44 protein-coding genes and 5 tRNA genes are annotated in these 57,671 nt (G+C 47.0%); 31 read left to right on the top strand and 18 right to left on the bottom strand.

What is annotated here, in order from left to right:
* Window positions 1–30 precede the first annotated feature (30 nt).
* The gene (locus tag P364_RS0114040; protein WP_024630742.1) at window positions 31–303 is read right to left on the bottom strand and encodes a DUF2642 domain-containing protein; all 273 of its coding nucleotides are present in this window, start codon (window positions 301–303) and stop codon (window positions 31–33) included.
* A gap of 401 nt (window positions 304–704) precedes the next feature.
* On the opposite strand from P364_RS0114040, the gene P364_RS0114035 reads away from it, so the two are divergent.
* From P364_RS0114035 to P364_RS0113985, 11 genes are all read left to right on the top strand, one after another.
* A complete protein-coding gene (locus tag P364_RS0114035; RefSeq protein WP_024630741.1) occupies window positions 705–1,637 on the top strand; it encodes an AraC family transcriptional regulator in 933 nt (310 codons plus the stop codon).
* A 27-nt stretch (window positions 1,638–1,664) separates the two neighbouring features.
* Window positions 1,665–2,153 (top strand): DinB family protein, encoded by a 489-nt coding sequence (locus P364_RS0114030; protein ID WP_024630740.1) that lies wholly within the window; start codon window positions 1,665–1,667, stop codon window positions 2,151–2,153.
* 177 nt (window positions 2,154–2,330) lie between these two features.
* Window positions 2,331–2,618, top strand: coding sequence for a hypothetical protein (locus P364_RS0114025; protein WP_024630739.1), 288 nt, complete (start codon window positions 2,331–2,333; stop codon window positions 2,616–2,618).
* 233 nt (window positions 2,619–2,851) lie between these two features.
* The gene (locus P364_RS0114020) at window positions 2,852–3,400 is read left to right on the top strand and encodes a GNAT family N-acetyltransferase (protein ID WP_236642166.1); all 549 of its coding nucleotides are present in this window, start codon (window positions 2,852–2,854) and stop codon (window positions 3,398–3,400) included.
* 392 nt (window positions 3,401–3,792) lie between these two features.
* Window positions 3,793–4,644 carry a rhamnulose-1-phosphate aldolase gene (gene rhaD, locus P364_RS0114015; RefSeq protein ID WP_024630737.1) on the top strand — a complete coding sequence of 284 codons (852 nt, stop codon included), beginning with the start codon at window positions 3,793–3,795 and terminating at the stop codon, window positions 4,642–4,644.
* A gap of 284 nt (window positions 4,645–4,928) precedes the next feature.
* A complete protein-coding gene (locus tag P364_RS0114010) occupies window positions 4,929–6,746 on the top strand; it encodes an APC family permease (protein ID WP_024630736.1) in 1,818 nt (605 codons plus the stop codon).
* Window positions 6,747–7,146: 400 nt separating this feature from the next.
* Window positions 7,147–8,109 (top strand): carbohydrate ABC transporter permease, encoded by a 963-nt coding sequence (locus P364_RS0114005; protein ID WP_024630735.1) that lies wholly within the window; start codon window positions 7,147–7,149, stop codon window positions 8,107–8,109.
* Window positions 8,106–8,927 carry a carbohydrate ABC transporter permease gene (locus P364_RS0114000; RefSeq protein WP_024630734.1) on the top strand — a complete coding sequence of 274 codons (822 nt, stop codon included), beginning with the start codon at window positions 8,106–8,108 and terminating at the stop codon, window positions 8,925–8,927. Before P364_RS0114005 ends, P364_RS0114000 begins: the two co-directional genes overlap by 4 nt.
* 303 nt (window positions 8,928–9,230) lie before the next feature.
* On the top strand, window positions 9,231–10,604 hold the full coding sequence (locus P364_RS0113995) for an ABC transporter substrate-binding protein (protein ID WP_024630733.1): 1,374 nt from the start codon (window positions 9,231–9,233) through the stop codon (window positions 10,602–10,604).
* 490 nt (window positions 10,605–11,094) lie between these two features.
* Window positions 11,095–16,674 (top strand): 5'-nucleotidase C-terminal domain-containing protein, encoded by a 5,580-nt coding sequence (locus P364_RS0113990; protein WP_024630732.1) that lies wholly within the window; start codon window positions 11,095–11,097, stop codon window positions 16,672–16,674.
* Between the two features lie 184 nt (window positions 16,675–16,858).
* The gene (locus P364_RS0113985; RefSeq protein WP_024630731.1) at window positions 16,859–17,071 is read left to right on the top strand and encodes an immunity 17 family protein; all 213 of its coding nucleotides are present in this window, start codon (window positions 16,859–16,861) and stop codon (window positions 17,069–17,071) included.
* Window positions 17,072–17,354: 283 nt separating this feature from the next.
* On the opposite strand, the gene P364_RS0113980 is transcribed toward P364_RS0113985, so the two are convergent.
* Both P364_RS0113980 and P364_RS0113975 read right to left on the bottom strand, forming a co-directional pair.
* Window positions 17,355–19,946 (bottom strand): glycine betaine ABC transporter substrate-binding protein, encoded by a 2,592-nt coding sequence (locus P364_RS0113980; RefSeq protein ID WP_024630730.1) that lies wholly within the window; start codon window positions 19,944–19,946, stop codon window positions 17,355–17,357.
* Window positions 19,912–21,141, bottom strand: a complete 1,230-nt coding sequence (locus tag P364_RS0113975) for a quaternary amine ABC transporter ATP-binding protein (protein ID WP_024630729.1) — start codon at window positions 21,139–21,141, stop codon at window positions 19,912–19,914. The genes P364_RS0113980 and P364_RS0113975 overlap by 35 nt, the downstream gene beginning before the upstream one ends.
* Window positions 21,142–21,638: 497 nt before the next feature.
* On the opposite strand from P364_RS0113975, the gene P364_RS0113970 reads away from it, so the two are divergent.
* A complete protein-coding gene (locus tag P364_RS0113970; protein ID WP_024630728.1) occupies window positions 21,639–22,211 on the top strand; it encodes a GbsR/MarR family transcriptional regulator in 573 nt (190 codons plus the stop codon).
* 103 nt (window positions 22,212–22,314) lie between these two features.
* Here P364_RS0113970 and P364_RS0113965 read toward each other — a convergent pair whose 3' ends face one another.
* From P364_RS0113965 to P364_RS0113950, 4 genes are all read right to left on the bottom strand, one after another.
* Window positions 22,315–23,952 (bottom strand): helix-turn-helix domain-containing protein, encoded by a 1,638-nt coding sequence (locus P364_RS0113965; protein ID WP_161634242.1) that lies wholly within the window; start codon window positions 23,950–23,952, stop codon window positions 22,315–22,317.
* 191 nt (window positions 23,953–24,143) lie between these two features.
* A complete protein-coding gene (locus tag P364_RS0113960) occupies window positions 24,144–25,430 on the bottom strand; it encodes a DUF5050 domain-containing protein (protein WP_024630726.1) in 1,287 nt (428 codons plus the stop codon).
* 169 nt (window positions 25,431–25,599) lie between these two features.
* Window positions 25,600–26,433 (bottom strand): ABC transporter permease, encoded by an 834-nt coding sequence (locus tag P364_RS0113955; protein ID WP_024630725.1) that lies wholly within the window; start codon window positions 26,431–26,433, stop codon window positions 25,600–25,602.
* Window positions 26,426–27,331, bottom strand: coding sequence for an ABC transporter ATP-binding protein (locus P364_RS0113950; RefSeq protein ID WP_024630724.1), 906 nt, complete (start codon window positions 27,329–27,331; stop codon window positions 26,426–26,428). The genes P364_RS0113955 and P364_RS0113950 overlap by 8 nt, the downstream gene beginning before the upstream one ends.
* A 449-nt stretch (window positions 27,332–27,780) precedes the next feature.
* On the opposite strand from P364_RS0113950, the gene P364_RS0113945 reads away from it, so the two are divergent.
* The gene (locus P364_RS0113945; protein ID WP_024630723.1) at window positions 27,781–29,616 is read left to right on the top strand and encodes an HSP90 family protein; all 1,836 of its coding nucleotides are present in this window, start codon (window positions 27,781–27,783) and stop codon (window positions 29,614–29,616) included.
* Window positions 29,616–30,671 (top strand): hypothetical protein, encoded by a 1,056-nt coding sequence (locus P364_RS0113940; protein ID WP_024630722.1) that lies wholly within the window; start codon window positions 29,616–29,618, stop codon window positions 30,669–30,671. The genes P364_RS0113945 and P364_RS0113940 overlap by 1 nt, the downstream gene beginning before the upstream one ends.
* A gap of 164 nt (window positions 30,672–30,835) precedes the next feature.
* Here the strand turns inward: P364_RS0113940 and P364_RS0113935 are convergent, their stop codons facing one another.
* Together P364_RS0113935 and P364_RS0113930 are read right to left on the bottom strand one after the other, a co-directional pair.
* Complete coding sequence (locus P364_RS0113935) at window positions 30,836–33,010, bottom strand: serine hydrolase (RefSeq protein ID WP_024630721.1); 2,175 nt, start codon at window positions 33,008–33,010, stop codon at window positions 30,836–30,838.
* A gap of 158 nt (window positions 33,011–33,168) precedes the next feature.
* Window positions 33,169–34,569 (bottom strand): MDR family MFS transporter, encoded by a 1,401-nt coding sequence (locus tag P364_RS0113930; protein WP_236642165.1) that lies wholly within the window; start codon window positions 34,567–34,569, stop codon window positions 33,169–33,171.
* On the opposite strand from P364_RS0113930, the gene P364_RS0113925 reads away from it, so the two are divergent.
* Entirely contained in the window at window positions 34,552–36,435 is a 1,884-nt protein-coding gene (locus P364_RS0113925; RefSeq protein ID WP_161634241.1) for an ABC transporter substrate-binding protein, read from the top strand. The genes P364_RS0113930 and P364_RS0113925 overlap by 18 nt on opposite strands.
* A gap of 42 nt (window positions 36,436–36,477) precedes the next feature.
* Here the strand turns inward: P364_RS0113925 and P364_RS0113920 are convergent, their stop codons facing one another.
* Window positions 36,478–37,971: a serine hydrolase gene (locus P364_RS0113920; protein ID WP_024630718.1), complete on the bottom strand. Its 1,494-nt coding sequence runs from the start codon at window positions 37,969–37,971 to the stop codon at window positions 36,478–36,480.
* 297 nt (window positions 37,972–38,268) lie between these two features.
* Between P364_RS0113920 and P364_RS0113915 the strand changes: the two genes are divergently transcribed.
* The 6 genes from P364_RS0113915 to P364_RS0113890 all read left to right on the top strand — a co-directional run bounded on the left by P364_RS0113915 (window position 38,269) and on the right by P364_RS0113890 (window position 47,120).
* Window positions 38,269–39,471 (top strand): outer membrane lipoprotein-sorting protein, encoded by a 1,203-nt coding sequence (locus tag P364_RS0113915; protein ID WP_024630717.1) that lies wholly within the window; start codon window positions 38,269–38,271, stop codon window positions 39,469–39,471.
* A 459-nt stretch (window positions 39,472–39,930) separates the two neighbouring features.
* Complete coding sequence (alr, locus tag P364_RS0113910) at window positions 39,931–41,118, top strand: alanine racemase (RefSeq protein WP_024630716.1); 1,188 nt, start codon at window positions 39,931–39,933, stop codon at window positions 41,116–41,118.
* 261 nt (window positions 41,119–41,379) lie between these two features.
* Complete coding sequence (locus P364_RS0113905; RefSeq protein WP_024630715.1) at window positions 41,380–41,661, top strand: CopG family ribbon-helix-helix protein; 282 nt, start codon at window positions 41,380–41,382, stop codon at window positions 41,659–41,661.
* Between the two features lie 3 nt (window positions 41,662–41,664).
* Window positions 41,665–42,015 (top strand): type II toxin-antitoxin system PemK/MazF family toxin, encoded by a 351-nt coding sequence (locus P364_RS0113900; protein WP_024630714.1) that lies wholly within the window; start codon window positions 41,665–41,667, stop codon window positions 42,013–42,015.
* 234 nt (window positions 42,016–42,249) lie between these two features.
* Window positions 42,250–44,439: an alpha-galactosidase gene (locus P364_RS0113895; RefSeq protein WP_024630713.1), complete on the top strand. Its 2,190-nt coding sequence runs from the start codon at window positions 42,250–42,252 to the stop codon at window positions 44,437–44,439.
* A 458-nt stretch (window positions 44,440–44,897) separates the two neighbouring features.
* The gene (locus P364_RS0113890) at window positions 44,898–47,120 is read left to right on the top strand and encodes a Tex family protein (RefSeq protein ID WP_024630712.1); all 2,223 of its coding nucleotides are present in this window, start codon (window positions 44,898–44,900) and stop codon (window positions 47,118–47,120) included.
* A gap of 153 nt (window positions 47,121–47,273) precedes the next feature.
* Here P364_RS0113890 and cmpA read toward each other — a convergent pair whose 3' ends face one another.
* Window positions 47,274–47,417 (bottom strand): cortex morphogenetic protein CmpA, encoded by a 144-nt coding sequence (gene cmpA / locus P364_RS37350; protein WP_090808144.1) that lies wholly within the window; start codon window positions 47,415–47,417, stop codon window positions 47,274–47,276.
* 202 nt (window positions 47,418–47,619) lie between these two features.
* Window positions 47,620–47,976: a hypothetical protein gene (locus tag P364_RS0113880; RefSeq protein WP_024630711.1), complete on the bottom strand. Its 357-nt coding sequence runs from the start codon at window positions 47,974–47,976 to the stop codon at window positions 47,620–47,622.
* 120 nt (window positions 47,977–48,096) lie between these two features.
* Between P364_RS0113880 and P364_RS0113875 the strand changes: the two genes are divergently transcribed.
* The 3 genes from P364_RS0113875 to P364_RS0113865 all read left to right on the top strand — a co-directional run bounded on the left by P364_RS0113875 (window position 48,097) and on the right by P364_RS0113865 (window position 48,807).
* A complete protein-coding gene (locus P364_RS0113875) occupies window positions 48,097–48,558 on the top strand; it encodes a SprT family protein (RefSeq protein ID WP_024630710.1) in 462 nt (153 codons plus the stop codon).
* A gap of 79 nt (window positions 48,559–48,637) precedes the next feature.
* A tRNA-Asn gene (locus P364_RS0113870) sits at window positions 48,638–48,713 on the top strand.
* A gap of 5 nt (window positions 48,714–48,718) precedes the next feature.
* Window positions 48,719–48,807: transfer RNA gene (locus P364_RS0113865), tRNA-Ser, on the top strand.
* Window positions 48,808–49,031: 224 nt separating this feature from the next.
* Here P364_RS0113865 and P364_RS0113860 read toward each other — a convergent pair.
* Window positions 49,032–49,730, bottom strand: a complete 699-nt coding sequence (locus P364_RS0113860) for an ArsR/SmtB family transcription factor (protein WP_024630709.1) — start codon at window positions 49,728–49,730, stop codon at window positions 49,032–49,034.
* Window positions 49,731–49,899: 169 nt separating this feature from the next.
* On the opposite strand from P364_RS0113860, the gene P364_RS0113855 reads away from it, so the two are divergent.
* Together P364_RS0113855 and P364_RS0113850 are read left to right on the top strand one after the other, a co-directional pair.
* On the top strand, window positions 49,900–50,499 hold the full coding sequence (locus P364_RS0113855) for a flavin reductase family protein (protein WP_024630708.1): 600 nt from the start codon (window positions 49,900–49,902) through the stop codon (window positions 50,497–50,499).
* Between the two features lie 212 nt (window positions 50,500–50,711).
* On the top strand, window positions 50,712–51,383 hold the full coding sequence (locus P364_RS0113850; protein WP_024630707.1) for an MgtC/SapB family protein: 672 nt from the start codon (window positions 50,712–50,714) through the stop codon (window positions 51,381–51,383).
* Window positions 51,384–51,436: 53 nt separating this feature from the next.
* Here P364_RS0113850 and P364_RS0113845 read toward each other — a convergent pair whose 3' ends face one another.
* Together P364_RS0113845 and P364_RS0113840 are read right to left on the bottom strand one after the other, a co-directional pair.
* Entirely contained in the window at window positions 51,437–52,333 is an 897-nt protein-coding gene (locus P364_RS0113845; RefSeq protein ID WP_024630706.1) for a Cof-type HAD-IIB family hydrolase, read from the bottom strand.
* Window positions 52,334–52,336: 3 nt separating this feature from the next.
* The gene (locus P364_RS0113840) at window positions 52,337–53,113 is read right to left on the bottom strand and encodes a DeoR/GlpR family DNA-binding transcription regulator (RefSeq protein WP_024630705.1); all 777 of its coding nucleotides are present in this window, start codon (window positions 53,111–53,113) and stop codon (window positions 52,337–52,339) included.
* Between the two features lie 305 nt (window positions 53,114–53,418).
* Between P364_RS0113840 and P364_RS0113835 the strand changes: the two genes are divergently transcribed.
* From P364_RS0113835 to P364_RS0113815, 5 genes are all read left to right on the top strand, one after another.
* Window positions 53,419–53,490: transfer RNA gene (locus P364_RS0113835), tRNA-Glu, on the top strand.
* 107 nt (window positions 53,491–53,597) lie between these two features.
* Window positions 53,598–53,673, top strand: a tRNA-Lys gene (locus P364_RS0113830).
* A 17-nt stretch (window positions 53,674–53,690) separates the two neighbouring features.
* Window positions 53,691–53,773: transfer RNA gene (locus P364_RS0113825), tRNA-Leu, on the top strand.
* A 172-nt stretch (window positions 53,774–53,945) separates the two neighbouring features.
* Window positions 53,946–54,374 carry a helix-turn-helix domain-containing protein gene (locus tag P364_RS0113820; RefSeq protein WP_024630704.1) on the top strand — a complete coding sequence of 143 codons (429 nt, stop codon included), beginning with the start codon at window positions 53,946–53,948 and terminating at the stop codon, window positions 54,372–54,374.
* A gap of 121 nt (window positions 54,375–54,495) precedes the next feature.
* Window positions 54,496–54,912, top strand: coding sequence for a helix-turn-helix domain-containing protein (locus P364_RS0113815; RefSeq protein WP_024630703.1), 417 nt, complete (start codon window positions 54,496–54,498; stop codon window positions 54,910–54,912).
* A 167-nt stretch (window positions 54,913–55,079) separates the two neighbouring features.
* Here the strand turns inward: P364_RS0113815 and P364_RS0113810 are convergent, their stop codons facing one another.
* The 3 genes from P364_RS0113810 to P364_RS0113800 are packed head-to-tail and all read right to left on the bottom strand — an operon-like array spanning window position 55,080 to window position 57,416.
* On the bottom strand, window positions 55,080–56,054 hold the full coding sequence (locus P364_RS0113810; protein WP_081717979.1) for an urease accessory protein UreD: 975 nt from the start codon (window positions 56,052–56,054) through the stop codon (window positions 55,080–55,082).
* Entirely contained in the window at window positions 55,957–56,679 is a 723-nt protein-coding gene (gene ureG / locus P364_RS0113805) for an urease accessory protein UreG (RefSeq protein WP_024630701.1), read from the bottom strand. The genes P364_RS0113810 and ureG overlap by 98 nt, the downstream gene beginning before the upstream one ends.
* A gap of 38 nt (window positions 56,680–56,717) precedes the next feature.
* Window positions 56,718–57,416, bottom strand: coding sequence for an urease accessory protein UreF (locus P364_RS0113800; RefSeq protein ID WP_024630700.1), 699 nt, complete (start codon window positions 57,414–57,416; stop codon window positions 56,718–56,720).
* Window positions 57,417–57,671 lie beyond the last annotated feature (255 nt).

Genomic DNA, 57,671 nt, shown 5'->3' with positions numbered 1-57,671 from the left:
CCTTCGGTTCGTTATTACCTCAATCTCTGTTTAATCAGGCATGATCCAGACGATTTCGGCAATACGTACTAAGAATTTTTTGTTTCTTTCCTCCAGTACAACATGATCATGCTTAACAGCGACGACGCATCCATCAAGTCTGCCGCGAGTTGTTTCCAGGATAACCACTTTTCCCACCAGGGCCATCAGACTCTCGACTACGCAATGATCTACTGGGTGAACCACAATATTATGAGGCATGTGGTGCATTTGCTGCATATAAGGCGAGTTAGCCATATGATGCATCATTGGATAATTATTCAAAGTAAAACCTCCCAAATCATTTATAGGGCATTCTATGCAATGGCCCACCCAAACGACTGGGCGTTTGACCAGAAATCTGTTCATTTGGTAAATCTTTATGAGGCAGAACACATGTCAATAGGTCATCTTGTAAGATTATTTCTTCCATTTATTTTACAAATGATGCGATACGTTCTCACAATCAGTCTGCCGGAGCTGTTGAATTTTTGATGTTCTTTTCATCTCCATTTCAGATTCCATTAAGGTAGCAGGGGTAAGATAAGTCTTGTAAACCCCTTCTCGTGTTAAATAGATGTGTGACTAGCCCCGTCGGATCCTCCGGCGGGGTACTTTTTTTCTCATTTCAGCGGTTGATGGTATGATAGATGAATACATAAATGCTAATAACGGAGGGATGGTTCGTGGACTCCAGTCTGCATCCGATGTTCAGACCCATTCAAATGAATGGGACAGGTAGGCACACGTATTACATGGAGCAAATACCTTCTGCATCCCTGATGGCTCATGTAGCTTGTTATTGGGAATCCGGTTTGATTCTACAGTCTTCGAAGAAACCTGATATGGATGGAGGTATCGTTCAGCCTGATATGTCTGTGCCTGCCCGGGTATTGCCGGATGGCTGCACGGACATGCTGATTACATACGACTCGGTCGGTTCGTTGCATTCTTATGGTTACTGTGGCAACTATACGCATCCGTTTGCTGTACCAGGGCCGTCTGATGCGCCTGCTTCTGCCGATTACACATTTGGGGTGCGCTTTTTCCCAGGTGGAGCATATGTTTTTCACGGTTTGCCGTTGGAGGAATTTACGGATAGACGAATTCCACTTCATGAATGTTGGCCAGTCGAGCTGAGTGAGCTTCAGGAGCGGATGGCTGGAACGAAAAGCTTTAAAGAACGAGTACAGGTGATGAATACCTATCTGAGTCCGCTATCCTTGCAACCCAATACATATGAGCATGATTTGATGAAAAACGTGCTTCACCGCATTTTTAAGGATGGGGGCCGTATGAGCGTCAGAGAGCTGGCGATGCGAGAGGTTGTCAGTGAACGCCAGCTGCATCGGAAGTTTGCTGAATGGATTGGAGTCAGTCCAAAGCGATTCAGCGAGGTCGTTCGTTTTCACCGTGTCCTGGGCAGTATTCATCAGGGGCATACGGCAGATGGGGTAGCACTGGCCCTGAATCATGGTTTCTTTGACCAAGCCCATCTGATTCGTCAATTTCGTAAGTTCTATGGAGAAACCCCGCTCACTGCTGCCAAAGAACATCAACGAATGTTGTCCGATTTGTACAATAACCCGGTTGTCCCTCTCGTTTATACTGAATGGTGAGAATGAATAGTAAAGGAGATATCATATATGAATGGAACATTGCAAATCAGAGATCATCTGTTAAGTGAATTGGAGACGGGCGTGCGTACGGGGGCTAGCCTGATCCGCTTGATTCGTCCGGAGGATTGGGCTTACCGCCCACAGGACAATATGCGTTCACTGGTGGAACTGGTCCATCATTTTATTCAGATTACGGCATCGGACCTTGCGATTATGCAGGAGGAAGGCGAAGCAGAGGTAGGCGTGGTGGAGAATAGTCTGTCAGGGATCGAAGATATTGAAAAGCTGGAGTCAACTCTCTGGGCCAATTTGGAAGCCTACAAAGCGTATATCCTTTCATTAAGCGAAGAAGATCTGCTGAACCGCTCAACTAAAGCATTCTATATGGAGCATGGTCATTTGCAAGTCCAATGGCAAATAGAAACGCTAACGCATGTATTCCATCACCGTTCACAGCTTTATAATTATCTCAAACAGCAGGGACATGAGTTGAACTTTTTTATGCTTTATGCGTAAGAATCTTAGAAAATGAGTTTGTGTGTCATTGGCTCCGCCGGATGATCTGGTGGGGCTTTTTGATTTGTAAATCTAGCACCTCTATCAAAATGTACGTTATCACACGGTCACTTCACCGTTACATTCATAGATTTCATACATAGAATACGGTATCCAAGCCGAAAGGAGGTGATTTCCATGGCCATCCTTTTACCGCAACAATTTTATGCCTTAGCGGCTAGTGTGGGTAAATCGTATTATGAAAACCTTGCTGGAGGCACGAATGCCAGCATCACAGTGAACAATTTTGGTCCTTTTCCGGTAGACCTGGTTGTAACTCGTGTTAACGCTCCAGTGATCACGTATATGATCCCTACTGGCAACAGCCTTACGTTGTCTGTTGACTTGCTGCTCGTAGCTGCACTGCTGACTACTCCCGCAGGTGCTTCAACAGGCACGATTCAGATCGCAACATCTGATTTCTAATGAAATCAGGGAGCTTTGAGAACCTCTGTCGGACATGTTGTCCGCAGAGGTTTTTTTCTTTTTATTGCTGCATTATATCGATTCAACCAAGAAGCAGTCTCTGAAATTTGTATGTGCAACTCCAGTGATATAATAGGTTTAGATCATATTTTTGTTTACACAGGCTGCAATTCGATTATTTATATTAGGAATGGTACGCAGACTGATGTTGTGAAACAGGAGGTTATTGGATTATGGATAGAACAAATGAAACCGATAGAATGGAAAGAACAACGTTTCTTGAAACGGAGCGGCTTGTATTCTCGATTTGGAATGAAGAAGACCGTGCCCTGGCATTTGCTCTATGGGGAGATCATGAGGTAACGAAGTGGATCAGCAGCAAGGGATTTTTGAGTGAGGATGAAGTAGAAGCTCGGCTGACGCAAGAAATAAAAAGGCAGGAGGAAGCGGAGGTGCAATACTGGCCTCTCTTTGAGAAGGAATCGGGAGTGTTTGTGGGTTGCTGTGGCTTACGCCCGTATTCTCCGGAAGAAAACATATATGAACTGGGATTTCATCTTACCAGAGACTACTGGGGCAAGGGTTATGCGATGGAGGCTGCACGGGCGGTGATTGATTATGCATTTGAAGAATTGAAGGTTAAAGCGCTGTTTGCCGGGCATCATCCGGACAATGAGGCATCCCGTCACATGCTGTCCAAGCTGGGCTTTGAATATGTAGGCGACGAGCGCTATGAACCGACAGGGTTGATGCATCCGTCCTATTTGCTGAAAAGGGAGTAGAATCCTTTACACATTCAGGCCAGCTCAAAGTCTTTAAATGTATAGCCTGAATGGATGGATAGAAGCGGTGACCGTAATTATTTGGTAAATGGGTTTTCATCGTTTTTTTATTTCATTTTCAGCTTCTATTAAGGTAGCAGAGGTAAGATTATTCTTGTAAACCCCTTCTCGTGTTAGATAGATGTGTGACTGACCTCGCCGGACGCCGGTGAGGTATTTTTTTGTTTTATTTTATAAAAAATACATAAAACAAACACAAACAAAAACAAATTAATATATATATCTGTGTATTATTGACTTATAAAGATAAACAAAGGTATAATGAATGTGAAAAAAGGAACTTACTATGTACGTGACAGCCATTCTATTTTTAACCTAAGGAGAGAATGATGATGAACGTGACCCTTACCAATGAAACTACGCAGGCTGCTGGATTCCATATCCCATTTGTCCGTGAGATGGCGGAGATTACTCAACATATGTGGAAAAATGGATGGGATGAGCGCAATGGCGGCAATGTCAGCTATTTGCTGGAGGAAGAGGACGTCGCCCAATATATTGATATCAACCATGTGATCCGCAAGATCAAACCTGCCTTTTCGATGCAGGAGCTGGCAGGCAAGTATGTTATCGTGACCGCTTCGGGCAAATATTTCAAAAATGTGCTGGCTGATCCGGAGAGCAATCTGGGATTGCTGCGTGTCTCGAAGGATGGACAGGAGCTTGAGGTGCTGTGGGGTCTGAAGTCGGGAGCGAGCCCGACGAGTGAATTGCCTACGCATTTTATGAGTCATATCGAACGTTTGAAAGTGGACCCGAACCATCGGGTTGTCATGCATAACCATGCGACTCACGTGCTGGCGATGACCTTTATCCATGAGTTGGATGAAATGAAATTTACAAAGACGCTGTGGCAGATGTGTACGGAATGCGTTGTTGTATTTCCTGACGGCGTTGGTATTATTCCGTGGATGGTGCCTGGATCGAATGAAATCGGACGAAAAACGGCTGAAAAAATGAAGGAATACCACGCGGTTATCTGGCCGCAGCATGGGATTTTTGGAACAGGTACAACGATTGATGAAGCCTTTGGTCTTATAGAGACCATTGAGAAGGCGGCCCAGGTGTATATGCTGGTTGCAGATCATGAGATCAGACAGCGAATTACGGATCAGCAGCTAGCTACATTAGCTCAGGCTTTCGGTGTCACTCCACGTCCTGGTATATTGGGCACGGAGGTTTAACGAATCGAGATCGTATAAAAGAATGAGTTCCAACACAGCCTAATATGAATGGTCTTTGGTTTATTAAACCGAAGGCCATTTCCTTTTTTTCGGCGAACAAACGCCGTTTTGGTTCAAAAAAGTTCAAAAATCTAATAAAGTGCGGCTTTGTTATCGATTATTGAATCGTAGAATGAATTATCACACGCTGGCGAAATTCAGGTGAAATGACGTATTGTCAATGCCTCAGCGATTTTGCATAATAACAATGCTTCACAGATGATTGATGGAAGGAAGTTATGATCATGCTTGGCAAAATGAAGAGAATCTTAATAGGCAAGCCTATGAAATCGGCTGAATTGGATGCAGAAAAATTGGGGAAATGGAAGGCACTCGCCATCCTGTCCTCCGATGCCCTATCGTCCGTTGCCTACGGTACGGAGCAGATCTTACTGGTGCTCATTGCGGCCGGAGTCGCGGCCTTGTGGTACTCTGTTCCAATCTCCATCGCCGTGTTGGGATTACTCGTCATTTTAATTTTTTCCTACCGCCAGACGATTTTTGCTTATCCAACAGGAGGCGGCGCGTATATCGTTGCCAAGGATAATCTCGGTACGGCTCCGAGCCTGATTGCCGGAGGATCTTTGCTGGTCGATTATATTCTGACGGTTGCGGTAAGTTCGTCTGCAGGGACCGATGCGATTACATCTGCTTTTCCGATTCTTCATGATTACAGCATAATCATTGCATTGATCATGATTGTGTTTCTGACGATTATGAATTTGCGGGGAGTGACGGAATCTGCTTCCGTGCTGGCGATCCCCATATATCTGTTTATCTTTTCCATTGCGATTCTGATTATATCCGGGGGCATCAAATTTCTCGCTGGTGGCATGGAAGCTGCGGCCCCTGAATTCGGAACGACGATGTCTCATGTGAGTCTGTTTCTGTTGCTGAAGGCATTCAGCTCGGGATGTTCCGCCTTGACCGGAGTTGAGGCAGTGAGTAACGCGATTCCGAACTTTAAGCAGCCTGCCGAGAAAAATGCAGCAGGAACCTTGATGCTGATGGGATGTATACTAGGAGCCATGTTTATCGGTATCACGTTACTTGCTTATGTTTACGGGGTAAAGCCTGATCCCAAAGCCACAGTCATTTCCCAGATTGCCGAAGCCACGTTTGGCAGGGGTACAATGTATTTTATTATTCAGGGTGTAACGGCACTGATCCTGTTTCTGGCAGCCAATACGGCGTATTCCGCTTTTCCGCTGCTGTCCTTTATGATGGCAAAGGATAAATATATGCCGCATATGTTTATGGTTAGAGGAGACCGCCTCGGCTTCTCGAACGGTATTATTTTTCTCAGTGTAATGTCCGCCTTGCTGGTTGTCGGATTCAAAGGAAACACAGAAAGCCTGATACCGCTCTACGCAGTGGGTGTGTTCATTCCATTCACGCTGTCGCAGCTGGGCATGATGATTCGCTGGATCAAAGTCAAACCGTCCGGCTGGGGCGTGAAGCTGCTCGTCAATACAATTGGTATGCTGACCACTTTGTCGATTACATTGATTTTTATTTTCACCAAGTTCACGCAAACATGGGTTATCTTTATTTTCCTGCCGCTCGTCGTCTATGTATTCATGCGCATTCACCGTCATTATTGCAACATCGCAGATGAATTGCGAATTGATATCAAGCTGGAGAAACCGGTGAGAAAGGGCAATACCATCGTTATTCCGGTGGCTGGCATTACACGAGTCGTGATGAACACGATCAGTTACGCGCAGACGATGTCTGACCAGGTGGTTGCCTTGTATATCGGGTTTGATGATGAAGCGATTCGGAAAATGGAGCAGAAGTGGGAGGAGTGGAATCCTGGCGTTCGTCTGGTTGTGATTAAATCGAGATACCGCAGCATTATGGGGCCGCTCAAGAAATTCATTGATACCGTGGAATGGAAAACCGCCGAGACGGACCATATCACCATTCTGATTCCACAGTTCATCACCAAGCATTGGTGGCAAAATGTACTGCATAACCAGACCAGCTTCATGATTCGTGCCTATCTGATCAACTATAAAGATGTGATTGTGACGACTGTGCCGTATCATCTCAATCGTTAAAAGGCTTCATCTACAATAGGCAATGGCATGAGAAAAGTATGTGATTTGCTTACTATCCATCCATTTTATTATAAAATTTAAACTGAACATTTTGCGTTAACATTAAATATCCAGTTTTATGTAAAATTTATTGAGTTTATATCAAATTTTTGTTCATCTTCTCTTTACAGACAAAACCGCAGGAACATTCCCGAATCAAGGGAGTCCTTGCGGTTTTTTGCTGTTCACTGACCCTGGTTTGAAGTCTATTTAATGTCCTTTGTTTGGTAAAGCCACTTGTCCACGATTAACGCTGCGTTGATTCAGAACGGATGCTGCTGTGACAGTTGGCTTTTACACTAGATAATGTGGGTGATGAGTTCACACACCGAATGCGTAGATCAAGGGGGAAGAAAATCCGATGAGTGAGCTTGACAACCGGATCGGCTTGCCTGCTGCCAGACGGCGCGTATCCAATACGAGTCAGCGCCGGACAGCTTCGCTGCGTGTGCAGCGGATGCGGGAAAACATGCTGGCCTATGGTTTCCTGGCACCATCGCTGCTTTTATTCGCAGTGTTCCTGTTTTATCCGATGTTTAAATCGGTGTACCTGAGTATGCATTCCACGGACCCTACCGGACAGATTGCAGCTTATGTGGGGCTGGACAATTTTAAGGCGGTATTCCAGTCCGGATTGTTCCTGCAGGGGATGAAAGTAACGCTGTTGTTCGTCCTGTTTACCGTGCCAACGGGCATGCTCGCTGCTCTGATTCTGGCGGCACTAACCCACAACCGATTCAAGGGGATGCGCGTGTTTCAGTTTGTATTCTCTCTGCCTGTGGTGTTATCTGTTGGTTCTTCGGCGGTCATCTGGAAGTTTCTGTTCCATCCGACCTTGGGCATGCTGAATTATTTATTAGGAAAAGTCGGAATTGACCCGATTCCCTGGCTGACCAGCCCGGATTGGGCGTTAATATCGATTTCCATCATGACGATTTGGATGAATCTCGGATTCAATTATATTATTTTGTCCAGTGGATTACAGGGCATCCCGGAAGAAATTTATGAGAGTGCAAAGATTGATGGCGCAGGTCCTTTGCTTACTTTTCGCAAAATCTCGATGCCGTTGCTGTCACCAACCCTGTTTTTCGTCACCGTAGTATCGATCATTGGTGCGTTCCAATCATTTGGTCAGATCAACATTCTAACCCGGGGCGGCCCGATGGACAGTACCAATGTATTCGTCTATTCCATCTATCAGGAAGCATTCGTTAATTTCCGATTCGGGACGGGCAGTGCGCAGGCACTTATCCTGTTCGCGGTCATTATGCTGCTGACCCTGATTCAGTTCAAATGGGTGGAAAGGAAAGTGCATTACCAATGAGAACACCATGGACGAAAACATTGCTGTATGTGTTGCTTACAATCTGTGCGGCGCTTGTGCTGTATCCGGTGCTGTACACCTTTTTCATGGCCGTGATGACGCCGGAGGATGCCAGTGCGTATCCGCCGCACATCATACCGCGGTCCATAGACCTGTCCAATTTCGCTGAAGTATTCGATATCGTCCCGATTGGTTCATTTATCGGTAATACGTTCCTCGTTGCAGGACTGACGATGTTAGGTCAGCTTGTTACGGCGAGTATGGCGGCCTATGCATTCGCGAAAATGGAGTTTAAGGGCAAAAACGTCATCTTCAGCATGTTTGTGGCCACGATGATGATTCCTTGGGAAGTCACCATGATCCCAAACTACCTGACGGTGCGCAGTTGGGGCTGGCTTGATACGTATCAAGGGCTGACCATACCGTTCCTGGCAACGGCGTTTGGTACATTCCTGCTGAGACAATTTTTCATGCAGCTTCCGAAAGAGTTGTTTGAAGCAGCGAAGATCGATGGCTGCGGACACATCCGCTACTTCGTATCCCATGTTCTGCCACTGTCCCGTCCGGCACTTGGAACACTGGCGATCTATTCTTTCCTGAGTATGTACAACTCATATCTGTGGCCATTGCTCGTCACGAATACGCCAGAGATGAGGACTGTACAAATCGGAATCTCGATGCTGGAGTTCCAAGAATCCACCGCATGGAATCTGGTGTTTGCTGGTACGGCTATGGTGATTCTGCCATCGCTGCTGCTTCTGGTTTTCGGTTTGAAACAGCTTGTCCGCGGTATGGCCGCAGGCGCGCTGAAGGGATAGTAGGAGTAAGGTTTGTTTTAAGGATTTAAAAGGTTGGCGGTTTGGATACCAGGAGCGAATAAACAAGGCTCACTCTTGAAATAAGATGTTGAGAAGATATACCACGGTAGTAGTGGAGGGGACGAAATCGATTCTGAAGAAGCGAAGCGTTCGCCTTTATCTCCGGATTTTCCCCTTTGAAGGGGAATGAAAAAAAATCCGGAGATAACAGCGATCGAAAGAACGATTCGTAACTGTAACGGCAACTCCGTGTCATCTCCAAGATTTTATTTTGAAGTGAGCCCCAAAAAAAGGAGAGCGATTATGATCGGGTTTCGTTTGAAAAAAAGAGGTACATTTGCACTGATGCTGGCTGCACTGATGTTGGTACTGGCCGCTTGCGGCGGAAAAACCGAAACGACAAGCACAACGGGCGGAGCGCAGGCAGATGCCGCAGCTGCTGAACCGGTACAACTGACATGGTGGCATTCGATGTCGGGCGCAGGGGAGAAAGCCATTAACCAACTCGCTTCCGATTTCAACGCAAGTCACCCGGACATTCAGGTAAAGCCAATCTATCAGGGGAAATACGATGAGAGCCTGAACAAACTCAAAGCTTCCATGGGCTCGGACAGCGGCCCGGACATTATCCAGGTATATGAGATTGGCAGCAAGTTCATGATCGACTCGGGCATGATTACGCCAGTACAGCAATTTATTGATAAAGACAAGTTTGACCTGTCCCAACTGGAGCCAAACATCATCCGTTATTACACCATTGACGGTAAATTGAACGCAATGCCTTTTAACACGTCGAACCCGATTTTGTACTATAACAAGGACATGTTCAAAGCAGCCGGTTTGGACCCGGAGAACCCACCTAAGACATACGAGGAATTTGAGCAAGCAGCCAAAGCACTGGCAAAAGACGGTAAACCCGGCGCATCCATGGCGATCTATGGCTGGTTTATGGAACAATTCTTTGCGAACCAGAATGCAGATTATGTAAACAATGGTAACGGTAGAACCGGCGCAGCGACTGAATCCTTGCTGAACTCCGAAGCTGGCGTGAAGACTTTAACATGGTGGAAAAAGATGATGGACGAGAAGACCGTCTCTAATCTGGGACGTAGCACAGACGATACGACCGCTGCATTTACTGCGCAACAAATCGGCATGACGCTGGATTCTACCGCAGGATTGCGCAAAATTGTAGAGGGTGCTGGTGGCAAGTTTGAGCTGGGAACAGGCTTCCTGCCTCGTCCTGCTGATGCCAAAGAAGGTGGCGTCGTGGTTGGTGGCGCAAGCTTGTATATCATGAACAACAAATCCGAAGCTCAACAGCAAGCCGCTTGGGAATTCATCAAGTATCTGGCAACACCTGCGGTACAAGCCAACTGGAGTGTTGCGACAGGATACTTCCCTATTACGACAGCAGCCTACGATGAGCAAGTATTAAAGGATAATATGGCGAAGTACCCGCAATTCCAGACAGCAGTCGACCAATTGCACGCTTCCGCGGATTCGACAGCAACATCCGGGGCCGTTATGGGTGTATTCCCCGAAGCCCGTCAAATTGTCGAAGGAGCGATCGAGACGGTTCTGAATGGACAAGGAACTCCACAAGACGCATTGGATGCAGCAGCGAAGCAAATTACAGACAAGATTGCACAGTATAACAGCACGGTGAAGAAGTAACTTATTGCTTGAAAGAGGATAAACTTCAAGCTGGGTTTAGCAAAATTGAAATGTATAGCTTAACTTAGGGTGTTATAACGAAGTGAGACGTATGCGATGGTCAATCCTGACTGTCGCATCGTTTTGCTGTGAAAAGATCTAAGACCAGAATCGCTTAAAGGCGAATTGTAGATAGGGATATCTATCTATAAATGTCGAATACAGAGATTTTAATCTTTTATATGTTAGTTAAAGTTACTCAATATAGGCTGTTATACACAGATTTTTGACTTGAAAGTGATGGGGGTGACATTAGATAGTTGTTATGTACTACTTTTTTACGTGTTTTTTATTTTACTTATATTCTTTTGTCATGTATATGTTCTATTTTATATCATATGAAAAGAATATTGTTTACACGTAATAAAACTTCAGTTATCTTATACTTGAACTAATGTCCAAGCTTCATGAACAAATGATTACGAATTTAAAACATGGAGGTAGGTAAAAGATGCATGTTCTGCAAATGAAGAGGTGGCTCAGGTTGTTCCTGGCTATGGTCCTGCTCATCACAGGTGCCATTCCGGCTGGATTGTTCAGCAGTAAGGCAGCCGCCGCGGATGAGCCGTTAACGGTTGCTCAGGCAATTGCTCGCAGCAATGATGGATTACCGGCGACGGTAGAAGGGTACGTGATCGGATATTTTAACAATAATTCCAAAAACCAACTTCAATCCTCACCCCCGTTCAGTGGAGGAAGTAACTTTGGATTTGCGGACAATCCAGGTGAAACAGACTTAAATAAGATCATGTCTGTTCAAATCCCTAGTGCTACTTCAATACGAAATACGTTTGGATTGGATAGTAACCCCGATCTTCTTGGCAAGAAAGTTAGGGTAACGAATGGAACACTAGCTTCCTATCTCGCTCTGCCTGGCCTCAAATATGACTCCACTTCAACAACCTTCCAACTAATCGATGAGACTCCTGTAACCAAAGTGGCAAATGTAACAGCCAATCCTACTTCAGGCGCAGTTCCAACAGGGACCAAGGTGGCCTTGGAAACAACTACTGTCGGTGCAACTGTATACTACAAGCAGAATACGGACGCTGATTATCTTCCTTACACCGTGCCCATCACGGTAAATGAGGCAACGCACATTGAAACCTACGCGGCTAAAGAGGGGATAGACAATAGTGATGTTACAAGTTTCGATTACACCCTCGTCGACACAACTCCTATTCCAATCTCTGAGGCAAGAAAAGCAACAGAAAACAGCACCGTTACCGTTCAAGGTATTGTAACCTACAGTGAATTATCGGGAAGTGTATCGAATCTATATATTCAGGATAACGATGCCGGGATCGTTGTGCGCGGCAATGCTTCTGGTGTGGAAGCAGGAGACAAGATTGAAGCATACGGCCCAATTACGATCTACAACGGCCTCGTCCAGGTTGAAGCAAGCAAATCCGGATTTCAGGGTGGCTATATTCGGACTGTCGAAAAGTCACAGGACATACCTTCACCTGTACCGCTTAATTCATCCCATTTTGCTCCAGGTACGGGAGGAAACAAGGGTACCGGAGGGCAGTATGAAGGGATGCTTGTCGAAGTAAACAATATTCAAGTGACAAAAAGCAACAAGCCCACTTACACTGCGACAGATGAACAAGGCGGGGAAATGCTGATCTATGCCAAGAACAGCCCGTCTGCTCTCTCCGTTGGCAAATCGTATCATAAAGTGACAGGGGTCTTGACTTACCATTCCACTTACGGTCTGGAATTGATTCCTCGAACGGCGTCGGATATTCTGGAGGATCTGCTCTCTGTGACAGCGAGCACACCTTCGGGTGGCATTGTAAAAGGTACGGAAGTTACGTTGTCTTCTTCGTATGAGGGTGCCCAAATTTTTTATACACTAGATGGTTCTGAACCAACCGTGAATTCGACGGAATACACACAGCCTATTACGATCAATGAAGATCAAATCATTAAAGCTGTTGCCACAGCTGATAGCAGAGTAAGCGCCATTTTTTCTTTTGAGTATACTGCGGTGGATCGAGTGGATGGTGTACGTATTCACGAAATTCAGGGGGCAGGCCATTATTCCATTTATGACGGACTGAGAGTACAGAATGTAGAAGGGATTGTTACATCTCTAGTTAACGCAGATTCATTCTATATGCAATCCATTCCTGGTCAGGAAGATGGAGATCCGGCAACTTCTGAGGGGATTTTAATCTATAAGAAAGATCATGGAATGAAAGTTCAGCATCAAGTAAAGGTTTCGGGTCAAGTCAAAGAGTATGCAGCAAATGTAACAGACCTGCCAACCACTGAAATTGTTGCTTCTGATATTACTTTGGAACAACCTAATGTTGAATTGCCACAACCCGTAATCATTGGAAAAGGTGGTCGCGTAATTCCGAATGTCATTGATTCGGATGGATTGAGCGAATTCAACCCGGACGTGGATGCCATTGATTTCTATGAAAGTCTGGAAGGCATGCGTATTCAGTTAGATAATGCTACTATTCTTGGACCTTATTCCTACAATCCTGGATTAGCAGTGACGGTAGACAACGAACCTAATAATCCATTGAAGACTCCGGCAGGAGGGTTAATCTTACGTGGAGACGGAGCGGGAGAGTTTGAAAGTTCTCTAAATCCTCAACGCTTGTTCATTAATAAAAAACCTTCTCAAGCTGTGACCACGGGTGATAAATTTACAGGTCCTATTAATGGTGTGCTTTCTTATTCGAGTAGTAATTATAAGGTCACGTTGGAAGGTGACTTGCCGCCGGTTACGTCCAGTGGTTTACAACAGGCAACAACCTCAATTGAACCGCAACAAGACAAGCTGACCATTGCGACGTTCAACGTAGAGAACTTCAGTAAAAAGGATGCAGCACGTGGAAATAAAATCGGCAAGATTATCGTTAACAATCTAAAAAGCCCTGATATTATAGGGATCATGGAAGTTCAGGATAACGATGGCGATACAAATAGCGGAAACACAGATGCGAGTGAAAGCTTCAAAACGCTTCTGGATGCAATTAAAAGTAATAATGGGCCAAGCTATCAGTATACCGATATTGCGCCGCTAAATAATATGGATGGTGGAGCAACCGGAGGCAATATTCGTGTAGGTTTCCTGTACAATCCGGAGCGGGTATCCTTAAAAGCAGGTACCAAAGGCGATGCAACAACAGCACTGGCCCTTGATGCAAGTGGAGATCTGTCTCTGAATCCAGGGCGAATTAAACCGAATAATGCTGCATTTGAAACTTCAAGAAAACCGCTCGCGGCAGAGTTTGATTTTAATGGTGAACGTGTAGTTGTTATCGCTAACCATTTTAACTCCAAGCTTGGAGATTTAGCCCCAATTGGCAATGTCCAGCCTGCAACCCGCAGTAGTGAAGTTCGGCGTGCGCAGCAAGCGACAATCGTCAATGAATTTGTAACTGAATTAATCGAAAAAGACCCTGGGGTAAATGTCGCTGTGCTTGGAGACTTCAATGACTTCCAGTTCTCCAGAACATTGAACATTGTTGAAGGCAATGAGCTGGACAATCTGGTAAACAAACTGCCAGAGAACAAACGTTATTCTTACATCTATGACGGAAACTCTCAGACACTGGATCACATTCTGGTGAGTAAAAATTTGTCCCAAACTGCTGCTATCGAAGCTGTTCATGTGAATGCTGATTTCGAAGACTCGCATGGACGCGTCAGTGACCATGATCCGCTGCTTGCACAGCTAAGTATTGGAAGCACCGCAGAAGAAGGCGACTTCAATCTGCGAGTATTGCACACCAATGATACGCATGCGCATTTGGATAACATTCCGCGCCGTGTAACAGCGATTAAAGAAACACGCAATGATAACACCCTGGTGCTGGATGCAGGGGACGTCTTCTCGGGTACATTGTATTTTAATCTCTTTAACGGTCTGGCGGATCTGGAGTTTATGAACATGATCGGATACGATGCCATGACCTTCGGAAACCATGAGTTTGATAAAGGTCCTAGTGTTCTCAAGGATTTCGTTGAACAAGCGAACTTCCCATTCGTGAGTGCTAATATTGACTATACGAAGGATGCGAATTTGGGTGGCCTGTACAACAGTAACATCGGAAATCCAGGCGAGAATTCGCAAATCTATCCGGCTATTATTACAGAAGTAAACGGCGAAAAGGTCGGAATATTTGGTTTGACGACACCGGATACCGTATCTTTGTCATCGCCGGGAGATGATCTGACGTTTAAGGATTACAAGACAAGTGCTCAAGCGACAGTGAACATGCTGCAAGATGAAGGTATCAATAAAATCATCGCGCTGACGCATCTGGGTTACTCGGAAGACCTGAAGCTGGCAGAAGCGGTGGAAGGCATCGACATCGTGGTCGGTGGTCATTCACACACCATTTTGAACAAACCGGTGGTTATAGATACACACACCGATCCGACGCTTGTGGTACAGACAGGTGAGTATGATGTTTCATTGGGTCAACTGGATGTAACATTTGATGAAGCAGGCGTATTGAAAACATGGAACGGCAAGTTGCTGAACCTGGATGCGAAGGATGCCTCTGGTGCATACGTCTACGCCAATGATCCGGAAGCAGCGGAGAAACTGGCAAGCTATGCCGAACCTCTGGCCGAGTTCAAAAAAGAAGTGATCGGTAAAACGAATGTACTTCTGGATGGAGAACGCGGCACTGTGCGCAAGCAGGAAACCAACCTCGGGAACCTGATGACAGACGGCATGTTGGAGAAAGTGAAGTCCATCGTGAAAGAAAACGATGTTAAAGGATATGTTGCGATCCAAAACGGTGGAGGCATTCGAGCTTCATTCCAAGCAGGAGATATCACGTTGGGTGATCTGCTAACTGTAATGCCATTTGGCAACAACCTATCTGCGGTGAAAATGACAGGCAAGGAAATTACGGCTGCGCTGGAAAATGGCGTGAGTGGTGTGGAAACAGGAGAAGGACGCTTCCCGCAAGTTTCAGGTATGCGTTTCTACTACGATTCCACGAAGCCAGGCGAAAAAATTGATGCGACAACGAATACGGTGATCCAAGTAGGTCAACGCGTGGTCAAAGTACAGGTTAAGGATGCGGACGGCACTTACACAGATATCGATCCAAACGGATACTACATCGTAGCGACGAACTCGTTTATGGCGAATGGCGGAGACTTCTACCGCGCCATGAGAGCGGCGAAGGATGATAACCGTTACTATGAGCTGAATCTGGTCGACTATGAAGTCTTCCATGAACATCTGGACCGTGTAGGTACAGTAAATCAGACAACGGAAGGACGCATTACCGATCTGAAGGGTTCCCCTCTTCCGGGTGATGGAAATGGGAGTACACCTGGTAACGGTGGTGGAAATAATGGAAGTAATCCGGGTAGTGGTGGAGGTACAACGACACCGACCACACCTGTAACACCAACGGATCCTACAACTCCGACCACACCTACAACACCATCCGTTCCAGGTAATGGGAACGGTGGAGGTACTACACCAACGAATCCGGGTGTGATTTTGAAAGATATCGGCAATCACTGGGCGGCAGCTGCCATTGAGCAGGCCATTTCCCGGGGAATTGTGAATGGGTATCAGGACGGTAACTTCCGTCCAAATGCTCCGGCAACACGCGCCGAGTTCATTGTGATGCTGGCAAGAGCATTTGAACTTCCAGCTAGCACAAAGGCGTTGACGTTCAAGGATGCTTCCAAAATTCCGGCATGGGCACAATCCTTTATCGCTCAGGCTGTGGACCAAGGAATCATCAGTGGATATACGGATGAGACGTTCCGTGCATCCGGCAAAGTATCGCGTGTGGAAATGACCGTTATGCTTGTAAGAGCATTGGGTCTTCCCGTTGATTCGAAATCCACATTAACCTTTGCAGATGCGAATAAAGTACCTGTATGGGCGGTACCTTACATCGCGGCTGCATATGATGCAGGACTGGTGAAGGGCACAGGTAAGAACTTGTTTAATCCGCTCGCTGAAGCAACGCGTGCTGAAGTTGTGACATTGCTGATGTCAGCAAGTGAGCTACAGTCCAAGCAATAAGATCGAATCATGTGCCACCGGAGCAGAGCAAAAACGCAGTTTTATACTGAATGGCTAACTCCGATATTCAAACGAAAACGGCTTGCAGGCTCTCATCTGCAAGCCGTTTTTTTTACTAATTAAGACTGTTCATTTTCACTAGAGGAAGGTATAGTAGACAGGATTATAATGAAGGAGTGTTGACATGCAAGATCAACCGGTTTTAATTGCACTACTGGCTATCGCCGCAGGTATTTTCAGTTTGTTGGGTGGGATCAACAATTGGGATTGGTTTATGAGGAGTTTTCGAGCAGGTCTCTTTGTAAAAACGATTGGACGTCAGGGTGCAAGAGTGGTGTACGGTATTCTGGGAATTGTGATGATTACCATTGGCGTATTATTGTTGCTGATTGGGTAAACTTAGAAAAAGAAAAGAATTTGCAAAGCCTGAGTACATAATTCAGTTTCACACAATTTAAGATGTAAGGTAAAAGGAAACGAAAAGTATGTTCAGCTTATCCTTGAGATTTTCGAAGTTAGTTAGGACCTGTCCTCAAATTCAATTCAGGCAAACGTTCAGGTACATTTCACTTTTCAGTACGCTTGAAGACAAGCCCTAGAAAAAGTTACACTAAAAAAAGCCCACCGAAAAAATTTCGGTGGGCTTTTACCAAATTCAGGTTTATCCATCTCAATCTGGTTTAATTATCTTTTAAATCTTCAATGGAGTTGATGTCCATATAGGTTGGTACAACCAGACCTGTTTTGGCACCGTCCATATTTGGACCGAGATCATCGATCTGATCCTTATACTTGTTGAAATAATCGGCAGAGGTGAGCGGCAACCATGCGGCTGGAGTTGCATCCACATCACCGTTGGCAATACCGGTCCACATTGGACCAATCTCTACCTGCAGGGAGGTTACTTTGTAACCCAGTTTTTCTTTCAGAATGTACTCCAGCAAGTTGGTACTTGCAATCTCGGAGTCCCAGGCTACGTAACTCAGTTTGATTGTATCTCCATTCACCGGGGTCAGCCCTTTGGTCCATTCAGCCACTTTGTCGCTATGTTTCTCGGCAAAAGCTGCTGCGGCTTTTTGGGGGTCATCGCCGTCCTGAATGGCAACCATGATTTCACCCATGTCCTCAGGTGTCCAAGAGAAGCGATCTAGGAATTCATATGCGACAGGTTTGTCTTCCTTTAACCCTTTGCGGGCAATGGTATGAATTTGTTCTGCTTCACCGTAGACGCCTTCCGGATCGTCCAGATATTTCAGGTCATATGCGTTGAACATCCAATGCGGTGTCCAACCGGTAACAATAATCGGTTCATTATTTTTAACGGCTTTATCCAGCGTAGCTGTCATGGCCGCTCCTGAACCTTCAACCAGCTTCCAGTCAGACAAACCGTATTTCTCAATAGCACTTGCAGTGGACTTCATAATTCCGGCACCTGGATCGATACCGATAATTTGGTGATCCACTTCTTTACCCACATTGGCATTCGCAGATGGAGTAGAGGAAGTGGCTCCTTTTTCCAAGTCTGCAATCGAATTAACATCTGTCATGTACGCAGGAACAACGAGCCCTGTGCGTACACCGGTCATGTTGGCCCCCAGGTCATCCACCTGGTCTTTGTAACGTTCCCAGTAGTCAGCGTGAGTCAATGGCAGCCAGGCTGCTGGTGAGGCATCTACGTCGCCTGTGGCGACACCCGTCCACATTGGTCCAGCTTCAACTTGCAGGGCGTTAACTTTATAGCCAAGTTTGCTTTCCATGACATATTTCAACAGGTTGGTACTTGCGATCTCGGAATCCCAGGCTACATAGCCAAGTTTAAATGCATCACCGTTAACGGGTGTCAGACCTTTGGTCCATTCGTCAATCTGGTCTGCATGTTTCTCAGCGTAGTCTTTAGCAGCATCTTCTGGTGATGTACCATTTTGGATGGCACTCATCATTTCGCCCATTTGATCTGATGTCCATTGGAATCGGGACAGGAATTCATAAGCAACCGGGTGATCCTCTTTCAAGCCTTTACGGGCAATGGTGTGAATTTCTTCTGCATCACCAAAAGATTTTTGCGGATCTTCCAGATATTTCAGATCATATTTGTTGAACATCCAGTGTGGAGTCCAGCCTGTAATAATGATCGGTTTTTCTGCTTTAATTGCTTTGTCCAGTGTGGCAGTCATCGCTGCACCAGATCCTTCAATCAGGGTCCAGTCCGTCAGATGATAATCTTCGATGGCTTTGGCAGTGGACTTCATAATGCCTGCACCCGGGTCAATACCAATGATCTGATAATTGACTTCTTCACCTACAGCACTAGCTGGTGTGTTGTTACCTCCGGCCGAAGAACTATTTCCACCAATGAAGTATTGTGAGAACCCTGCTACGAGTACAACCAGTACTGCTGCGGAAGTAATCCAGGCTGTTTGTTTCGTTGAGAAACGGGAGCTCTTCTTGCGGCCTGGCATAAACAGGTTTTGAGTGAAGCGGTCAAGCACGATTGCCAGTACCACGACAGCCAAACCTGCTTCAAAACCTTTACCAATCTGCAACTGTGTTACAGCACGATAGACTTCCGCACCAATACCCTGTGCACCGATCATGGAAGCTATAACAACCATGGACAGCGACAGCATGATGGTTTGGTTAATCCCTGACATTACGGTAGGCAATGCAAGTGGAAGCTGTACTTTAAACAACTTCTGCATGGACGTGGAACCAAAAGCATCCGCTGCTTCAACAAGTTCGCCAGATACCTGCTTAATTCCGAGGTGAGTCAGGCGAATTGTAGGCGGAATCGCGAATATAACGGATGCGATAACACCTGGAACCACACCAAGACTGAAGAAGGTTACCGCTGGCAGCAAGTAGACAAATGCAGGCATGGTCTGCATAAAGTCAAGCAATGGTGTGATAATACGGGCTGCAGTTTTGCTGTATGCGAGCCAGATACCAACAGGCACACCGAGCAGGATGGATATCAATCCTGATGTAATAACGAGGCCAAGTGTGTCCATTGATTGTGACCAGTAGCCGAGGTTATCTACGAGCAAGAAACCGATAACCGTAAACAGGGTCAGTGGTAATCGGCCAACAAGATACGCGAGTACACCGAGTATTACAATAAACAGGAGCGGATGGGGGAGCATGAACAGCCCGGAGAAAAATCCGACAACCTCCTGAATGACAACGGAAATGACTTTAAATAATCCGGAGAGCGAGGAGCTCATCCAGTCAACAATCGATTCAATCCACGATGCTAGTGGTATTTTGGGAATCATTCGCAAGTTCCTCCTTTACTGCAACTTCACCGCTTAGTGCGCCAAGCAGGGCACCGCGGACGATAACACCTTGCAGACGGCCAGTTTCGCCAACAACAGCGAGCGGCACATGGGCTGAACTTACAATTTCGAACAATTCATGAATCAGGGTATCCGGTGACACAGTTGGTCCATCCGTGATCAGAATGTCGTTCAACACTTTGTTTTCGCGCATCGCACGGGTTGCATCTTCAGCTGTAATGACACCAAGCAGTTTGATCGAACGGTCAATGACAAACAGGTTGGAAATACCACGTTCGCGCATTAATTCGAGGGCAACACGAGGACCACGGTCTAGCGTAATCGTTTCAGGACGTCTCATAACATGAGCTGCGGTAAGGACCTTGGACAAGTCCACGTCTTCGACGAAGCGGGCCACATATGAGTTGGCCGGTTGAATCATGATTTCTTCCGGAGTACCGATCTGCACGACTGCGCCGTCCTTCATGAGGGCAATACGATCGCCGATGCGCAGCGCTTCGTCCAAGTCATGGGTAATGAAAATAATGGTCTTTTTCATTTTATCCTGAAGCTCAATCAGTTCATCCTGCATATCACGGCGAATCAGTGGATCTAGTGCACTGAATGCTTCGTCCATTAACAGGACTTCCGGGTCATTAGCCAGCGCACGGGCCAAACCTACACGCTGCTGCATACCGCCACTTAACTCATCCGGCATTTTATCTTCCCAGCCCTTGAGGCCAACCAGTTCAAGCGACGTTTTTGCTTTTTCCCGACGTTCATTTTTATCTACCTTTTGAACTTCGAGTCCATACTCCACATTATCAAGAACGGTACGGTGCGGGAATAACGCAAACTTCTGGAATACCATGCTGATCGTTTTCCGACGCACTTCGCGCAATTGTTCTTTGTTCATTTTGCGTAAATCTTTACCATGGACAAGAATCTCTCCAGATGTCGGTTCAATCAGACGATTAAACATCCGAACAAGCGTTGACTTACCACTCCCGGACAGCCCCATGATGACGAAAATTTCACCTTCCTGAATCTCCATGTTGACCCGGTTGACACCAACCGTTATCTGTTTTTCTTTGGCCAACTTTTCTTTGCCCCAACCTTGCTCCAGTAATTGCAGACCTTGCTCGGTTTGGGGGCCAAACAGTTTACTTACATTTTTTACTTCAAGTATGGTCATGTTTTCACCCCTTCTGATGTGTTGTGCACTTCGAACGGCTTTCAGCATCCACAAGCCCATACACTTGTGCGCCCAGCCACGAAATCCGGTAATTGTTGCTTCGCTTCCCGTCTTTCTGGGTAACGTTTAGTATTCTAACAATACTTAACCCGTATAGCAACCGAATAAACAGTACATAATGTTCATACAGTAAAAACTGTACAAAGTTTTCCGTCCATATGCTCTGTCATTCTCCTTATTCTGGCTAATAAGACACCTTTACATTTGATATCGCTTTTTCTACAATAGAAAATGTGCTGAATCTAAGCAGTTTTTTTTGGTTAAAAGATAGTCGTAGGCGTTTGCAACTTGGTAAAGCTCCCATGATATACATTGGGTAACCTAAAGCCCGTTGGCATATAGGATGTCCTGCCGGATACGTTCCCATGTAAGCAGGATCTTAAACAGTTGCAATTATTTTGCCGAGACTGGGAATGTTCAGAATGGAGGTTGCAAGCATGAGCTTGGACCATTTACAAGAGGAACAGCAGGCCACCGTTCTTAGAATCCGTAAACGCGTCATTGAAGCCATTGGGCGTAATATGGATCTCTACGGCGTTACGCTGTCCACGGGACACTTATATGGATTGCTTTTTTTTGCAGACAAACCTATGACCCTTGACGATATGGGCCGGGAAATGGAAATGAGCAAAACGAGCATGAGTACCGGCGTACGTACACTGCTGGATCTAAAAATGGTAAATAAAGTATGGAACAAAGGCTCCCGGAAAGACTTATATGAAGTGGAGTATGACTGGCATCAGACGTTTACGGATTATTTTGTGATCAAATGGAGAAAAGCCGTGGAGAGTAACCTTCAGGTACTGCGCAAATCCATTGAAGAAATGAATCGTTTGATTTCTGATCTGGATGAACAAGCAGATGCTGAACTTCTTCATATTCTTAAGGAAGACAAGCATAAGGTGCTTCAGGCAGAGGCCTACTACAAATGGCTGGATCGCTTGATTGATACTATGGAAGATGAGGAAATATACAAATTGGTTCCAAAAGAAGAAATCAAGGAACATTAATAACAGCAAAGCAAAGGGCCCTTTCCAAATCGGAGAGGGCTCTTTTGTCTTGGTTAGTTATGCACTTGTACATTTCTAATGAAGAAATACGCACGGATTAATCTTAGTTTATACTTTGCAATTGTCCAATTAATCCCACATGGGATAAGGTCACAAGTTGCTGGACGATCTGTTCCAGTTCGTCCATGATCTGATGACGTCCGATTGGAGTCCAGGATCGTGCGGACCAATCGGATATATCGTGCACGCTGCCTCTCAACACGGCCGGAGAGCGATTCCAGGCGGTAGTTTGTTTCATGCGCCGAAGCAGTTTCTCACTCACAGGAGAATTGGAGACGCGATGTATGAACAGATGATCCGTGTCCAGCATGGGGATGCTCTCTGCCGCATACTCGTCTGACATTAAATCTGTTGATATGATCTGTGCAGGCTTTAGTCCCAGTTCACCGTAAACAAAGTGATGTAATGGATGCTCGGCATTTTCCTGGATCCGAATAGACTGATTCGTCACTTGCATAAGCATAATACGTTCTTGCCCGAAGTGGTGCTTCAAACGAAGTCCGATGTCCAAGCTGCGAAGCTCCAGCTGCTTGAAATTCTGCAAGGCCTGCTGCTCCCGTCCGACCAATTCAGCCAAGCGTAAGTGATTTTCTTTCCAGTCATGGGCCTGATCCAGGATGACCGTAGGTGCAATACTTTTGAGCTTATCGTAAAAGGGTTTATGATAGAAGTCACCGATAATCAAGTCCGGCTTGGCCTGACGTAATTTCTCCAATTGTGCGACTAGCCGCTGCTGCTCGACTTTATCAAGCTCCCGGTCAGGGAATCCATCCATTATAGCTACGGGATGCAATCCGAGTGAAGAAAGGTTCTCATGAAGTCCCATCAAGGACGCCGTAGCGACGCGAATTTGGTCTTTTTTCATATATAGGCTGGGTGCGATCCCCATGCTTTGTTTGAATTTGCGGCTAAAATAATATTCATTGCCATAGCCAACAGATACGGCGACGTCTTTAAGTACGCACGATTCCTGTTTGAGCTGTTTTTTGGCTTCGTTAATCCGTAAGCGATTCAGATAATCCGTAGGTGACATGCCTTTGGCTTTTTTGAAACTGCGAGAATACGAGCTTGGTGTCAATCCGGCAATTTTGGCTAGTTGATCCATGCTGATGCCTTCACTCATGCACCGTCGCATATACATAATGCTGCGTTCAAGTGCTGGGTCGACCTTCTCATCATTTTCTTCAAGCCGATTCTCCGAGAGATACTGCAAAAGCTCGTGGAGCTGGCTATGTATACTGATAAAGTGATCGGGCTGAATGCCGCGATAGGCATCAACCAATTGTTCAAATCGTGCTCTAGCTTGTTGGGCATGGCGAACCATCAGTCTGCCTGTCTCCCAATCCAGCGGGAAACCAGAGGAGGAGGTCATTTTCCATTGGCCGCGCACTTGCTGCAAACAGACCGTATCCATGCTAAGGAGTATGAACTCCGTAACAGCCGAGCGTGCAGCTGCCTCAATCGTTGTTCTTGGCTTCAGAACATACAGTTGATTGGCTTCGGCGGTATAGACCGTATCGTTCAGGACCAGGACACCGTCTCCTTGTAAAATAAGACAGAGCATGGGCCGGGACACCGTCTTGCCTTGCACACGGAAATGCTCCCCGCGCCGTATATGGCACATGGAAGAGAGGAGCGGTAGAGATGAGGTTTCAGAAATGAAGGGAAGCTGTTCAGTCATACGGACCATCCTTTTGTCTTATTTTCTTAATGATAACAATTATCATTCTCATATGGAAGATGTTTTTGAAAAATAGTTTTGCACATGACAAAAAGAGGATAACCTAAGCCGTGATGGCTTAGGGTTACCCTCTTTCTTTGTTTTGGACAAGAATATTGAGATGGCTATGAGCCATCATTAACATGCGTGGGTTAGTTTGGCACGACCAACAGGATATCATCCAGGAAAACGTCGCTTAGCACCTTTTTGCCTGTGCCATTGGCCTGAACATGATATAGACGGTAGAGATCATTTGCGTTGATATAGAACATGCCCGGAACATCGTCATGAAGCTGGAACGTTGCCCATTCCTCTCCGGCAAGCTTGGTTACTTTGAGAGCTGTGCTCACGGAATAAAGACCGTTAGTACCGGATAGATATGCAAGCGTTGATGTTCCGTTGGTCAACTGTGTTGTTACGAAAGTGACGTTGTTCAAATTCAGATTGGCAGATTTGGATACCTTGTTTCCGGCGATGGTTTTGGCATACGCCTTTTTGTCTGCATCCACAATGACAACCTTATCCGTACCCAGTGAACCAACTTCCCGGATGCTCTTGCTATGAATCTGAAGTGTTTTGCCGGAAGTAGTTAATGCAAAGGCTTTACCTGTTGAATAATCATAATCCTTGCTGCTGTCCAGCTTGATGCCTTTGTTATACAAATAAAGATTGTTGCCCCAGCCGCCGGCATAAACAGCGTTCACATCGAGCTTTGCTTTTGGATTAACGGCTGTTCCCTTGCCCGTATTGTAGTTTACCTTGTACATGAGAATGGCGTTGGTAGAGTAATACTGCTCGTACGGGTCAGTGTTCACCATCAGTTGCAGTTCTTTTTTGGCAATATTCATAAAATAACGACTTTCTACTGCACCAGCAGCAATCCGCTCTACGGCTCCGCTGCCGTTGGAAGCTTTGGATACAATCCAGGGCTTTCCATTAACAAGCCCGTTATAATATACACGGCCTTTCGTTACGGCGAGCAGGGGGAAATCAGTATCCGCTTTGTCCGCAATTTTGGTGGCAGCCAAAGCTTCGCTATTGCCATTCCCACGATAGATTGCGCCTTTGGAATCCATATAATAAATGAACCCATTATCCGTAAAGTAGCTCAACACATCTGTCGCATACGTTTCAGCCGAATCGCTGGAACCGTCATTGGGAACACGAAGCAGCGTTGTGGAGGAATCGGAACGGGTGTAATAGAGATAAGATCCCGCCGCAGCAAGGCCATCTCCTTCGAAATCAAGCAATACTTCCGTGGTTCCACTACCGTCACCAGATACTTTGTACAATACACCGTCGGAATCATAATATACCGTAGTTTGGCTGAGGGAAGCTGCAAGAGCACCGGCTCCGCCTCCAAGCATTGCCGCAGCGATCAGTGTAAACAGCAGCAGGGTGCAAACTGTGCGTTGCATGCGTGTAAACCATTTGTTCATAAATCAATCGTCACCCTTCTTCTTTATGTATGTAATAAATACCTTAACACCTTAAGTTATATCGGTAAACTATGGAAAATATGTTATACATCTTAGCCTTCGTAATCAACCTTTAAGATGCGGCAAAAAATTAAAACACCGCGCGCAAGAAGATGCACGCGGTGCAAACTTAAATCTGACTTTCAGCGAGCTGCTGACGGCTGTTCCACAAGGTGACCAGACGAAGCAGAGCGAAACTGATGAGTAGAAGCACGGCTCCAACTAAAATCAACATGAGTGGACTGATAAGAAGCATGCCACTCGCCTGTCCACCAATCAGGGCGAGCAATGGAATCACCACCAATCCTCCCAGTTGATAGGCCTCCTGAAATCCACGTACCTTCGCCGAGATCAGGACATTCAACAGAATGACCACAAGACTGCACGCTGGAACAACCCACAGAACCAGAATGATCCAGTTCAGATTGGGGAACATCAACGCTCCGAACATCGGGTACATCAGGATATTGGCAATGATTCCGTAGATGATGAATGTAGTCCAGGATAATATCAGAGAAGGAATAAGAGCTGCTAACACCTTGCCTTTAAACAAAGTATCCATACTCATCGGAGTGAAGAGAAGACCTTCCAGTGTCTTGCGTTCCTTCTCGCCTGCAAAGCTGTTAGCCGTGAGAATGCTGGATGCCATCACCGGAATGATGAGAAACAGCGGTGCGAACATGTACAACGCCAGGTAATAGACAATACGATGATTATCCGTAGGCATTGAAGCAAGCTGTGGAATCCGCCCGGCATGGGTTAGGCTATCCAGCGTATCAAGCAGGAAGCTCATATTGCCGAGGGAAGCAAGCTCCATCCTTGAGGCTGCCCAAATAAGTATCCCAGGCATGATGATCCCGATAACCAGCGGAACGATCAACATGGGCAGCCAGAGCTGTACGCTGGCTGTAATGGCTCGAATATCTTTACGAACGAGTGCACGTATGGCTTGTCGGTTATTCATATTGGTGTGCCTCCCTAATGGCAAAATAAATGCTCTCCAGATCATTGCCCATAATTCGGGCCTGATAGACTTGTCCATGCTCGGTCAGTTGTCGAAGTAGCAATGGAATATCCTCACGGGCTTGAAGCTGAAATACTGCCTTGTTTGCGGAGACCATCTCCGGTGTATATTCAGTTACCGTTTGCCAGCCATTCGGCATGATCGCTTCAACTTCAAGCCGGGGTGAGGTTAGGTAACGGTTGATGATCTCCTGCTCCGTACCTTCCTCAACCTTGCGCCCCTTTTCCATAAAAATATACCGATTGCACACGGCCGATAGCTGGGATAGGACATGAGACGAAACGAGAATCGTCATTTGTTCCTCTTGATTTAACCGGCGAATGATACGAAGTACCATCTGAATCCCGTCCGGATCAAGCCCATTGGTCGGCTCATCCAGAAAGAGAATGGAAGGGCGATGCAGCAGCACTCGCGCCAGACCTACGCGTTTCTTCATACCTGTGCTGTAGGTGCCCACTTTTCGATACTGATAATCCTTCATTTCGAACAGATCCACGAGCTCGTCTATCCGTGCTTTGGCATGTTGTACACCGAAAGCTTCAGCGAAAAAGATCAGGTTGTCCCGTCCGCTCATATTTTCATACAATCCGCTCTGCTCCGTTAATGTTCCGCATATAGCCAGTACGTTCTCCGTCTCACGAAAGGGGTCCAGGCCGTTAATGCTTACTTGCCCACTCGAAGCGCCGAGAACGCCATTCATAATGCGAATCAGGGTGGTTTTGCCTGAACCGTTGGGTCCAATTAACCCGGTAACGCTGCCTTGTTCAACCGTGAAGCTGACATCGTTCAGTGCCTGATGTACTTTAAATTGCTTGGAAATGTTACGAACTTCAATCATGTTCCTTCACCGTCCGATCTGAGTTTGGAGATTATACGTTCAGATGAGTCATATCGTTCAAATGATGGACCGGAAAATAAAATTTCTCCGTCTTTAGTCCCAAACCCAGGCAGCAACTTCACCCTAAAGTCCGGCGAAATCGGGTCTCAGGTTTGTTTTCACTCTGGTCTTTAACATGTATTCTGATAAAAAGGGATGCACTATCCCGTTTCATTGCCATCCATAACGTGGTAATTAGATTTAAGGCCTCTTACATATTATGAACGCCTGAATATTCATCTAACGCCGGTCTTGGTTAGCCAAGGCCGGTTTGACGTCGTCACATGGTGATTCCATTGATGGATCGCCCCATTTATTGCGATTACATAATTGATTTCGTCTAACACATCATATGCACACATATCTTTTGGAGCATGTGATGTGTTTGGACCCAGAGGAAGGTGAGCAAAATGACAGCATCCAATGAGTATCGCTTTCAGGTGAACCTGAGCGGCATGATTCAGATTTTATCAAACCATCTATACAGCAGCCCCAAAGTTTTTTTGCGTGAACTAATGCAGAACGCGACTGATGCCATTACAGCTCGAACAGAGGCAGAACAGGGATATCAGGGTGAAGTACGTGTGGAACTGACCGGAACAGGTGATCAACGTACGATGATGGTGGAGGACAACGGTATTGGTTTGACGGAAGCGGATATCCATGAGTTTCTGGCGATGATTGGTCAATCTTCAAAGCGTGGTCAGCAGGCGTTGCTGGATGGAGAGACTTCGTTTATCGGGCGATTCGGGATCGGATTATTGTCTTGTTTCATGGTAAGCCATGAAATCGTCATGCTGACACAATCCGCGAAGGGTGGACCTTCGATGGAGTGGCGGGGTAAGCCGGATGGTACCTATACGATTCGGCAATTGGAGACACAGCTGTCTCCGGGAACGAAAGTATATCTTCGCTGTACACCGGATGCAGCCCATTATTTCGAAACGGAATATGTGCAGGAAGCCTTGTTCTATTATGGAGCGCTGCTGCCTTATCCAGTCATCCTGCATAGTGACGGTGTTCAACATATTGTAAATAGCGAGTCACCGATCTGGTTGATGGAGCCTGAGCTTGCACGTGAACGCAGAGCGGAAGTGTTGGCTTTTGGTGAACGATTACTTGGAGAGAAGTTTCAGGATTTTATTCCACTGACGACGGCTTCGGGGCGTACAGGGGGCATTGCTTTTGTTCTACCGCATGCTGTCAATCTGAATGCCAAGCGTTCCCATCGAGTGTATCTGAAGAGAATGTTGATATCGGAGAAGGCAGAAAATATTTTGCCGGACTGGGCGTTCTTCGTGAAATGCCTGATCTGGACAGACGAGCTTCAACCAACGGCTTCGCGGGAACACTTTTATGAAAATGAAAAGCTGGAAGATGTACGCTTTGAACTCGGCGATGCCCTGCGTAAGGGATTGGCCGACATGGCTGAGAGCCAGACGGAAAGGTTGCAGAAGCTGATTCGCCTGCATGCACTGTCGATGAAGGCACTGGCTGTGCAGGATCAGGAGTTCTATGCCATGATTCACCGCTGGCTGCCGTTTGAGAGCACCCGTGGTCATCGGGAACTGGGCGAGCTGATGAGTAAGGGAGAGACGTTGTACTTCACTACCACGGTGGATGAGTATCGTCAGATTCATCATGTCGCCTCAGCCCAATCGATGCTGGTCATTAACGGAGGATACATCTACGACAGTGATTTGATGGCCATGCTGCCATTGGCGGTGCAGGATGCACAGACGGAACGATTACAGCCGGATGAAGTATCCATGAGTTTCACCGACGTGGCGCCGGCTGAACGGAATCAGTATTATGATGCCTTGCGCCTCGCTGATTCTGCTTTGCAACGTTTCCGCTGCCGTGCAGAGGTCAAAGGTTTCAAGCCAGCCGATTTGCCGGTGCTGTTCACGCTCTCGCAGGAATCTTCTACGCTGCGTGCATTGGAAAAAGCTAGTGAGGAGAGTACAGAATTGTTCTCTTCAGTCCTTGGTTCATTGTCATCTGGCATTAGTTCCGCAGGTTATTCGACCCTGTACCTGAACATTAACAATCCAATTATTCAGCGGGTGCTGACTTCACCAGATGCTCAAATGACGCCAATTGCCATTGAAATGTTGTATGTCAACGCGTTGATGATGGGGCATTATGCCATGAATCGGCAGGAGCTTGAGGTGCTCAATCAGGGCATCGTTCGTTTTATTGATTGGGGTTTGCGTGCGAATACAGATCGTAAGGGGGATGTCTGATGCAGACCGAAATGGATTTTGAGGATTTGATGGATGAGGCCTATGGCCTGCCTAATGGAACAGCAAAGCTGGGCATGCTGGAGGAAGCGGCAAGAGTCGCCGATGTGAATGGCATGGAGGAAGAGGCGTACGAAGCACGTTCAGAGATCGTGGAGACAGCGACATTTTGCGGTTATCCGATGAAGGCACTGATTGCTTTTTCCTGGCAGCTGGGCAAGTTTGATCAACAGCCTGAACGCTATGACGAAGAAACGTTAATGTGGTCGTATAAATGGATTTTGGGCGAACTATCCAGCTTCCCAGAAGTGTCACGCGACAAAATGATGGAGCTGTTGGAGGACTTCGGACGTCGCTTTAAGTCATTTGGGTACAGCGAGCGTTCCTACTGGTATTATCGGTTCCGCATATCCATGGATCTTGGGGATCTGGAGGAGGCTGGAAACAGCTACACGAAGTTCAGAAGCATGGATCGTGACTTTATGAGTGATTGCGAAGCCTGTGAACAAGATGAAATTATGCGCTACTGGATACTTGTTGGAGATGATGAGAAGGTGCTGGAAGCGGCGAAGCCCATCTTGAAAGGGCGGATGAGCTGTGCCGAAATTCCGCATCTGACCTTATCGGAGATTTTGATGCCACTATACCGACTTGGGAAGATGGATGAAGCTGACAAATATCAGCCCAAAGGCTACCGCTTGATCAAAGGACATAATGACTTTGTGCAGAGCTTTGCCGAGCAGATGGATTACCTTGCACGGACCAACCCGGCCAAGGGTATTGATATACTGGAAGAAAGTCTGGTGCTCGCCATGGATCATGAAGATCCGTTTGCCAAAATGATGTTCTATGCCAGAGCAGCACAACTATTGCGCCGCTGGGCTGATGAGTCTCCAGAATACCGATTGCGGCTTCCTGCTTCATTCCCTTATGAAGGAGATCCGGGAGATTTGCATAAACTGGCCGATTATTTTGCGGCGTATGCCAAATCAGCCGCAGACAAGTATGACCAGCGGAATGGCAATCAACATGTTTCGTCAATGTTGAGCGAGGTATAGTCAGAATATTTCACTAAAGCAGTAACGAACTAATCCACCTTATTAGGAAATATTATGTAATGGCCACCCAAACCAAAACAGGCTTGTTCAGAAGGAGGGTTTCCTCCTTCGAACAAGCCTGTTTATCTTTTTTTTATAACTTGAATATGAGGTGGGTATTCAGGTTATTCAGAAGTCACGGTTGCAGTCGCGGGTGTATCTTCGGCCGGATCCTCATCTACGGAGGTTTCGGGCTTCGGCTGCTTTGCCAACAGGTCAGCTACAATCTTGTCGGTTGGCTGTGTAAACAATTGGTACATAATCGAGGCTTCTTCCTGACGGATCAGTGGTTTACGAGAGAGGAAGTCAACCGATCCATCCTCGAGCACCTTCACTTCAGGACCGTGGATACCAAGCTTAACCATCATTTGAATCGCAGGCACAGCCCAGGCATCTGTCTGCCCGGCCAGCTTCACATCCTCGAACAGTTCATTTGGGTATTGAAGCTGGAGAGTTCTCCAGATCATCACCATCGCTTCCTGACGGGTAATGACCTGATCCGGCTTGAACTGTTTCTCATCCGCACCCGTGATCATGCCAGATTCATAACCAAGCTGAATATAACCTGCAGCAGGATGGGTAGCCCAATCGGTATCCGCAGGTGGCGTCGTTTTGCTGGCTTTCAGTCCGCTCATTTTAAGGACGTCCTCAATGAATTCAGCCCGTGTAACGGCATTTTTGGGTTGAAAAGCTTCACTTGCATCATTGGTATAGTATCCAAGCGATTGTAATCCATAGATGGCTTCAGCATAAGGGCTGTTCTCACGAACATCCCGGAAACCTTGAGGCTTTTGCCCTTTTTTCTCATAGCCCATTGGGTTGAGATAAGGTTCTTTCATATAGATGGTTCCATCAGCATTTTCCTTGAACGCCGTGAACTGACCTGTTAACTCATCCTTGAAGAGGTTCTCTTCAACCTGAATCAGGGTACGTGGGCCGAGGAAGACGTCGGAAATGCTTAATTTTCCAGGTTCTGTGCCGCCATCTTTCAGGGAGCTGACAATCGTGCTCAGCCGCAGATCTGCGTAAAGCCCAGCGAAGCGTTGCAGCTCATCGGCAGATTGGGGTTTATATTCCTTGAACTTGACTGGTTCCGCATATTGCGGGAAGAACGTCTGAATAAAGGCCGGATAGAACAGATTACGAAGTACTCCTGTCTGGTTGTAGGTAAGGAAGACGCCCGTGTTTTGCTCAGGAATTAGGAACAGATAAGAGCTGAATCCGATCAGGTCGCCAGCTTTGGTAATAATTTTGGAACTGCTGCCTGCACCCGGAAGCTGAAAAGCAGCTTCAAATCCGTAAGCCGTATCTGGTAGCAGCGGATGAATAGAAGAGCGGTATTGTTCCATGCTTTTTACAGTAGATTCCTTCAAAATACGTTCGTTATCCTTCACACCATCATTCAGGAAAGCAATCATGAATTTCCCGATATCCTCAGCTGTTGAGAGCATGCCACCTTGAGGCATAGGTGTTGGGGAAAGGGTATATAGGCCAAGTGGATTATGAGCCGCATCATAGGCTGTTGCAAGTTGGTTTTTGAACTTGCCGTTCAGCATGAAACTGCTGTTATCCATACCCAGAGGTTTAAAGATATGTTGCTGCATATACGTTTCGAACGGTTCGCCGCTGACATTCTCCACAATCATGCCAAGCAGCAGGAAGGAGAAGTTGTCGTACATGTAGGCGCTACCAGGTTCTCGAACGACAGGTGGCATATGTAACTTGGCATAATCCTCCATCGATACAATTTTGTCGAAGTCATTATGGATGTCTTCCTGCTGTGGGTCGCGAATCTCGAATCCGGTGGTGTGTGTGAGCAGATTCTCCACTGTTACAGGTTTGTCAAAAGGGTTATCGAATTCCAGTCCTTTGACATAGGTTTGAAAGTCGGCTTTTAAATCGACTTTGCCTTGCTCCACGAGCTGCATGACAGCGGCTGACGTAAATGTTTTGGAGACCGAGGCGATACGAAAGATGGTACTTTTTGGATCAACCGGTGTTTTGCTCTCCAAATCGGAATATCCATAGCCTTTCTCTGCTACGACTTTTCCATTTTTGACAACGATTACGGAAGCGCCAACATATTGGGCCTTCGCTTCAGGGGAATCGAAAAATGTATCGAGAAAAGCTGCAGCGGAATCAGTAGTCAGCGCTGTTGCCTTCCCCTTTTCATTGACCGCAGCGGGTGCGGTTTCCGCCTGAACGGCGGGTGCCCATAGACTGAGGGACAGGACAAACGCCATGAACGCCCCGGTTAGGGAGGTGAGCCTGAAGCGGGTGCTTCGGTTGGATAAATGCATGCAAACACTCCTTCTAAAGAAAATTTTGTAAAAAGAACTCTCCTGTTTATTACTGATTACGGACACGATCGGTTTCAAGATAGTAGATTAAGATGTGTACATCCCAATAGAATTCAGAACAACAATGAGCCAAATACAGCCTGAAGAGGGGGGGGTATTCAGGATGCATCTGCACATAGTCGTGGTTCACCTTGACCCGCTGATGGCCGAAGGGAATGACGGAAAAATATGAGAGCGCCGATCCCCATCAATACATACAGGCCGGCCATTGCATACGAAGGCAGAAATGCGCCAGCCGTTAGGCCTAGACTACCAAGCAGAGCAGCCGCGTTATAGCTCATGCCGTCAGCAGCCATATAGGCAGCACGATTGGAGTCGGGAATCATGCCAGCAAGCATGAACTGACGGACAGGCGCATACATGAGCTCACCAATGGTCAGGAGTACAGCGGACATAATAAGCAGCCAGGCCCAATTGCTGAAAGCGAGCACGGCAAAACCAGCGGTGTAAAGACACATGCCGACGGTCATGACAAATCTGGATTGAAAACGCCCCAACCATTTGGAGAATGGAATAGCCATTAATACGACGAGTACAGTGTTGATCGCCATGATCAGACTGAACATCTGCAGACCTGAGATGTCCCAACTGAAAAGTTGGGCAGTGAATTCATTTTTCAGACGAACGGCGATGTATTTATCCAATTGGAATTCCAGAGAGACAGCCAGCACCGTCGCGGTGAAAAACACCATAAAACGTCGGTCTCTAAATACAAGGCCATAAGTTTTCAGTATATTTTTGTGTTTCGGGCTATTAAGTTGATTCGAGTGTGGTTTAACCATTGTTTCATGAATATATATGAAGAGAATGAACAGTGTAACCAGGCTCTCCAACCATACCAGACTGAATAAAATAAAACGGAAGGACTCGAATAATAATCCACCCATCATCGCTCCGATTGTAACGGCAACGTTGGTCGTCCAATATTGCAGCCCATAGACATAACGACGTTCATGTTCACTGCTCACGTCCACAATCATGGCATTGGCAATGGGTACGGTGATACCCGAACTGATGCTGCTAAGCAAAAACATGGCACAAGTTATAGGAACAGAGTTCATCCATGGGGAGTTGGCAGCAGCCAGCCAGAACAGGGCGAACAACTGCATACTTTGAGCGAATATCATCAGTTTCTTGCGCCCGACTCGGTCAGACCAGTATCCTGCGCCCAAGCCAACGAGCATGGAGGCCGCAATATTAATAGTTAACAATATACCTGCCCAGCCTGCACCAATCTGAACACTTAGATAAATCGCCATAAAAGGAATAATAGATTTCTGAGTCAGATCCGCAAAAAAATCAGTAATGATGCGAATCCTGATGTTGCGATGCAAATCCGTATATTTCATGTTCAGCGCTCTTCCTTTCTGCTGGTGTTGTCGATGTACCTGAGTATAATGGAGGAAAACCTGAAGAAAAACTGTAGAAGCATAAGAGTGTATTTCGTATTTTACTTGGGAGAAGGAAAGGAAGGGAAGATAGTGGAGGTCGTGGATCATTATATTCAGCTTCGCATGGCCTTTTCGAACGTGGACGAAGAGGAAGAAATACATACAACGATTCGTGAACTGGCGAATCATTTATGTTGTACGATGCGCAATATGAATTTGATTATGAACAAATTTATGGATCAAGGCTGGGTCAGATGGAGCCCACAACGCGGTAGAGGGAAAACATCGGTGCTCGTGTTTTGCCATCCTCTGCTGCAGGCTGTTCAGGAACGATTCGACCGACTATTGCAGGGAAACAAGCTGGAGGAGGCCTATGTGCTAGCTTCAACCATGCCATTCTCGTTGCAGGAAATATTGATGCAAGGATTGCAGGGCCAGTTCGGACTGCGTTCCGATCAAAGCGCTCGTGGAAGAATGGATACACTGCGTATTCCACAGGAAACGGCCTTTGAGACGTTGGACCCGACTCAGGCTGCCATGTGGGGAGAAGTTGGAATTATTGCGGAGGTATTTGATCGTTTGGTGCAGTATAATGCTGAACGTCAGGTCTGTGAACCGAGCCTTGCTGTGGCGTGGGAGAGCAATCAGGAGGGAACAGAGTGGACATTTTATTTGCACAAAGGCATACGGTTTCACCACGGCAGGATACTTGATGCAGAAGACGTCAGATATACGTTTGAACGAATTATTTCAGATCAGGGGTGCCCTTGCAGGCCGCTTTTTGGCTCCATTCATCGTATAGAGACGTTAGATGAGCTTACGGTGCGTTTTGTGTTAAGATTTCCCAACTATATGTTTCCGGATCTTATGAGCAGTATGAATGCTTCCATCTTGCCCCGTGATATAGAGCTGGACCCCATGCATCCGATTGGTACGGGACCTTACCGATTGACGCGAAATCATCCCAAGCTGCTTGTCATGGACGTCTTTCCCTCCCATTTTAGGGGCCGGGCTTTTATTGATCGGGTTGAAATATGGCAGCTTCCTCAGTCAAATCTGGTGGAGTCGGTGATCAAACAGGATTTGTTTCCGGACGGACAAGCTCGATCGGTGCAGCATGAGGTTCATGGTGGTGTGTACATGACGTTTAATATGCGAAAAGAAGGTCCGCAGCAGGACATATACTTCCGTCAGGCTGTTCAGCAACTAATGAATCCACAGGAGATGGTGGAGGAATTGGCACGTACAAGTATAGAGGCTACCTATAGCCTGGTTCGAGACAAGTCCGAGGAGAAGCAGGAATCCCTGGAGCAATTAGAGCAGACCCATCAATTAGAGCAAACCCATCAATTGCAGCGGGCATTAAAGCATACAGCCACCTTCGCTGAATCATCTCTTACAAGAGCTTCAGAGCTGTTACAACGCAGCAGTTACGCAGGCCAGATTATGAATGTGTGGGTAGAGGAAGGCGAGAAAATGGAGACAGATATGGACTGGTTCGCACATCGCTGTGAGCTTATTGGACTGAAGGTGAGTGTTATACCAGGTAATCCGGTAGATGCTGTGTACCATGATGAGTTTGCTTCTTGCGATCTGATATACACGGGTGAGGTGTTCGATGACCATCTCACATTAAGCCTGCTTACGATGTATACGTTCCAGAATACGTTACTTCTCATTGCGCTGGATGACCAACGAAAAAGCGAGCTTGAACATGAATGCAGACGTGTCGTTATGATTCAGGATAGTGCTGAGCGATTGCGTATGCTAATGACGTTGGAGGAGCGGCTTATTCATGAGGCTGTGCTCCTGCCTACATACAGCTTCAGGGAAGAACATGCACACCACGCTTCGCTTCAGGATTATCGTGTAGTTTCATTCGGCATGCCAGATCTGCGTCGACTGTGGGTGAAGAGAAGTCCGAATACAGAAGAAGAGAATGCGAGTTATCCGGCATATATCCCATTGTGGTAGAGTGTGTAACTTCACAATGGGATAGGCCGGTAGGGGATGTTTTTAGACGGATGGTGTCTTTATAAATTCAATTGGATTCGTGCCCGGTTCAAGCAGCAACGGAATGGATAGAGAGCTTACGCTATCTTGTTCATCCATCTTAAATGTAAATGTGACCTTCAGGCCAAAGAGGGTAAGTTCTACGGAAAAAGTATCATTTCCTGTGTATTCCATAGGCATGTCAATGGCATTCAAGGTGGCTTGTAGCCCATCATTCGACTGTTGAATAACGATTTCGCCGTAACCCGGATGTGTATAGCTGCCCGCATAAGCATGGATAGGACGATCATGGGGGTGAACCTGGGTTTCGTCTGGTTTTTCCACAACAGAGGTTTCTGAAGTAGTTGGTGTTTCTATGGTATCTGTGGCTGCTTCAGTTTCATTCGATTCTCCAGCCACTAATTTGGCTAATCTCCCGCTCCAATCCACAGGTTCCACTTCAAGCAAACGATCAATAACGTTAAAAGAAATCGTGTAGGGAAGAACGCTCCCATTGGTATTGCAAAGGACCACAACACCGATCTGTTCCTCTGGTAAAAAGGCAACCTGTGAAGCGAATCCATCGATTGCTCCGCCGTGATGAATCATGGCGTGTCCGCGATAAGAATCAATCATCCAGCCCAGACCGTACGTGCTAACAGGCAGCTCTTTGCTGTGGAATGGTGAAGTACAAGCCATTTGCGGGCTGTGCATAACAGCCAACTGCTCTTTGGAGATCAGTTGATTCCCATCCTGTTGCCCTTGATTCAATTGAAATTGCACCCAGGCAATCATATCGACCAGATTGCTGTTAATGGAGCCAGCGGGGCCTACGGAATCTATTTTTCGAAAAGGTATTCGTGTACTCTTTCCGTTTTGATCCATATAAGGGAAGGCGAAGTCAGGTTGATTCTGCATCTCATCGACAGAGAGGACACTTGAATTCATACCGAGGGGATTAAACAGAGACTCTAGAACAACATTCTCCCATGAAGTTCCTTTGAGTTGCCCCACCAGATAACCAGCCGCCATATACATCAGATTCTGGTATTGCCACTTGTTCCGAAAGTCTTCATTTGGCTCCAGATACTGAAGCGCGTTTACGAGTTCTTCTCTGCTCCGTGATGAGTTGTACCACATCATATCGTGCCTTGGAAGTCCGGAGCGATGACAGAGCATATCGCGGATGGTCAGACGTTCTGTGGTTACGGGATCGAACATTTTGAAGTCTTTCAAATACGTTCGAACAGGCGTGTCCCACTTCAGAATGTCCTGATCGACGAGCAGGGCAGCTGTTGATGCTGTAAAGGCTTTGGTACTGGAACCGATCGCAAATAGTGTATTGGGCGTAACTTCGAGCTTGGACTCCAGGTCGCGATAACCGTATCCTTTTTGCAAAATAACTTCATCCTTGTGGATGACCGCTACTGCCACACCTACGCCTTTCCAGCGTTGAAGCTGCTCTTCCACAAAATCATCCAATCCATTCAGCAATGAGTGATGATAGGTTGTATTCATTATTTCCCTCCAATTTGAAATAGAGTTGTACCTCAATTAAGCTACATCATAGCGGTATGTAATTGCATTGGTTGAGTTGTTATCTGTATTTACTATGAAGAATCTGGTTGAATTTCACATCCTACCCGAGACTGATTTTGTTACCAAATAGGGTATTGCGGCATTTGAAAAAAGGGAATGCTTGTCAAACTAGTCCGCATATATCGAACAAGTCCCTCATAACATGTACTAATCAAGTAGGGGTTCTGCTGTACGCACAATCCTGAAGTGAAAACATGTGCTAAAGGGGATGATGTCATGCGCCGAATATCATGGATGCTTGCCATGGTATTGGTCTTATCGACCTTACTTGCCGCCTGCGGGAAGAAGGATGCGGCAGCCGTGGTCAAAGATCTGAACGAAGTCGTAGGAGAAATGGAAAGTTATCAGGGGGCAGGCGTCATGACGCTGCATACCGGAGATACGCCGCAGCAGTACAAGGTCGAGGTATGGCATCAAAAGCCTTCGTATTATCGTATCGCGTTAACGAATGCCAAAAAGGATGTAACGCAAATTGTACTGCGTAATGATGAAGGCGTATTTGTCCTGACGCCGAGCCAGAACAAAAGCTTCCGTTTCCAGAGTAACTGGCCGGATAATCAAGGCCAGGTTTACCTCTACGAGACGCTGATCCGCAGTATAACAGGTGATTCGACCCGCCAGTTTGCCGATGAGAAGGAAAGCTATGTTTTCGATGTAGCTGCCAACTACAATACACATGCATTGGTCAGACAGAAAATATGGTTAAACAAAAGCGATTACGCACCGAAGCAGGTAGAAGTATCTGATTCGAATGCCAATGTGGTCGTGGATGTGAAGTTCGATAGCTTCAAATTTGGTACCGAATTTGAGAAAGACGCGTTTGACATGCAGCGTAATATGACGGCTGCTTCAGAAAATGGTGGCAAGGCCGGTACGGACTCAGGCGCGGCTCCTGCTGGGGATGGCAAAGAGGCTACCAATCCTCAAGCTGCAACAGAGGAAGGTTCTGCATCGAATCCAAGCGGAACCGTTAGTGATGGCCAGACCGGTGTGAGCGATAACGCCGAGCAGCAAGGTTCGGAAGACCCAGCCAGCGGGCAAGGCACGGAAGAACCGACATCGGCAGAGCCGGACGGCACAGGCAGCTTCGGGGTTATTCAGCCGACCTACGCCCCAGAAGGAGTCAAGCTGAAAGACGATCAGATCGTGGAAGGATCAGGAGACTATTCGGTTATGCTCCGCTATGAAGGAACGTATAATTACACGATCTTTGAGGCACGGCCGCAGGACAGAGCCGTATCGCTTGCCCCATCCCGTGTTCTGGATCTTGGATTCACCCTTGGAATGATAAGCGGAGATGCGTTGCAGACACTAACATGGATGTCAGATGGAGTGGAGTACAGGATTACAAGCGCAGATTTGCCAGATACCGAGATGATTCAGATTGCGACCTCCATGCAGGAAGAGTCAGGGAAATGATTTGGAAAGTATAGTCGTCCTAACATAAGGAATGCTAAGAAGCATCGGAGATGATTTCTCCGGTGCTTTGCTGCATACACAGGTCATTGTCCCTGGTTTATATCCGTAATTTGCAGGATTTAATTTCAGTTGAAGCTATTAGTATCAACAGGCTATGATCCTGCGTAAGATAAGCAAGGAATAGGTCCGGTGCATTCAATAATGCAAAACACGCTTCTATGCGGGAGGAACCGGGTAAATAATACGATATAAGCAGATAAGTTAAGTTATGGAGAGATGAATATCTCATTCATGGTCTCGCTTATAGGTCTTATTCTGCGTTTGATCCCGACTCCAGGATAGTACTCCTGTATGTGTTTTGGTCTGCAGATCTTTCGTTCATTTGACAGTCACATGCTTGAGCATTACGATGGAGTCTGACGTGAGCCGGATTAAGATGATTAGAGAAGGTGACTTAACGTGCAAGAACAATATCGGCCGACCCAAGCGGAAATCAATTTGGATCATTTGCGCAACAACGTAGAAGCTTTCCGTGAAGCATTGCCGCAAGGCAAGAAACTGCTCGCCTGTGTGAAGGCTAACGCCTATGGACATGGGGCAGTGGAGACGGCCAAGGAACTGGAACGAGTTGGTGTGGATTACTTAAGTGTAGCTTTTCTTGACGAAGCGCTTGAATTGCGACAACACGGAATTACCCTTCCGATTCTGGTATTGGGCTACACGCCGCCAGAAGGCATCGCTGAAGCATGGAAACAGGATGTAACCATTACGCTGTTCAGTAAGGAAGTGCTCGACGCCATTCAACATTTGGAGACGGGAATTTCCTCTCGCAAGCTAAAGGTTCATATCAAAATTGACAGCGGCATGGGCAGGCTTGGCCTGCTGCCTGGCGACGAGGCACTTGCTTTCATTCAGGAAGCAGCCAAGCTGAAGCAGGTCATGCTGGAAGGTATGTTTACTCATTTTGCCAAGGCAGATGAAAAAGACAAGACCTATACACTGGAGCAGTATCGACGGTTCCAAGGCGTGGTTGATGCGTTGCGGGATCAGGGATGTGTCATCCCGATTATACATACGGCGAACAGCGCCGCTACCATTGATACACCGGAATTGTCGGATGATATGGTTCGTGTAGGAATCAGCCTGTACGGATTATACCCGTCGGCAGAAGTGAATCATCAGGTAGTGAAGCTGTCCCCGGTATTGACACTGAAGACGAAGGCGGTTCTGGTCAAAACGCTGCCGCCCCACTGGGGTGTCAGCTACGGAACCCGTTATGTAACACAAGGGAACGAACGAATAGCGACCCTGCCTATCGGCTATGCAGACGGATTTTCAAGAATGCTGTCAGGTAAAGCACAAGTGCTTGTACGCGGCCGTCGTGTTCCCGTCGTCGGTACGATCTGCATGGATCAGTGTATGGTGTCGCTACAATCTTTTGCTGCAGAAGCAGAAGAAATTCAAGTCGGCGAAGAGGTTGTTCTCATCGGTCACCAATCAGGTGCAGTTATAACTGCAGAAGAGGTGGCATCTCAGCTTGGTACGATTCCCTACGAAGTGATCTGCATGATGGCGCATCGAATCCCTCGGGTCTATACCCGTAATGGAGCAGTAATCGCCAGAATCAACCCTCTTTTGACATCCTGACAGCTCGACTGGACGCTATTTCCAATAAACTTTTTTTCAGAACAGAAGGAAAACTGTCGGAGCATCTCGAATTATGAATGATGACTGGGATGAAAAATCCTGAAAAGAGATGTTTGGTCTGTACGAATAATGTTCCCCGTGTTTATAATGGAGTACAGCATACTTGATATACTCGGGGCATATATATTCCTTTGTATAAAAGTTCTGGAAAAACGTAATACTGGTTCACAATGGCGAAAGGTTTGTGGGGGTGGAAGAAAGGTGGCCAACTTGCAGAACACCAAGCGGATCATGATCAGTTTGCCTGATTATCTTTTGCAGGAAGTGGATGGCATCGTAGCGCTGGAGAATTCCAACCGCAGCGAATTGATTAGGCAGGCCATGAAGCTGTATTTGACGGAGCGTAAGAAACGTTACATCCGTGAATCGATGCAGCGAGGGTACATGGAGATGGCGAAGATTAACCTCACCATGGCATCCGAGGCCTTTCACGCGGAGGAAGATGCGGACAGCACTCTGGACCGCTTAGTTAGCGGGGTGTAGACATTGATCGTAAAACGCGGTGACGTTTTTTTTGCGGATCTTTCTCCCGTTGTCGGTTCCGAGCAAGGTGGAGTCAGGCCGGTTCTGGTTATCCAGAATGACATTGGCAACCGGTTTAGTCCTACTTGTATTGTGGCGGCGATCACCGCCCAGATCCAAAAGGCAAAGCTGCCGACGCATGTGGAAATTGATGCGGCGGCACACGGCTTTGACCGGGACTCGGTTATTTTGCTCGAACAAATACGGACGATTGATAAGCAGAGGCTGACCGACAAGATTACCCATCTGGACGAGGAGACCATGAAACTGGTCAACGAAGCCTTACAGATCAGCCTGGGTTTAATCGATTTTTAAGGCATCAGGCAGTTGTTTCTTTGTTCTGCCGTGCCGCCCGTAGACAATGGATGTTCCTTGCAGGAACACACAATTTCAGACAGCAATCAAAAGAGCGTACAACAGCCTAACGGCCGGGGTACGCTCTTTTGATTAAAGCTTTATGAAAGCGTAGAACATTTAGAGTCTTTTCGTTATAATGATACCTGAGAAACCGTTTACGTTAATCAACATATATAGAGGTGGAGGAGACATATGAGCATTTATATTGACCAGGAGAAACTTCAATTTCATCTACAGACTCAAAAGGCAAGCTACGTATTCCAGGTGCTGCCTTCGGGATATTTGGTACATTTGTATTATGGCAAAAGACTACGTGATACCGATCTGAGTTGGCTTCATGTGCGTACGGAACGGGCCTCCTTCAGCCCGAATCCGGTACCGGAAGACCGGACGATCTCCTTCGACACGTTGGCGCAAGAGTTGCCAGTATACGGTACGAGTGATTTCCGTAATCCGGCAATCCAATTGCAGCTTGAGAACGGTTCAACCGTTTCGGAATTTACGTATACAGGCCATCGACTGATCAAAGGAAAGACAGCGCTTACCGGGCTGCCGGCAACTTATGTTGAGTCTGACGATGAAGCGGAGACACTCATCGTTGAACTGGAAGACCATGTTGCAGGGATCAAGATTGAACTTAGCTACACGGCCTTTACGGCATTTAATGCGATTACGCGTTCCATGCGTATCGTTAATGAGAACGCTGCCTCGGTGAATATTGCACGTGCGCACAGTTCTTCTGTTGATTTCCCGCATGCCGATTACGAATTGCTGCAACTGTCAGGAGCATGGACGCGTGAACGGGACATCGTTCGCAGACCGCTTGCTTCCGGCCTGCAAGGCATCGAGAGCCGTCGCGGCTCAAGCAGTCACCAGCAGAATCCGTTCATTGCTCTGATGACACCGGGTACAGACGAAGATCAGGGTGAAGTCTACGGGTTCAGCCTTGTATATAGCGGCAGCTTCACTGCACAGGCGGAAGTGGATCAGTTCCACACCACTCGTGTATCGCTGGGAATCAATCCGTTTGAGTTCGGCTGGAAGCTGGATTCGCAGGAGTCATTCCAGACGCCTGAGACGGTCATGGTTTATTCGGATGCAGGTCTGGATGGCATGTCTCAGTCGTATCATAAACTGTATCGCGAGCGCCTTGCACGTGGCAAGTTCCGCAATGCAGAGCGTCCGGTTCTGGTCAACAACTGGGAAGCGACCTATTTCGGCTTCAACGCAGATAAGATTGAGCAGATCGCCCAGGCAGGGAAGAAGCTTGGTATTGAACTGTTCGTACTGGATGATGGATGGTTCGGACATCGGGACAGTGATAATTCCTCACTCGGTGACTGGATTGTGGACAAGAATAAACTGCCACAAGGCCTGGATGATTTGGCCAACCGGGTAACCAGTTTGGACATGCAGTTCGGACTATGGTTCGAGCCTGAGATGATTTCGCCGGACAGTGAATTGTACCGTGCTCATCCGGACTGGTGTCTGCATGTGCCGGATCGCCGCCGCACGGAAGGGCGCCAACAATTGGTACTCGATTTCTCCCGTCAGGATGTGCGTGATGAGATTGTACGCATGTTAAGCGATGTGCTTGGATCTGCCCCGATCACTTATGTGAAATGGGACATGAACCGGAATATGACGGAAGTGGGTTCTGCATTGCTGCCAGCAGACAGACAGCGTGAGACTGCCCATCGATATATGCTTGGATTGTACGAAGTCATGGAACGGATTACTTCAGCGTTTCCGGATATCCTGTTCGAGAGCTGTTCAGGTGGTGGCGGCCGTTTTGATCCAGGTATGCTGTATTACATGCCGCAAACGTGGACCAGCGATAATACGGACGCGATATCCCGTCTTCGTATTCAGTATGGTACAAGCCTGGTATATCCGGTAAGTTCAATGGGGTCACATATCTCAGCGGTTCCCAATCACCAGGTTAATCGAATTACTTCTCTAGAGATTCGTGGACATGTCGCCATGTCCGGTAACTTTGGATACGAATTGGATTTGACTCGATTCACAGAGAAAGAGAATGCCATTGTGAAGGCTCAGGTTGAGCTGTACAAGGAAATTCGGGGAACCATTCAATACGGAACGTTCCGGCGCTTGCTAAGTCCGTTTGAAGGAAATGAAACGGCATGGATGTTTATTTCACCAGATGGCAGCGAAGCGGTTGTATTCTACTTCCGTGTGCTCTCTGAACCCAATGCACCCCTCCAACGTCTGAAGTTGAAGGGCCTGGACCCTAACGCGGATTATCGCCTCAAAGGCGGCTCCGAGACGTTTACCGGGGATGCGCTGATGTATGGCGGGATCTCCGTAGGTCGTGCATCGGGAGACTATCTGAGTGAAATGTTCCGATTCGAACGGGTCTAAATAAGTTGAATTATTTACACGGATACTACGATGACAGAACAACCTTCCAATCGCTGTTATCCCCAGATTTTTTTCGATTCCCTTTTCTTAAGGGGAAAATCCGGGGATAAAGGCGAACGCTTCGCTTTTTCAGGTTTTTTCTGTCCTCTCCGTCATCGTGTAAATGAGTAGTTTCACTTATTTAGAGTTCAATTGCATATAAAGTCCTTATGAGGAAGACCGAACAGCGTCGCGTTGACGTTTTTCGGTCTTTTTTTGACGTAATGGGGAAGGCTGGAGGAAGACGTAATTCTGTCAGAACTTGTATGCCAGTGGAATGATGGAAATCTGGACGTGATTTTGTGATAATATAGGGTAGAGTGGTTGAAGCAAATGGTTCAATCAAAATGTAATTACAGCAGCAAAGCTGCCCTGAACAAGCTTCAACTGAACGATTCAGGAAGGAAAGAGGGATTTATTTGTCTGAACAGGAAACGGTTCTGGAACCCAATGAAGAAACAATAAAGGCAGAACGCCATGAACGAATCATCAAACAGGTAGCCAAGGAACTGTCACTGTCCTTGAAGCAGGTCCGCACAACGTCGGAGCTTCTGGACGAAGGCAATACGATTCCATTTATCGCCCGCTACCGTAAGGAAATGACTGGAGAGCTGGATGAGAACGAGCTGCGGCTCATTGAAGAACGCATCGTATACTTGCGTAATCTCGAAGACCGCAAAGTGGAAGTCATCCGTATTATAGAGGAACAAGGCAAGCTGACCGGAGAACTGAAACAGTCCATCACCCAGGCAGTTAAGCTTCAGGAAGTGGAGGACTTGTACCGTCCGTTTCGCCAGAAGCGGAAAACCCGTGCCAGTGTAGCGAAGGAAAAAGGTCTCGAGCCACTCGCTGTATGGATCTGGGGTCAACCGAAGCAAGGGAATGTCCTGGAGGAAGCGGCGCGTTATATCAATGCTGAACTTGGGGTAGACGATGCAGAGGTTGCACTTCAGGGAGCCAAGGACATCTTGGCTGAAAATATCGCAGATGATGCTGCTATTCGTGCCTGGATTCGTCGATATACACTCGATCATGGCATGCTGACTTCGGAAGCGAAGGATGCGGAGCAGGAGTCTGTATATGAGAACTACTATGATTATCGTGAGTTAGCCAAAAAAATGCCTCCTCACCGCATTCTCGCCATTAACCGCGGTGAACGTGAGAACATTTTGAAAGTGGGTCTGGACGTACAGCCTGAACCGGCTCATCGTCATATGGAAGGGCAGATCATCAAGGGTACATCTGCGGTTCAGGACATTTTGCGTGCTGTGATTGAAGATGCTTACAAACGATTGATTGCCCCTTCGATTGAGCGCGAGGTTCGTGCAGAACTGACGGAAAAAGGTGAAAACCAAGCGATATCCGTATTCTCGGCTAATCTTCGGAATTTGCTGCTTCAGCCACCAATTCATGGCAAACGTGTGCTTGGTGTCGATCCTGCCTATCGTACCGGCTGTAAGCTGGCCGTGGTCGACGATACGGGCAAGCTGCTTGAAGTGGCTGTTACGTACCCAACGCCACCACACAACAAGAAGCGTGAAGCTGCCGAGGTCTTCCATCGGATGATCAAGCAGTATGATATCGGATTGATTGTTATCGGTAATGGTACAGGGTCCCGTGAGACGGAACAGTTTGTTGCCGAGATCATTCAGGAGAACGGTGACGAAAGTCTCGTGTATCTAATCGTCAATGAAGCTGGAGCGAGTGTGTATTCTGCATCCAAGCTGGCCCAGGAAGAATTCCCGGATCTCGACGTTGCCGAACGTAGTGCTGCTTCGATTGCCCGCCGGGTGCAAGACCCGCTGGCTGAGCTGGTCAAAATCGATCCAAAAGCCATTGGTGTAGGTCAATACCAGCATGACGTATCCCAAAAAATATTGGAAGAAAGCTTGAAGGCTGTTGTGGAATCCGCAGTTAACCACGTGGGTGTGGATGTGAACACGGCTTCACCTTCACTGCTGTCATATGTGGCTGGTGTAAATGCCACTATTGCCAAAAATATCGTGAAATACCGCGAAGAGAACGGCCGGTTCACGAATCGTCGCCAGCTGCAGAAGGTGCCGCGTCTGGGTGCCAAAACCTATGAGCAATGCGTAGGCTTTATGCGGATTGGCGAAGGGGAGAACCCGTTGGATCGTACACCGATTCACCCTGAATCGTATAAGGTGGTTGATCAACTCTTTAAAGAGCTTCAAGTTGAGCTGGACAAGCTGGGCAGCAAGGAACTGTCTGTTCTTCTGTCTGAGCAACAACCGGAACAGCTGGCTGTGAAGCTGGATGTGGGTGTACCTACACTACGTGACATTCTGGACAGCTTGCAGCGTCCGGGTCGTGACCCGCGTGAGGAAATGCCGCTACCGATCTTCCGCACAGATGTGCTCAAAATTGAGGATTTGGTGGAAGGCATGGAGCTGCAAGGCACGGTTCGCAACGTAATTGACTTTGGTGCATTTGTCGACATCGGCATCAAGAGTGACGGGCTTGTCCATATCTCACAGCTGAGCAACGGTTACGTCAAACATCCGATGGATGTGGTATCTGTCGGGGATAATGTAACGGTTTGGGTGATGAATGTGGATACCAAAAAAGGCCGTGTCGGCCTCACGATGAAGAAGCCTGCTTCTTCTCAGCAGTCTTCCTAATCCAGCACAATGCTCGGAGAACAGCCTTCCCTGTAAGGGGAAGGCTGTTTGTTGTCAGCTATAATAGTACTGTTGCCCGTACTGTATTCTTCGAAGGGATTTTATGAAAGAAGTGAGAGCTTGAAGTGGACGAAAGAGAGTGGTGTCAGATGCTTAAAGTTCGCTGTCCGCGCTGCGCGGGGTGCCACTTGTCGGTTTGTTTCGGTAAAAGAACCAACATTCGTTCAGCAGCTTGATCTGTCTGCTGTCCTTTTTGTGAAATGCACGCATCAGTTGATTGCAAAGCCATTGAGGCAAGGGTATCTCCTCCTCTTGCATAATTCATCTGTACGTTAGCATATGTGGCAATAGCCTGGACTGTGCGGATTAACCAGTGAGGAACACGGAAAATTCAATTTCTATACGGATATGGATTAAAGGGCGAAAAAAAGCACAACTCCCGCTTTTAGGAGATGCGCTTTTGGTTCCATCCTGCATGAAAAATAAGTCCATAAGTGGATTAGAGTGATTCCATCTCTTCTTCATACCATTGCTCTAATTGAGCCTGGAGCGCCCGAATTTCAGTGAGCAGGGAAATCAAAGGATATTCACTCTCTCTTAGTGCTGCGAAACTTTGTTCAAGGGCATTGATGTAGTCAAGGCCTCCGATGATGGAGAGCTGCTCGTCCAGAAGGTCAAGATTGTCACATTCAGCGATTGCCCAAGGCAGAACAGGTACATCTGCGGCCGTAAGTTTGTCAATTTCTTTGTGCAGGCGCAGGTTGAGCGCACTGAGTTGGTAAGCGTAATCGGCGGGCATTTCCACAAACTGCAATTGCTGTTCCTGCTGCAGGATGACGTAGCGCATTGTAGGCATAACGAGTAATAATCTCCCCTCATACATTCTACTTGACAGTGTAGCCTACGAAACGGTTAAAATTCAAGTATTATGGCGGAAAAACAAATGGCCCATAGGGGGTGAAAGGAGGGAGATTCGATGGAAAATGAGGAATTGCAGCAATGGATTGAGCAGGTGTCGTTGGATCATTTCGGGGTTCCGTTCACTCACGAGGCGCTGTTTAACCGTCGTCTGACCACGACAGGTGGGCGTTATATGCTCAAAAGTCACCGAATAGAGATTAATCCTCATCAGCTCGAAGCCTATGGGCGGGAAGAGGTTGAGAAAATCATCAAGCATGAACTGTGTCACTACCATCTGCACATCCGTGGACGCGGCTACCAACACCGGGACCCGGAATTCAAAGCCTTGTTGCAAAAGGTGGGCGGTTCAAGGTTCTGTCAGTCCCTTCCGGACGGAAAGGGCAGAAAGCCACTACCGTATCGCTATAAGCTGGTGTGCAAGAGCTGTGGCACGGAATATTTGCGTAAACGTAAAGTTGATCCGAAGAGGTACCGCTGTGGTCGTTGTGCGGGCAAGTTAGGGATTCAGAGTATCTAAAGCTTATTAAGAAAGTCATCGGAGGCATGTTGACTTGGAATATTAATCATGATAAATTTAGGATATTCAAGATCAATATTCCCTGATAGCTCAGTTGGTAGAGCACTCGACTGTTAATCGAGTTGTCACAGGTTCGAGTCCTGTTCGGGGAGCCATTCTTGGAGAGATACCCAAGTGGCTATAAGGGGACCCTCTGCTAAGGGGTTAGACTGCGTAAGCGGTGCGAGGGTTCGAATCCCTCTCTCTCCGTTCTGATTTACTTCTCTGTACAAGGGATGAGAACCCTAAAGGTTCGTCGAAGCATACGCTTCGTAAGGAATACATCGCAGTCTCGAATGAAGTGAGAGTATCCCTCTCTCTCCGTTCTGAACAAAACATAATCCCCCTTCTCACGAACCGTTAATGGTTCGTGAGAAGGGGGATTTTTGATGTATCGTCATTTTACTAATGTACATGAATGCCTAATTGCCGCCCTACAATGAAATGCCCAATACCTCGTACAAACCCTTCTTGCCAGCTTCCGTGACTTCAACCGAACGGCTGCCTGCCTTCTGACGGGTCCAATCCAGTTCAGACAAGCGGCGCCCGAGTTCGTCTCCCAATACACCGGAGATATGATGACGGCGTTCACTCCAGTCCAGACATTTGCGAGCCATAGCGCGACGCGATCCGGCTTTACCTTCAAGTATGATGCCAAAAGAAGTGAACCATTGAATCCCTTTCTCTGTAATGTGGTAATCCTTGGCCTGGTCATCCTCAGGTTCTTCGAGATAACCTTCCCGCAATAAAGCTTCGCACAACGATATCCCCAATTTTCCGGCCAGATGCCCATAACAGGTTCGAGCAAAGCTCAAATGTTGAAGCTGATCAGACTGTTTGAGGGACCTCACTTGAACTGGTGCAGCGATACTTCCCATTGTCTCAATCAGAAAAGCAACCTCCTTGCCTGCAAGTCGATAATATCGATGTCTTCCTTGCTGTTCAACGACGAGCAGCCCGCCTTCGACCAGCTTCGCGAGATGACTGCTTGCCGTTTGGGGGGTAACACTCGCCATGTAAGCAAGTTCGCCTGCAGGAAGTGCACGACCATCCAACAAAGCTTCCAAAAAAATAGCACGACTGGGATCAGCAACTAACGACGCAACAGCGGATATATTCGGATATGCATTCATACTTCGATGATACCTGAACTATTGGTGTATTACAATTCAATGTGTATGAATGACGATCCACATGACCCATTGGATGGATTGAAGAATGGAGGAAGAAGCAATGTATACAAATGACAGAACGAAAGAAGGTCCTGAACCAGAGAGTCACCGAGGCTCAAACCGAGAGTTGATGCAGCATGAGGTGATAACTCCAAGTATTTTGTACTATGGCACACCTGTATTGTTACTGAGCACGTTAAACGAAGAGGGGACAACAAATCTATCACCACTTTCTTCATCCTGGGCACTCGGCGACTGCTTGGTACTTGGAATTGGTATTCAAGGCAAAGCCTTTGAGAACCTGAACCGACGCCCTGAATGTGTAATTAATCTGCCCGATGCATCCATGTGGGAGCAGGTTGAGATACTGGGACGTTATACGGGGAAATATCCCGTTCCTGAAGAGAAAAGAAGGATGGGGTTTGAATTTTGTGATGATAAATTTGCTACTTCTGGACTGACGCCTCAAAATTCAGTTCTGGTTGAGCCGAATAAAATAGCGGAGTGTCCGCTCCAGATTGAAGCCGCGGTACAACACATACGTATTCCCGAACACACGCCTTTCATGGCGATTGTGGAGGTAAAAGCGTTGAAGGTACATGCTCATCACCGCCTGATATCAGATTTGAACAAGATTAACCCAGAGAAATGGAATCCTTTAATTTATAATTTCCGACATTATTATGGACTTGGAGAGCGGCATGGGGAGAGCTTTCCGGCAGAGAAGTGATGTATTAGGATACTAAATTAGCATACGCAATCCATAAGTGATACAAAATATACGAAGTGGGGCCAGTTGGGCGCCGCTTCTTTCGGCCTACATTGAGAATTATTTAGGAGTTCGTCCGGTGAATGTATAAGTGCGGCTATTTTATTAGTCAAGGATTGGGTAAATAGTAAAGAAAGATACATGTAAGCATATACATAAGAGAGGTGATGAGCATGGAAACGGAATACTTGATGCGTGTACTCATAGCTGGCATATGCGGCGTGTTCATCGGATATGAGCGCAAGAACCGAATGAAGGAAGCCGGAATACGTACTCACTTTGTTGTTGCTGTGGGTGCAGCATTAATGATGATAGTATCCAAGTATGGCTTTCAGGATCAGGCAGGCTGGGCGAATCTCTCGCTTGACCCATCCAGGATTGCTGCACAGGTGGTCAGTGGGGTCGGCTTCATTGGAGCCGGGATGATCTTCACACAGCGTCATACGGTCCGAGGATTGACGACAGCGGCGGGAATTTGGGCGACTGCAGGAATGGGACTGGCTGTTGGTTCGGGATTGTATTGGACAGGTGCAGGGGTAACGCTGCTTATTGTTCTGGCCCAGATGCTGCTGCATCGGCCGACACGCTGGTTGGTATCCGCGAGAACAGAGACGTTGACCATTCGACTGCTAAAGGAAGGGGACACCCTCAAAACCGTTTTGGCTTTGCTGGGACAGGAAAAAATCTCGGTAATCGGATTCAAAACAGAACAGCAAACAAGCACAGACTCCGGAGAGGAGACAGTGCTTGAATTCACTCTGCAACTGCCCGGTTCATATCGGGCCGAGCAGCTAATTATTTTATTGCAGGATGTCCCTCACGTTCGATCCGTTGATATGAGGTGAGCCAGGCCATCGCTAGATCGCTAGGTCCTCATACCGAACATCACAAGAAGCGATTACTGACCGCCTTCAATGACGGTCTCCGGCTGGGAAACAGGCTTGCCTTCAAGAACACAATGAATGGCATGTGCGACACCATGCTCCACATTAGTCAACGACACAGCTTTGGCAAGCGCCTTAATCTCCGGTTCAGCATTGCCCATGGCAATACCGAGTCCTGCCATTTTTAGCATGGATACGTCGTTGAAATTATCACCAATGGCAGCTGTATCTTCCATGGAGATGTTCAAATGCGCAGCCAGTTTGGTTAAGGCATTACCTTTGGATACATCAGGATGCTGCATTTCGAAGTTGTGTTCAGAGGATACCACCATGGCTACATCGGAGCGAGAAGCAAAGTATTCGCGTCCCTGCTGCAATTGAGCGGGGTCCAATGAAAAGGCCATAATATTGTAAATGAAAGCTTCGGAAGGGATTTCTTGATGGGAATTAACGCGGTGGTAATCTTTCTTGTCATAGTGCTTCTTAACAGCTCGAATGAGGCGTTCAATATCCTCCCCTGGACTCGAACCCAGAATGCGATCCATTTCAGCGAGCATCGCCTCATGACTGCCTATAGGGGCGTAGATTCCCTGTTGTGTAGAGGCCTCGTAGTAGCAATGATGATCTTCCAGCCACTGCATGACGGATGCGGCCGTTTCACGCTCAAGTGGAAGATGGAACAGGCGCTCACCGTTGGCATCATGGATGGTAGCTCCGTTGGAGCCGATGACTGGCGTGTTAATTCCGCCTTCGCTGCTTATCATTAATACGTCGGAATAAACCCGTCCTGTAGCGATCGTAACCTTCAATCCTTCTTGTTGCGCCTTATGGATTGCAGCTGCGTTTTCCGGGCTGATCTGACTGTCTCTGTTCAATAGGGTTCCATCTAAATCGGTAGCAAATAATTTCATATGTTACAACTCCTTTTCAATTGTAGGTTCAGGGATGAGAATCTCCACTTGCTGTTCGGTCAAAAAGGTTCGCCAATCCTGGGAAGGCCATTGATCTGTAATTAACATATCAACGAGTGACCAGTCCGCAAAACGGTAACCATAACGCTTATCAAACTTGGAATGGTCAGCGAGTACAATAACCTGTTTTGCAGCTTGCATCATTTTGTGCTTGATCTTTCCTTCTTCTTCGGAAGCGCTGAAGCCGTCCATCGTAATTCCGCCAATGCCGATAAATGCTTTGTCTACATAATAGTGAGAAAGAGTTTCGATTACGGAAGTGCCATAGACATAACGCTGCTCTTTATCGACTTTACCGCCAAGCAAACGAATCTCGACAGCCGTATGATTGGAGAGAAGTTCAGCTGAGTAAATGGAATTGGTAATGACGGTACAGGATTTGCCGTTCAGATTTTCGGCACAAGTCTGCACTGTAGTGGAAGAATCCAGAATAATGTGTTCGCCTTGGCGGACGATCGCAGCGGCTAGTTTGCCAATAGCTCTTTTTTCATCGGAAATGTGGAGCAGACGATCTTTATAAGATCGGTGCTCAACTGGTGGAACGGGGAGAATTGCACCGCCGCGCGTTCGGATGATGGCATCCTGTTCTTCGAGCTTGATCAGATCCCTTCGAGCCGTGTCCCGGGAAACGTCAAACAGGGATACAATATCCTCAGCTGAAATGCGATTGTGTTTACGTAGGTGCTCAATAATCAGCTGCATTCGTTCTTCCTGAAACAAACGTGCCGCCTCCTTATACGTAGCTGACCGTGTTTATAACTGATAGGTTAATTATAAGTACTAATAATGATATTTGCAATATTATAAGTGAATGTAAGTGTATTTAAGTTTTTTGATATTAATTTTACAAATTACGATGATTACGGTGATAAATATGTGAGAGAGATTTTGGAGTGAGTAGGCTCATAAGCTCATGAAGAAGGGGTAAAAAGGAGAGAATAAAAAATTCGAAAAAAAATGTTGCACATTTTATTTAGCCTGTGATATACTCATTCTTGTCGCCAAGAAAGACAACTTGTTAATAAGGCCCGTTGGTCAAGGGGTTAAGACACCTCCCTTTCACGGAGGTAACAGGGGTTCGAATCCCCTACGGGTCATTATCTTCACCACCTCAGGGATGTACAATCCTGATGAGGAATCCTCATAAAGTCATAGCTCCTGAACAAAAGAGTTACGCATGGCACATCCGGTGAAGTTACAGCAAGAGCCATTAGCTCAGTTGGTAGAGCACCTGACTTTTAATCAGGGTGTCGAAGGTTCGAGCCCTTCATGGCTCACCATTTTTACAATTAAATATGCGGTCGTGGTGGAATGGCAGACACGCTATCTTGAGGGGGTAGTGGGTGTATACCCGTGGAGGTTCGAGTCCTCTCGACCGCATCACAGCAACAGACGTTATAAGATAGACTCTCATGATTATTCATGGGAGTCTATCTTTGTGTTATGAGAAATACCTGAACGTATTCCTGGGATTAAAAGGCTGAGGATTCAGGAGGGTTGTGGTATAATTTAGGTACATGTATTGATTATTACGGTTGGAAGGCGGTTCTGTATGCAGTCGATCTATGAGCGAATTGAACACCTGATTGCTGAACGAGGAATGACCAAGAAGGCTTTCTGCCAACAGCTGAAGATCAGCACGGGCAATCTGGGTGACTGGAAACGCGGTAAATCTATTCCGAGTACGAATAAACTAATCGAGATTGCTTCGTTTTTTGATGTGAGCCTGGACTGGCTCATGATTGGCCGTCCATCCAAGGAGGCGATGGTGCGGGAAAAACGGGAGGATTATTTTTTTGACGTGTTGCGGCAATTGAATTGCCAAGAAAGCGAATTATCGACTGTGGAACAGTCTTTTATCAGTGAATATATTGAGTTCACCCGTTATCGTAAATCCAAGGAAAGCAAAAATTCAGGCGACTTTCGTTACAAGGGAGAAGATAAGCCAGAAGCGGATGAATCGGTGCAGCGGAAAGATTAAGCACTTCTCTTCATTACATTTTTTATATAATATTATGGCATAATTGGGTTTGATCATTTGTTCGGCAATGAATTGGAGAGACGTAAATGTTTTAGATGATTCGGATGGGAGGAAGTTCTGTATGCAGTCGATCTATGAGCGAATTGAACATCTGATTGCCGAGCGAGGGATGACCAAGAAAGAGTTCTGTAAACAACTGAAGATTAGCACAGGTAATCTGGGTGACTGGAAACGCGGCAAATCTGTCCCGAGTACGAATAAACTCATTGAAATTGCTGCGTTTTTTAATGTGAGCCTGGACTGGCTCATGATTGGCCGTCCATCCAAGGAGGCGATGGTGCGGGAAAAACGGGAGGATTATTTTTTTGGCGTGTTACGGCAATTAGATTGCCAGGAAAGCGAATTATCGACTGTGGAACAGTCTTTTATCAGTGAATATATCGAATTTACCCGTTACCGCAAATCCAAGGAAGGCAATGATCCAGATGACTTTCGCTACAAGAGAGTGGATACGCCCGAAGACGACGGCACGATATAGCTCCAAGTGCGATTTGACCGGCTAGCTTGGATAAGCTCAAAAACCTCTGAACAGATCCGAATCCATTCGGTAAGCTGTCCAGAGGTTTTTGGTTTTTTAGAACAGTGTACATTATGAGTTTTCGAATGGCTCGTCGGATCGAATTAAAAGCGTTTAATTAAAAGCGTTTATTTGCGAAAAGCCAGCGTTTGTTTGCCCAAAAGTTCGGGTCGAAGGGTGTTCCAAATCTGTAGGCATTGCTCCTGAAGTTCCCAGGCTGCCATTCCGAGCAAACGAACACCAATCCCGCCTGTAGCGAGCAAGCTGGCCCCGGAAAGCATGCGACCATCTGGGGGAAGAATGGACCGTATGGACTCCAACTGTGCTGCGCCTAATCCAGGGGCAATCATCCATAAAGCCGCAGTGTGGGTGTAGTCTAACAACGCTGCGGATGATTTCGGATCATCGGATTCTGGTTCGTGCCCGAAGCGATCCCATACGGCCAATTGCTGTCCTTGCCAGATTTCTGTCAGACTGCCATAACGCTTGAACTGAAAGGCTTCCCCTCGATGAATTCGTCCAGCGGACCAGATATCCGCATACGCAAGTACGGCTTGTTCCCCCAACTCAAAGGTCGTGGTGAGTGAGGATGAACTGCCTTTAAACGGAATAACACATTCAGGAAAGTACTCCAGCACCGCTCCTTGTTCCAGTCGGAAGTGATGGTTCACAGATGACGGAACAGTAGGTGTGGGATGAAGCCTCGTGGCTGATGTGCTGCTTAGCATTACGTGAGTGTTCTGGCCCAACTGCCATTCGGATCGATAATGATCACCGTTCAGCACGCCTGGAGAGACGTCTGAAGTGTATATACATAATTCATCTCCGCCACCCGGAGGTCGAAAGGATCGACTGAACCGGAGAGGGGCGCTATAATACCGATCAGTCATGACGGTGCGCCCGCCTTGAAGAGCGAAAGTGGCCCGAAGCTCGCTGCGGCGTATCACGGCCTCTCCGGCACTGCAATTCAGTCCGTGTTCAACTCCATGTAGAGAGGAGGATGAATTAGTGGCTGTGTGTCGTACCGTGCTCATGGGTGTGCGTATGCAGATGCGCAGCGGAAGCATCGTCATCCATATATTGATGTTCAAGCCAATGGACAATTTCGGATACCCCTTCACCGCTCATCAGGTTTGACATCACATATGGCCTTCCTTCACGTACCCGTTCGGTATCATCCTTCATCACTTGCAGACTTGCGCCAACATAAGGAGCAAGGTCAGTCTTGTTAATCAGCAGCAGGTCTGAGCGTGTAATACCCGGACCACCTTTGCGAGGCAGTTTTTCACCCTGAGCCACGTCAATAATATAAATGAATACGTCCGCCAGTTCCGGGCTGAACGCAGCAGAGAGGTTGTCGCCACCGCTTTCGATAAAGATCAGCTGCAGGTCAGGAAAGCGTTCGATCAATTCATCAACGGCTTCGAAATTCATTGAGGCATCCTCTCGAATAGCGGTATGCGGGCATCCCCCAGTTTCTACCCCGATAATGCGTTCGGGTGCGAGTGCGTTCTGACGCAGCAAAATCTCGGCATCCTCTTTCGTGTAAATATCATTGGTAATAACGGCCAGGCTGTAGCGTGTGCGCAATGCCTTGGACAGCTTCTCCACCAGGGCTGTTTTTCCTGAACCTACCGGCCCGCCGATTCCGATTCGCATCGGGCGACTCCGATCAAATACCTTACGTTCCCATCCTGCATGATGCGTATGATTAGCTCCTCCACACATAACAAATTCCTCCTTGGTTTTGAATTAAATTAATATAGTCAGGACATGAACAGACGGGCTGGCAGACTCTCATGCCTCATGGCATAGATTTCCTGGGCAATACCGAAGCTGTGCATATCTTCCGGGTCGTTATCCCGGATTTGAGACCATTCTGAATCAATATCGTTCAAAAGTTTCTGAATAAGCATCTGTGCCTCGGTTTGCCCGATGGGTAGAAGGCGCAGGGCGCTATTGACATAAGCGTTAACAGAGGTGTACAGATGACCGGTGACGGCTTCGTCCAGTCCGATTTCCAGTTGATAGTTGATGTAGCCATGAATCGTTGTGATGCCGCAAAAGGCACCGTGATCCTTTATGGCTTCATCAATTAGTGTGAAATCCATCCATGGGTAAAGTGACCTCGCGAGCTTGAGTAATCGCTTCCCCATCTTGTGTCCGCTTTCCCGCAGCTCCCTGGGGGTCCGCTGGGCGTGTACGCGTTTGTCATAAAGGGCCAGAAGGGCGGCATCCTGTTGCTCGATAGCTTGGTAGACACCTTTGATGGCGAGACCATCGATCCGCACGAGGCTGGAATGAAGCTGGCCGCGAATGAACTGTTCGAGCTGGGCGGTGGTCCGTATCCTGCCGTCATGAGTGTATGCCTCCAGACCGAACGAGTGGGAGAACCCGCCAATGGGCAGGGCCGAATCCAGCAGTTGAACATAACGGAGCAACTTCGTGCCGCTGTGCATCATCATGCGTGTCCCCCTCTTAGGTGTTTAAATTACAATCCAAATCTAATATAAATTTTTAAAAAATATAAGATGAACAAGCGGTTTACACGAGAACGTAGAGGGCAGAAAAAACTTGGAGAAGCGTAGCGCTCGTCTAAAAGATTTCTGAAAGAAAGCTACGTCGAAAGCATACGCTATCACAAGATTTCTCCCTTTCAAAAGGGGGTCAAAGAAATCTGGGGATAACAGCGATCGGAAGGTTGTTCTGCCAGCGGAGTG

It is taken from the genome of Paenibacillus sp. MAEPY2, from assembly GCF_000499205.1.
GTDB classification, from domain to species: domain Bacteria; phylum Bacillota; class Bacilli; order Paenibacillales; family Paenibacillaceae; genus Paenibacillus; species Paenibacillus vandeheii.
This window is presented reverse-complemented; position numbering and strand designations above follow the sequence as displayed.

Excerpts from the sequence above, each read along its gene's own strand:
- P364_RS0113930 (WP_236642165.1), bottom strand. The coding sequence starts at position 34,569 with ATGATCCACGACCTCCACTATCTTCCCTTCCTTTCCTTCTCCCAAGTA.
- P364_RS0114025 (WP_024630739.1), top strand. The coding sequence starts at position 2,331 with ATGGCCATCCTTTTACCGCAACAATTTTATGCCTTAGCGGCTAGTGTG.
- P364_RS0113985 (WP_024630731.1), top strand. The coding sequence starts at position 16,859 with ATGCAAGATCAACCGGTTTTAATTGCACTACTGGCTATCGCCGCAGGT.
- P364_RS0113945 (WP_024630723.1), top strand. The coding sequence starts at position 27,781 with ATGACAGCATCCAATGAGTATCGCTTTCAGGTGAACCTGAGCGGCATG.
- P364_RS0113970 (WP_024630728.1), top strand. The coding sequence starts at position 21,639 with ATGAGCTTGGACCATTTACAAGAGGAACAGCAGGCCACCGTTCTTAGA.
- P364_RS0114005 (WP_024630735.1), top strand. The coding sequence starts at position 7,147 with ATGAGTGAGCTTGACAACCGGATCGGCTTGCCTGCTGCCAGACGGCGC.
- rhaD (WP_024630737.1), top strand. The coding sequence starts at position 3,793 with ATGAACGTGACCCTTACCAATGAAACTACGCAGGCTGCTGGATTCCAT.
- P364_RS0113815 (WP_024630703.1), top strand. The coding sequence starts at position 54,496 with ATGCAGTCGATCTATGAGCGAATTGAACATCTGATTGCCGAGCGAGGG.
- ureG (WP_024630701.1), bottom strand. The coding sequence starts at position 56,679 with ATGTGTGGAGGAGCTAATCATACGCATCATGCAGGATGGGAACGTAAG.
- P364_RS0113940 (WP_024630722.1), top strand. The coding sequence starts at position 29,616 with ATGCAGACCGAAATGGATTTTGAGGATTTGATGGATGAGGCCTATGGC.
- P364_RS0113845 (WP_024630706.1), bottom strand. The coding sequence starts at position 52,333 with ATGAAATTATTTGCTACCGATTTAGATGGAACCCTATTGAACAGAGAC.
- P364_RS0113875 (WP_024630710.1), top strand. The coding sequence starts at position 48,097 with ATGGAAAATGAGGAATTGCAGCAATGGATTGAGCAGGTGTCGTTGGAT.
- P364_RS0113950 (WP_024630724.1), bottom strand. The coding sequence starts at position 27,331 with ATGATTGAAGTTCGTAACATTTCCAAGCAATTTAAAGTACATCAGGCA.
- P364_RS0113850 (WP_024630707.1), top strand. The coding sequence starts at position 50,712 with ATGGAAACGGAATACTTGATGCGTGTACTCATAGCTGGCATATGCGGC.
- P364_RS0113860 (WP_024630709.1), bottom strand. The coding sequence starts at position 49,730 with ATGAATGCATATCCGAATATATCCGCTGTTGCGTCGTTAGTTGCTGAT.
- P364_RS0113980 (WP_024630730.1), bottom strand. The coding sequence starts at position 19,946 with ATGATTCCCAAAATACCACTAGCATCGTGGATTGAATCGATTGTTGAC.
- P364_RS0113880 (WP_024630711.1), bottom strand. The coding sequence starts at position 47,976 with ATGCCTACAATGCGCTACGTCATCCTGCAGCAGGAACAGCAATTGCAG.
- P364_RS0113955 (WP_024630725.1), bottom strand. The coding sequence starts at position 26,433 with ATGAATAACCGACAAGCCATACGTGCACTCGTTCGTAAAGATATTCGA.
- P364_RS0113975 (WP_024630729.1), bottom strand. The coding sequence starts at position 21,141 with ATGACCATACTTGAAGTAAAAAATGTAAGTAAACTGTTTGGCCCCCAA.
- P364_RS0113800 (WP_024630700.1), bottom strand. The coding sequence starts at position 57,416 with ATGATGATGCACAGCGGCACGAAGTTGCTCCGTTATGTTCAACTGCTG.
- P364_RS0113960 (WP_024630726.1), bottom strand. The coding sequence starts at position 25,430 with ATGAACAAATGGTTTACACGCATGCAACGCACAGTTTGCACCCTGCTG.
- P364_RS0113915 (WP_024630717.1), top strand. The coding sequence starts at position 38,269 with ATGCGCCGAATATCATGGATGCTTGCCATGGTATTGGTCTTATCGACC.
- P364_RS0113820 (WP_024630704.1), top strand. The coding sequence starts at position 53,946 with ATGCAGTCGATCTATGAGCGAATTGAACACCTGATTGCTGAACGAGGA.
- P364_RS0113995 (WP_024630733.1), top strand. The coding sequence starts at position 9,231 with ATGATCGGGTTTCGTTTGAAAAAAAGAGGTACATTTGCACTGATGCTG.
- P364_RS0114030 (WP_024630740.1), top strand. The coding sequence starts at position 1,665 with ATGAATGGAACATTGCAAATCAGAGATCATCTGTTAAGTGAATTGGAG.
- P364_RS0113935 (WP_024630721.1), bottom strand. The coding sequence starts at position 33,010 with ATGCATTTATCCAACCGAAGCACCCGCTTCAGGCTCACCTCCCTAACC.
- P364_RS0114000 (WP_024630734.1), top strand. The coding sequence starts at position 8,106 with ATGAGAACACCATGGACGAAAACATTGCTGTATGTGTTGCTTACAATC.
- P364_RS0113895 (WP_024630713.1), top strand. The coding sequence starts at position 42,250 with ATGAGCATTTATATTGACCAGGAGAAACTTCAATTTCATCTACAGACT.
- P364_RS0114010 (WP_024630736.1), top strand. The coding sequence starts at position 4,929 with ATGCTTGGCAAAATGAAGAGAATCTTAATAGGCAAGCCTATGAAATCG.
- P364_RS0113990 (WP_024630732.1), top strand. The coding sequence starts at position 11,095 with ATGCATGTTCTGCAAATGAAGAGGTGGCTCAGGTTGTTCCTGGCTATG.
- P364_RS0113965 (WP_161634242.1), bottom strand. The coding sequence starts at position 23,952 with ATGACTGAACAGCTTCCCTTCATTTCTGAAACCTCATCTCTACCGCTC.
- P364_RS0114020 (WP_236642166.1), top strand. The coding sequence starts at position 2,852 with ATGGATAGAACAAATGAAACCGATAGAATGGAAAGAACAACGTTTCTT.
- P364_RS0113855 (WP_024630708.1), top strand. The coding sequence starts at position 49,900 with ATGCAGCATGAGGTGATAACTCCAAGTATTTTGTACTATGGCACACCT.
- P364_RS0113920 (WP_024630718.1), bottom strand. The coding sequence starts at position 37,971 with ATGAATACAACCTATCATCACTCATTGCTGAATGGATTGGATGATTTT.